General features: G+C 63.8%; 50 protein-coding genes and 1 riboswitch (1 of these 51 running past the window's edge). Of the genes, 20 read left to right on the forward strand and 30 right to left on the reverse strand.

Annotation, left to right across the window (positions count from 1 at the left end; translation table 11 throughout):
• Positions 1–94: 94 nt before the first annotated feature.
• Positions 95–1,141: a lytic transglycosylase domain-containing protein gene (locus VGO12_RS09070; RefSeq protein WP_327512409.1), complete on the forward strand. Its 1,047-nt coding sequence runs from the start codon at positions 95–97 to the stop codon at positions 1,139–1,141.
• Positions 1,142–1,181: 40 nt separating this feature from the next.
• On the opposite strand, the gene VGO12_RS09075 is transcribed toward VGO12_RS09070, so the two are convergent.
• Both VGO12_RS09075 and VGO12_RS09080 read right to left on the reverse strand, forming a co-directional pair.
• Complete coding sequence (locus VGO12_RS09075) at positions 1,182–2,531, reverse strand: serine hydrolase (RefSeq protein WP_327512410.1); 1,350 nt, start codon at positions 2,529–2,531, stop codon at positions 1,182–1,184.
• Between the two features lie 178 nt (positions 2,532–2,709).
• Entirely contained in the window at positions 2,710–4,263 is a 1,554-nt protein-coding gene (locus VGO12_RS09080; RefSeq protein ID WP_327512411.1) for a putative bifunctional diguanylate cyclase/phosphodiesterase, read from the reverse strand.
• A gap of 178 nt (positions 4,264–4,441) precedes the next feature.
• Here VGO12_RS09080 and VGO12_RS09085 point away from each other — a divergent pair, with 178 nt between their 5' ends.
• The 5 genes from VGO12_RS09085 (at position 4,442) to VGO12_RS09105 (ending at position 10,046) form a co-directional block, all read left to right on the forward strand.
• Positions 4,442–5,692 carry a DUF3419 family protein gene (locus VGO12_RS09085; RefSeq protein WP_327512412.1) on the forward strand — a complete coding sequence of 417 codons (1,251 nt, stop codon included), beginning with the start codon at positions 4,442–4,444 and terminating at the stop codon, positions 5,690–5,692.
• Between the two features lie 4 nt (positions 5,693–5,696).
• Positions 5,697–6,365 carry a class I SAM-dependent methyltransferase gene (locus VGO12_RS09090; RefSeq protein ID WP_327512413.1) on the forward strand — a complete coding sequence of 223 codons (669 nt, stop codon included), beginning with the start codon at positions 5,697–5,699 and terminating at the stop codon, positions 6,363–6,365.
• A gap of 241 nt (positions 6,366–6,606) precedes the next feature.
• Positions 6,607–7,398 carry a GH25 family lysozyme gene (locus VGO12_RS09095; protein WP_327512414.1) on the forward strand — a complete coding sequence of 264 codons (792 nt, stop codon included), beginning with the start codon at positions 6,607–6,609 and terminating at the stop codon, positions 7,396–7,398.
• Between the two features lie 253 nt (positions 7,399–7,651).
• Positions 7,652–8,875 (forward strand): lytic murein transglycosylase, encoded by a 1,224-nt coding sequence (locus VGO12_RS09100; RefSeq protein ID WP_327512415.1) that lies wholly within the window; start codon positions 7,652–7,654, stop codon positions 8,873–8,875.
• Between the two features lie 232 nt (positions 8,876–9,107).
• The gene (locus VGO12_RS09105) at positions 9,108–10,046 is read left to right on the forward strand and encodes a DMT family transporter (protein ID WP_327512416.1); all 939 of its coding nucleotides are present in this window, start codon (positions 9,108–9,110) and stop codon (positions 10,044–10,046) included.
• A gap of 1,001 nt (positions 10,047–11,047) precedes the next feature.
• Here VGO12_RS09105 and metF read toward each other — a convergent pair.
• From metF to VGO12_RS09125, 4 genes are all read right to left on the reverse strand, one after another.
• A complete protein-coding gene (gene metF / locus VGO12_RS09110) occupies positions 11,048–11,998 on the reverse strand; it encodes a methylenetetrahydrofolate reductase [NAD(P)H] (protein ID WP_327512417.1) in 951 nt (316 codons plus the stop codon).
• A gap of 2 nt (positions 11,999–12,000) precedes the next feature.
• The gene (locus VGO12_RS09115; RefSeq protein ID WP_327512418.1) at positions 12,001–13,020 is read right to left on the reverse strand and encodes a metalloregulator ArsR/SmtB family transcription factor; all 1,020 of its coding nucleotides are present in this window, start codon (positions 13,018–13,020) and stop codon (positions 12,001–12,003) included.
• Between the two features lie 215 nt (positions 13,021–13,235).
• Positions 13,236–14,885, reverse strand: a complete 1,650-nt coding sequence (gene ettA, locus VGO12_RS09120; protein ID WP_327512419.1) for an energy-dependent translational throttle protein EttA — start codon at positions 14,883–14,885, stop codon at positions 13,236–13,238.
• Positions 14,886–15,102: 217 nt separating this feature from the next.
• The gene (locus tag VGO12_RS09125) at positions 15,103–15,885 is read right to left on the reverse strand and encodes a ribonuclease T2 (RefSeq protein ID WP_327512420.1); all 783 of its coding nucleotides are present in this window, start codon (positions 15,883–15,885) and stop codon (positions 15,103–15,105) included.
• Between the two features lie 187 nt (positions 15,886–16,072).
• Between VGO12_RS09125 and VGO12_RS09130 the strand changes: the two genes are divergently transcribed.
• Genes VGO12_RS09130 through VGO12_RS09140 form a run of 3 tightly spaced genes read left to right on the forward strand, consistent with a single transcriptional unit; the run spans position 16,073 to position 19,666 of the window.
• Entirely contained in the window at positions 16,073–17,008 is a 936-nt protein-coding gene (locus tag VGO12_RS09130) for an alpha/beta hydrolase (RefSeq protein ID WP_327512421.1), read from the forward strand.
• 21 nt (positions 17,009–17,029) lie between these two features.
• Positions 17,030–17,974, forward strand: coding sequence for a DMT family transporter (locus VGO12_RS09135; RefSeq protein WP_414650697.1), 945 nt, complete (start codon positions 17,030–17,032; stop codon positions 17,972–17,974).
• Between the two features lie 45 nt (positions 17,975–18,019).
• On the forward strand, positions 18,020–19,666 hold the full coding sequence (locus VGO12_RS09140; protein ID WP_327512423.1) for a thiamine pyrophosphate-binding protein: 1,647 nt from the start codon (positions 18,020–18,022) through the stop codon (positions 19,664–19,666).
• Between the two features lie 335 nt (positions 19,667–20,001).
• Here VGO12_RS09140 and VGO12_RS09145 read toward each other — a convergent pair whose 3' ends face one another.
• The 3 genes from VGO12_RS09145 to VGO12_RS09155 form a co-directional block, all read right to left on the reverse strand.
• Positions 20,002–20,352 (reverse strand): cupin domain-containing protein, encoded by a 351-nt coding sequence (locus tag VGO12_RS09145; RefSeq protein ID WP_327512424.1) that lies wholly within the window; start codon positions 20,350–20,352, stop codon positions 20,002–20,004.
• 65 nt (positions 20,353–20,417) lie between these two features.
• Positions 20,418–20,756: a TIGR01244 family sulfur transferase gene (locus tag VGO12_RS09150; RefSeq protein ID WP_327512425.1), complete on the reverse strand. Its 339-nt coding sequence runs from the start codon at positions 20,754–20,756 to the stop codon at positions 20,418–20,420.
• A gap of 77 nt (positions 20,757–20,833) precedes the next feature.
• Positions 20,834–21,676, reverse strand: coding sequence for a DUF4432 family protein (locus tag VGO12_RS09155; RefSeq protein WP_414650698.1), 843 nt, complete (start codon positions 21,674–21,676; stop codon positions 20,834–20,836).
• Positions 21,677–21,843: 167 nt separating this feature from the next.
• Here VGO12_RS09155 and VGO12_RS09160 point away from each other — a divergent pair, with 167 nt between their 5' ends.
• From VGO12_RS09160 to VGO12_RS09175, 4 genes are all read left to right on the forward strand, one after another.
• Positions 21,844–23,349, forward strand: a complete 1,506-nt coding sequence (locus VGO12_RS09160; RefSeq protein ID WP_327512428.1) for a L,D-transpeptidase — start codon at positions 21,844–21,846, stop codon at positions 23,347–23,349.
• Positions 23,350–23,765: 416 nt separating this feature from the next.
• On the forward strand, positions 23,766–25,055 hold the full coding sequence (locus tag VGO12_RS09165; RefSeq protein ID WP_327512429.1) for an FAD-binding oxidoreductase: 1,290 nt from the start codon (positions 23,766–23,768) through the stop codon (positions 25,053–25,055).
• A 202-nt stretch (positions 25,056–25,257) separates the two neighbouring features.
• The gene (locus VGO12_RS09170) at positions 25,258–25,623 is read left to right on the forward strand and encodes a hypothetical protein (RefSeq protein ID WP_327512430.1); all 366 of its coding nucleotides are present in this window, start codon (positions 25,258–25,260) and stop codon (positions 25,621–25,623) included.
• Positions 25,624–25,881: 258 nt separating this feature from the next.
• Entirely contained in the window at positions 25,882–26,346 is a 465-nt protein-coding gene (locus tag VGO12_RS09175) for a hypothetical protein (protein ID WP_327512431.1), read from the forward strand.
• 180 nt (positions 26,347–26,526) lie between these two features.
• On the opposite strand, the gene VGO12_RS09180 is transcribed toward VGO12_RS09175, so the two are convergent.
• The 8 genes from VGO12_RS09180 to VGO12_RS09215 form a co-directional block, all read right to left on the reverse strand.
• Complete coding sequence (locus tag VGO12_RS09180) at positions 26,527–28,047, reverse strand: methyl-accepting chemotaxis protein (RefSeq protein ID WP_327512432.1); 1,521 nt, start codon at positions 28,045–28,047, stop codon at positions 26,527–26,529.
• A 450-nt stretch (positions 28,048–28,497) separates the two neighbouring features.
• Entirely contained in the window at positions 28,498–29,217 is a 720-nt protein-coding gene (locus VGO12_RS09185) for a ParA family protein (RefSeq protein ID WP_327512433.1), read from the reverse strand.
• A gap of 188 nt (positions 29,218–29,405) precedes the next feature.
• Positions 29,406–30,152 (reverse strand): ParA family protein, encoded by a 747-nt coding sequence (locus VGO12_RS09190; protein WP_327512434.1) that lies wholly within the window; start codon positions 30,150–30,152, stop codon positions 29,406–29,408.
• Between the two features lie 239 nt (positions 30,153–30,391).
• Positions 30,392–31,537, reverse strand: coding sequence for an iron-containing alcohol dehydrogenase (locus VGO12_RS09195; protein ID WP_327512435.1), 1,146 nt, complete (start codon positions 31,535–31,537; stop codon positions 30,392–30,394).
• On the reverse strand, positions 31,534–32,919 hold the full coding sequence (locus VGO12_RS09200; RefSeq protein ID WP_327512436.1) for an aldehyde dehydrogenase family protein: 1,386 nt from the start codon (positions 32,917–32,919) through the stop codon (positions 31,534–31,536). The genes VGO12_RS09195 and VGO12_RS09200 overlap by 4 nt, the downstream gene beginning before the upstream one ends.
• An 84-nt stretch (positions 32,920–33,003) precedes the next feature.
• A complete protein-coding gene (locus tag VGO12_RS09205) occupies positions 33,004–34,368 on the reverse strand; it encodes a glutamine synthetase family protein (protein ID WP_327512437.1) in 1,365 nt (454 codons plus the stop codon).
• 151 nt (positions 34,369–34,519) lie between these two features.
• On the reverse strand, positions 34,520–36,067 hold the full coding sequence (locus tag VGO12_RS09210) for an amino acid permease (protein WP_327512438.1): 1,548 nt from the start codon (positions 36,065–36,067) through the stop codon (positions 34,520–34,522).
• A 114-nt stretch (positions 36,068–36,181) separates the two neighbouring features.
• Positions 36,182–36,955 carry an N-formylglutamate amidohydrolase gene (locus VGO12_RS09215; protein WP_327512460.1) on the reverse strand — a complete coding sequence of 258 codons (774 nt, stop codon included), beginning with the start codon at positions 36,953–36,955 and terminating at the stop codon, positions 36,182–36,184.
• 175 nt (positions 36,956–37,130) lie between these two features.
• On the opposite strand from VGO12_RS09215, the gene VGO12_RS09220 reads away from it, so the two are divergent.
• The 7 genes from VGO12_RS09220 to VGO12_RS09250 all read left to right on the forward strand — a co-directional run bounded on the left by VGO12_RS09220 (position 37,131) and on the right by VGO12_RS09250 (position 43,535).
• Entirely contained in the window at positions 37,131–38,009 is an 879-nt protein-coding gene (locus VGO12_RS09220; protein ID WP_327512439.1) for a MurR/RpiR family transcriptional regulator, read from the forward strand.
• 203 nt (positions 38,010–38,212) lie between these two features.
• Positions 38,213–39,319 (forward strand): ABC transporter substrate-binding protein, encoded by a 1,107-nt coding sequence (locus VGO12_RS09225; RefSeq protein ID WP_327512440.1) that lies wholly within the window; start codon positions 38,213–38,215, stop codon positions 39,317–39,319.
• A 184-nt stretch (positions 39,320–39,503) separates the two neighbouring features.
• Entirely contained in the window at positions 39,504–40,385 is an 882-nt protein-coding gene (locus VGO12_RS09230; RefSeq protein WP_327512441.1) for an ABC transporter permease subunit, read from the forward strand.
• Positions 40,382–41,164 (forward strand): ABC transporter permease, encoded by a 783-nt coding sequence (locus tag VGO12_RS09235; RefSeq protein WP_327512442.1) that lies wholly within the window; start codon positions 40,382–40,384, stop codon positions 41,162–41,164. Before VGO12_RS09230 ends, VGO12_RS09235 begins: the two co-directional genes overlap by 4 nt.
• 11 nt (positions 41,165–41,175) lie before the next feature.
• On the forward strand, positions 41,176–42,237 hold the full coding sequence (locus tag VGO12_RS09240; protein ID WP_327512443.1) for an ABC transporter ATP-binding protein: 1,062 nt from the start codon (positions 41,176–41,178) through the stop codon (positions 42,235–42,237).
• Between the two features lie 100 nt (positions 42,238–42,337).
• Positions 42,338–42,682: a TfoX/Sxy family protein gene (locus VGO12_RS09245; RefSeq protein ID WP_327512444.1), complete on the forward strand. Its 345-nt coding sequence runs from the start codon at positions 42,338–42,340 to the stop codon at positions 42,680–42,682.
• Between the two features lie 136 nt (positions 42,683–42,818).
• A riboswitch (FMN riboswitch) is annotated at positions 42,819–42,969 on the forward strand.
• Positions 42,970–43,061: 92 nt separating this feature from the next.
• On the forward strand, positions 43,062–43,535 hold the full coding sequence (locus VGO12_RS09250; protein WP_327512445.1) for a 6,7-dimethyl-8-ribityllumazine synthase: 474 nt from the start codon (positions 43,062–43,064) through the stop codon (positions 43,533–43,535).
• A 344-nt stretch (positions 43,536–43,879) separates the two neighbouring features.
• Here VGO12_RS09250 and VGO12_RS09255 read toward each other — a convergent pair whose 3' ends face one another.
• The 13 genes from VGO12_RS09255 to VGO12_RS09315 all read right to left on the reverse strand — a co-directional run.
• Positions 43,880–45,163, reverse strand: a complete 1,284-nt coding sequence (locus VGO12_RS09255; RefSeq protein WP_327512446.1) for a low temperature requirement protein A — start codon at positions 45,161–45,163, stop codon at positions 43,880–43,882.
• Positions 45,164–45,323: 160 nt separating this feature from the next.
• Positions 45,324–45,764, reverse strand: coding sequence for an RpiB/LacA/LacB family sugar-phosphate isomerase (locus VGO12_RS09260; RefSeq protein WP_327512447.1), 441 nt, complete (start codon positions 45,762–45,764; stop codon positions 45,324–45,326).
• Positions 45,765–45,801: 37 nt separating this feature from the next.
• Positions 45,802–46,569, reverse strand: a complete 768-nt coding sequence (locus VGO12_RS09265) for a triose-phosphate isomerase (RefSeq protein ID WP_327512448.1) — start codon at positions 46,567–46,569, stop codon at positions 45,802–45,804.
• Positions 46,566–47,345 (reverse strand): DeoR/GlpR family DNA-binding transcription regulator, encoded by a 780-nt coding sequence (locus VGO12_RS09270; protein WP_327512461.1) that lies wholly within the window; start codon positions 47,343–47,345, stop codon positions 46,566–46,568. Before VGO12_RS09270 ends, VGO12_RS09265 begins: the two co-directional genes overlap by 4 nt.
• A 100-nt stretch (positions 47,346–47,445) precedes the next feature.
• The gene (locus tag VGO12_RS09275) at positions 47,446–48,384 is read right to left on the reverse strand and encodes a sugar phosphate isomerase/epimerase family protein (RefSeq protein WP_327512449.1); all 939 of its coding nucleotides are present in this window, start codon (positions 48,382–48,384) and stop codon (positions 47,446–47,448) included.
• A gap of 14 nt (positions 48,385–48,398) precedes the next feature.
• A complete protein-coding gene (locus VGO12_RS09280) occupies positions 48,399–49,244 on the reverse strand; it encodes a TIGR01459 family HAD-type hydrolase (protein WP_327512450.1) in 846 nt (281 codons plus the stop codon).
• Positions 49,241–50,521, reverse strand: a complete 1,281-nt coding sequence (locus VGO12_RS09285; protein WP_327512451.1) for an FGGY-family carbohydrate kinase — start codon at positions 50,519–50,521, stop codon at positions 49,241–49,243. Before VGO12_RS09285 ends, VGO12_RS09280 begins: the two co-directional genes overlap by 4 nt.
• Positions 50,518–51,570 (reverse strand): class II aldolase/adducin family protein, encoded by a 1,053-nt coding sequence (locus tag VGO12_RS09290; protein ID WP_327512452.1) that lies wholly within the window; start codon positions 51,568–51,570, stop codon positions 50,518–50,520. Before VGO12_RS09290 ends, VGO12_RS09285 begins: the two co-directional genes overlap by 4 nt.
• Positions 51,571–51,580: 10 nt before the next feature.
• Positions 51,581–53,095 (reverse strand): glycerol-3-phosphate dehydrogenase, encoded by a 1,515-nt coding sequence (locus VGO12_RS09295; protein WP_327512453.1) that lies wholly within the window; start codon positions 53,093–53,095, stop codon positions 51,581–51,583.
• A 17-nt stretch (positions 53,096–53,112) separates the two neighbouring features.
• Positions 53,113–54,150 (reverse strand): 2-hydroxyacid dehydrogenase, encoded by a 1,038-nt coding sequence (locus VGO12_RS09300; protein WP_327512454.1) that lies wholly within the window; start codon positions 54,148–54,150, stop codon positions 53,113–53,115.
• On the reverse strand, positions 54,147–55,724 hold the full coding sequence (locus VGO12_RS09305; RefSeq protein ID WP_327512455.1) for an FGGY-family carbohydrate kinase: 1,578 nt from the start codon (positions 55,722–55,724) through the stop codon (positions 54,147–54,149). The genes VGO12_RS09300 and VGO12_RS09305 overlap by 4 nt, the downstream gene beginning before the upstream one ends.
• Positions 55,724–56,848: an ABC transporter ATP-binding protein gene (locus VGO12_RS09310; RefSeq protein WP_327512456.1), complete on the reverse strand. Its 1,125-nt coding sequence runs from the start codon at positions 56,846–56,848 to the stop codon at positions 55,724–55,726. The genes VGO12_RS09305 and VGO12_RS09310 overlap by 1 nt, the downstream gene beginning before the upstream one ends.
• Positions 56,845–57,671: the 3' portion of an ABC transporter ATP-binding protein gene (locus VGO12_RS09315; protein WP_327512457.1), read on the reverse strand. Its footprint extends 292 nt past the window's final position; 827 of the gene's 1,119 nt are visible here — the last part of the coding sequence; the start codon falls outside the window, past its right edge — the gene reads right to left on this strand; its stop codon occupies positions 56,845–56,847. The genes VGO12_RS09310 and VGO12_RS09315 overlap by 4 nt, the downstream gene beginning before the upstream one ends.

A 57,671-nucleotide genomic window follows, 5' to 3' on the forward strand; every position in this document is an offset into this window, starting at 1 on the left:
CGCCTGCCGCATAGGTTAATGGAGATTCACGCTTGGCGGCTGGCAACCGCTGATTTGCAGGGGCTACGGGGCCCAGAAGCACGAAAGTGACAGAATGGCGAAGTACCGTATTTCCCTTTCCAAACAGACGTTTGGCGTGGCGGCAGTGCTGTCGGCGGCAATCGTCTCGGGATGCTCGACGGTAGAGCACACGTCCCTGGAAGAACTTACGGCTGTACAGACGGTCACGCCCCTTGCGAAGCCCGGCACCGAGATGACCGCCTATGCGCTGCCGACGCCGGATGGCGTTGCGACCGCCACAAGCGCGGCGCTGACGGCGCAGACAGCCGCCCAGACAAACGGTATCGCGGCCACCTATCCGGTCGCGACCGACCTGGCTGAGGGAGCCGAAGCCGCGCCGGCACTGGTGGCGGTCCCCGCTGCCAAGCCGGGTGACACCATGGCGCTTGCCATGGTCGCGCCGACAAGCCAGACCAACGCCACCGCAGCCATTGCCGCGGCCGAAGCTCCGGTCCCGGGTGACGCAACCCAGATGGCAGCCGCCGCCCCCTCGCCCGCGGCGGGCAAGACCGGCCGGGTGCAGGATCTCCCGCTTTCGACGCTTGCGGTTGCCGCTGCGATGGAATCGGACTTCGACACCGGCGAGCCCGTCGGCCTCGAGACGCTGGTCGCAAACCGCATGATCGTGCCGACCGAGCGCCCGAAGACCGGCGTCATCGGCTCGACCGTCGCTGCCGTTGCCAGCGTCATTCCGGATTCGATGAAGTTCTCCAAGACGCCGACCAGCTCGCGTCCCGAACTCGACAAGATGATCAAGTACTATGCCGATCTCAACGGCATTCCGGTCGAGCTCGTGCACCGCGTCGTCAAGCGCGAAAGCAACTACAACCCGCGCGCCTACAGCAAGGGCAATTATGGCCTGATGCAGATCCGCTACAACACCGCCAAGGGCCTCGGCTATGACGGTCCGGCGGAAGGCCTGTTCGACGCGGAAACCAATCTCAAATACGCGACGAAGTATCTGCACGGCGCCTGGATGGTGGCCGACAACCAGCACGACAGCGCGGTCAAGCTCTATGCAAGCGGCTATTACTACCACGCCAAGCGCAAGGGTCTGCTCGAAGAACTCGGGATGAAGTGAGCCGAGGCTCAGATCCGAAGGTCATTTTCTTGCGAGGCGCTCAATCGAGCGCCTCAATTATTTTGGCATTGAGCTTCTGCACGTCGTAGCCAAGCCGCGAGGGCGTGAGGCCGAGCCGAACCACCGCAAGCTTGAGCGAAGGCACCAGCATGATCGCCTGACCGTCATGGCCAAGCATCCAGAAGCTGTCGGCCGGGAAACTGCCGGTCCCCGCCCGCACGCCGTTTTCCTCCAGCCACACCTGACCCTGGCCGTATTTGCCGCCGGAGGCCTTGGTCGGCGTGCGCATGAAGGTGACGTAGTCCTTCGGCAGCATCGCCCGTCCCTTCCAGACGCCGTCCTGCAGCAGGAACTGGGCAAATCGCGCCCAGTCCCGCGCCGTCGCATACATGTAGGACGAGCCGATAATGGTGCCGGCCTCGTCGGTCTCCATCACCGCGCTCTTCATGCCGAGCGGCGCAAACAGCGCGTCGTGCGGAAAGGAAAACGCGGCGACGGGATCGTCGAACGTCCGCATCCACAGCCGCGACAACAGGGTGCTGGTGCCGCTGGAGTAGCGGAAGTCCGTGCCGGGCTTGGCCACAAGCGGCTTTGCCGCCGCATAGCTCGCCATATCCGTCTCGAGATAGAGCATCCGGGTCACGTCGGTGACATCGCCATAACTTTCGTTGAACTCGAGGCCGCTCTGCATGCCCAGGAGGTCGGCAAGCGTGATGTTCGCGCGGTCGTCGCCAGCCCACTCCGGCAGCAGGCCTGCGCGCGACACGTCCATGCGCCCCTCGGCCACCCGGAGGCCGATCAGCGCTGCGGTGACGGATTTGGTCATCGACCAGCCGAGCAGCGGCGTCGACCGGTCGAAATCGCGGCCATAGGTCTCGGCAACCAGTCGCCCATCCCTTACCACGGCGATCGCCCGCATGCCCGGCCCGGCAAGGTCAGGATTCTCGATCAGCGTCTGCAGCGCGGTATCGATCTCTGCCCCCTCCCCCTCTGGCCAGGCGGCAGCCGGGGGCGGCGGGCTCGGCGCGACGCTGTCGAGTTGCGCAAGCCCGGTTCGATCGCCGTCGGGAAGATTGGCGCAGCCCGCCCCCGGCCGATAGGCCGAATAGCCCGGGGCTGCGAAACCGAGGATCCGCGCCGTCACCATCTGCTTCTTGTCATCGACGGCGACCTGGACAAGCTTCAGCAGCGGATGGCCCGGCGCCTGCACGTCGTCGGAGAGCACCGTCTGGGCATCGCGCCCGGCAATGAACACGTTGGAACAGACGATCTTCGCCGCATAGCCATCGCCAACCCTGAGCAGGTCCGGCGGCGCCAGCTTCAGCCACCCGACGAGCGCGACCACGACCAGTGCGAGTACCGCGCCTGATATCTTCAAAAAGCGTCCCATCTGGCCCTCCGGAAGGAGCATGCGCCGTACGTTCAATACCACGCGCGAAGCAGCATGCCCCAAGAGAACCAGTATTTCACCGGCAGGAAAAGCCCTGCCGATTTCAACTCTTCATTTCGCAAGGCTTTGCACACCTTCGAAAAGCGCGAAAAGGATCTTCGGCAACGGCAGCTTTTGCCTAGGCGGAGTACCTGCGGTCGCTGCTGCCCGCAACGGCAAGCAATCCAGTGACATCGGTCAAGGACGGGGATAGCCAGGGGCCCCGAATTTCGGCCGCACCGCAGGCGCGGGCGCAATCCGCCTCGCTCTCCTTCTCGATGCCGCTGACGGCGATGCTCAGGTGCAGCACCTGCCCGGTCTTGATCAGGCAGGCCAGCAGCGCCGTGCTGCGTTCGACACCGTGCGCGTTGCGAACGGCGCTAAGGTCGATCGTCACCTGGTCGGGCTTCAGGTTGGGAAATGGGTTCAACGGCAGGGATGAGGCCGCCCCGCCGCCAAGGGCGACGCGCACGCCGAGCGCGCGCAAGCCGCGCAGGTTGTCAGCGACGAGGGCGAGATCCTCGCTTGCGAAATCTTCCGCTACCTCGACCGTCAGGCGCCCTGCCGGCAGACCCGCCTGGCCGAGGCATCGCTCCACCTGCCCGACAAAATCACGATCCTTCAGTTGCGGCGCGAAAGGCACGAGCGTCAGCCCCATCGGCGAGGGCCACGTCACGGCATGCCTCAACGCCGTCGCCAGCGCCCAGGCGCCGAGCGCAAGGGTGGCGGCACCCTGCTCAGGCAACTCGAAGTCCTCCGCGGCAATGACGCCGCGCAGCGGATGCTGCCAGCGCAGCAACGCTTCGAAGCCGCGAATGGCGCCCGTTTCCGCACCCGCGATCGGCAGGAATTCGAGGAAGAACTCCTCCTCCTTCAGGCCTCGCGCCAGAGCGCGCTCCGCCTCCGCCCGCTGCCGCACGGCATGCGACATCGTCTCGGAATGGAAGGCATGGCTGTTGCCGCTGATCGCCTTGGCTTCGTAGAGCGCGAGGTCGGCCCGCTTCAGCACATCGCCCGTCGCGGTGTCCGACCGTTCGACAAAGGCGACACCGATGCTGCAGCCCGAGGCGACCTGCGCCTCCCCGAGATCGAAAGGCTGCTCGAAGAGCCGCTCGATACGCGTCGCCACCGCTTCGGCCTCGGCCTGCGAAGACGCGCCCGCCGCCGAAACCACGAACTCGTCGCCGCCCAGCCGGTAGACGCTCGCATCCCCGGCAAAGGCGCGCCTGAGCCTGGCGCTGAACTGCTTCAGCAAGCGATCGCCAGCGTCGTGTCCCATCGTGTCGTTGACCGCCTTGAAGCGGTCGAGATCGAGCAGAAGCAGCGCGCTGCGCTCGAAGGCAGCACCGTCGGCAACGAGCGCCTGCCGGATGTCGACTTCCAGCGCCGCACGATTGGCAAGTCCCGTCAGCTTGTCGCGGTGAACCTCGTGGCGCAGGCGACGCTCGGCGCGGCGGGCGGCGTGAAGCTCGAGCTCAAGCCGGCGCGAATAGCGCCAGCGATAGAAAGAGCCGCCAAGGATGAAAGGCATCGCGCCTGCTGCTAGCACGGCGGGAACGTCCCAGTGCGCCGTGGATTGTTGAGGCAGCGTGGTCTCGGTTGCGAACCACGCCGCAGACACCAAAGCTCCCAATGCCGTGCCGACAGCTGCAAATCGCTGCTCGGGCTTCGGCAGAAACGTTCTTAACATCATGTCGACGCCCCCCGAATATGAGAAGGTGCTAGCACGCCAGGGTTTAATGAATTCTTATGGGTAAAAAATAGCAGTCACCCCATCTCCGCCGCCCCCCGAGAGCTGTGGAAAGCCCGTCATCAAAGTGTAGCCGAGTCAATTTAGAAGCGGCTAAGTTTCAACTGGATGACCGTCAGAGATGAATGAACTCGCTCCCGACGTCGGCTTTGGCAGAAAAAACCCGAAGCTGAAAAACGCCCTGCTGCAGCACAAGACGCTCTCGCTCGCAGGCCTTTCGGAACGCCTCTTCGGCCTGCTCTTCTCAGGCCTCGTCTACCCGCAGATCTGGGAGGATCCGATCGTCGACATGGAAGCGATGCAGCTCGGCGCCGACAGCCGGATCGTCACCATCGGCTCGGGCGGCTGCAACATGTTGACCTATCTGTCGGCCGGGCCGCGCAGGATAGATGTCGTCGATCTCAATCCGCACCATATCGCGCTCAACCGCCTGAAGCTAGCTGCGTTCCGCCACCTGCCGAGCCACAAGGACGTCACGCGGTTCCTGGCAACGCAAGGGACCGGCACCAACGCCCAGGCCTTCGATCTCTTCCTTGCTCAAAAGCTCGACCCGGCGACACGCAGCTACTGGAACGGCCGAGACCTCACAGGCCGCCGCCGCATCGGCGTCTTTAACCGCAACATCTATCGCACCGGCCTGCTCGGCCGTTTCATTGCGGCAGCCCATCTGCTCGCCCGTCTCCACGGCGTCAACCCGGAAGAATTCGTCAAGGCGCGGTCGATGCGCGAGCAGCGCCAGTTCTTCGACGAGCGCCTGGCGCCGCTGTTCGACCGCCCGGTCATCCGCTGGATTACCGGCCGCAAGAGCTCGCTCTTCGGCCTCGGCATCCCGCCGCAGCAATTCGACGAGCTTGCGAGCCTCAGCGCCGAAAAGTCGCTCGCAGCGGTCCTGCGCCATCGCCTCGAAAAGCTAACCTGTCACTTCCCCCTGCGGGAGAACTATTTCGCCTGGCAGGCCTTCGGTCGCCGCTATCCGCTGCCGCATGAAGGCGATCTGCCGCCCTATCTCGATGCCAGCGCCTACGAGACGATCCGCAACAACGCCGATCGCGTCGAGGTCCATCATGCCAGCTTCACCGAGCTGCTTGCCCGCAAGGCCGCGGGCTCCGTCGACCGCTACATCCTGCTCGACGCGCAGGACTGGATGAACGACCAGCAGCTGAACGATCTGTGGACTGAGATCACCCGCACGGCCGACACCGACGCCGTCGTCATCTTCCGCACCGCCGCCGAAGACAGCATCCTGCCCGGTCGCGTTTCGGCCGCCCTGCTCGACCAGTGGCATTATGATGCCGAGACCGCGCTGAGGCTCGGGGCCGAGGATCGCTCCGCCATCTACGGCGGCTTCCACATCTACCGGAAGAAGGCTTGAGCCCATGGGTAACGCCGGGATTTCCCACGCGCGGCGCATGGACCACATGTACCGCTACCAGCGGCATTTCTACGACCTGACGCGCAAGTACTATCTTTTCGGTCGCGACACGCTGATCCGCGACATGCAGCCGTCCCCGGGCGCGTCCGTGCTCGAGGTCGGCTGCGGCACCGGACGGAACCTGGCGCTGATCAAACGATGCTTCCCTTCCGCCCGACTGTTCGGCCTCGACATCTCCCAGGAAATGCTGGCATCGGCCGACGCGAAGCTGAATGGCGGCGGCAAGCGCGGCGCGGCCCTCAAGGTCGCGGACGCGACGGACTTCGACCCGGCGATCTTCGGCGAACGCGGCTTCGACCACATCGTGCTGTCCTACTCGCTGTCGATGATCCCGGATTGGCAGGAGGCGATCGATGCAGCGATCGCAGCACTCAATCCGGGAGGCTCGCTCCATATCGCCGATTTCGGTCAGCAGGAGCGCCTGCCTGAGAGCTTTCGCCGCGCCCTGCACGGCTGGCTCAACCGCTTTCACGTCACACCGCGCGAGCGCCTGTTCGACGTCTTGCGGGACAGGGCCAGGCAGAACGGCGCCGACCTCGAGCGGCGCGCGATCGGCCGCGGCTACGCCTGGCTTGCGGTCTATCACCGCCCGGCCGTCGCAATCGCAGCCTGAGACAAGCGCCCGCTCGCCCTGCCCGGAGATCCGCGGTCCCTGGCAATTGAGCGGGCCGCACCGGCAACCGACCGGTTTGTGGTGCTTTCACGCCTCGCCGCTTCGCGCAATTCCCGCTTGAGCTAACCCAATTTTTACGATGATATGGTGAAGATGGGGTTCACGCCTCGCTGGGGGAAATCACCGATATGGAAGCCATCGTGTGAGGCAGGATCGTCGCTCGTCTCTAGACAGGTACCCCATGCGCCGGCTTCTCCTGGCTCTGTTGCCCATTGCCACCCTCCTTTCCGCCTGTTCGTCGACCGATTACGACCTGATGCAGACGGCATCGATCCCGCCGCGTTTTCAGGATACGGATCCGCAGAACTTCGGTGAGCGCACGCCGCAGCACCACAACATCCACGGCATCGACGTTTCGAAATGGAATGGCGATATCAACTGGACGAAGGTAAAGCAGTCCGGCGTTTCCTTCGCCTTCATCAAGGCGACGGAAGGCAAGGATCGGGTCGATACCCGCTTTGACGAATACTGGCAGAAGGCGCGTGCCGCCGGCATCCCCTATGCGCCCTATCACTTCTATTACTTCTGCTCGACCGCCGACGACCAGGCGGACTGGTTCATCGCCAACGTTCCGAAGAGCGCAGTCTACCTGCCGCCGGTTCTCGACGTCGAATGGAACGGCGAATCGAAGACCTGCCGCCATCGCCCGTCGCCGGATGAAGTGCGCGTCGAGATGAAGCGCTTCATGGATCGCCTCGAGGCCCACTACGGCAAACGGCCGATCATCTACACCTCGGTCGATTTCCACCGCGACAATCTCGTCGACCAGTTCAAGGAGCATCACTTCTGGGTGCGCTCGGTCGCCAAGCATCCGGGTGAAACCTATGTGGAGCGCCGCTGGGCGTTCTGGCAGTACACCAGCACCGGCGTCATTCCCGGCATCGACGGCGCCACCGATATCAATGTCTTCGCCGGCTCGGCGAAAAACTGGAAGAACTGGGTCGCCGCAGTCTCGCAACCGAAACAAAATTGACAAACCTGCCGATAGGTGCGGCCGACAAACCCATTTTCTTCTTTCGGTCATAATGCTCTGAGAGAGCATCGACAGATTTACAGCGACCATTGCGCATCTCGAAGGACGCGCAATGGTCGCTGTAGCACTTTAAACCTGCTGCATGGTTTCACGCCTCGATCGGTCACGATCTCAAGGAAATCGGCAGCGCATTGACCGTTTTGACTGCCCGTGGCGATGGTCCCGCATGCCATGGCAAAGAAAGGAATTTATGATGATCCGCACCACCAGGCACGCGCTTGCCTCCGTTGCACTCCTGGCGCTGACAGCCACAGGTGCTGCCGCCCAGACGGCTGCACAGCCCAAGGCAGCAACGCCGGCCGTCGCCTGCGGCGGCGACCTCGGCGCGTTCCTGCAGGGCGTCAAGGCCGAGGCGGTCGCCAAGGGCGTTCCGGCCGATGTCGCCGACCGGGCGCTTGCGGGCGCGGCCATCAATGAAAAGGTCCTGAGCCGAGACCGCACGCAGGGCGTCTTCAAGCAAACCTTCACCGAGTTTTCCAAGCGCACCGTCAGCAAGTCGCGGCTCGATATCGGCCAGCAGAAGATGAAGGAATATGCCGACGTCTTTGCCCGCGCAGAGAAGGAATTCGGCGTTCCGGCCCCCGTCATTACCGCCTTCTGGGCGATGGAGACCGACTTCGGCGCCGTTCAGGGTGACTTCAACACCCGCGACGCGCTGGTGACGCTCTCGCACGACTGCCGCCGTCCGGAAATGTTCCGTCCGCAGCTGATCGCGGCGATCGAGATGGTGCAGCACGGCGACCTCGACCCGGCAACGACGACCGGCGCCTGGGCCGGCGAAATCGGCCAGGTGCAGATGCTGCCGGAAGACATCATCGCCTACGGCGTCGACGGCGATGGCGATGGCCACGTCAACCTGAAGAAGAGCTCGCCCGACGCGATCCTGACCGCGGCCAAGTTCATCAAGAGCCTCGGCTTCACGGCCGGCCAGCCAGCGATCCAGGAAGTCAACGTTCCCGCCGAGCTCCCCTGGGAAAAGACCGGCCTGCAGCCGGGCATGAAGGCTAGCGACTGGTTTGCGCTCGGCGTCAAGCCGCGCGACGGCGACACCGCGTTCGGCAACCTCGAAGCCTCGCTGGTGCTGCCGCAGGGCCGCAAGGGCGTGGCCTTCCTGACCTATCCGAACTTCAACGTCTATCTCGAGTGGAACCAGTCGTTCATCTACACGACCTCGGCCGCCTACTTCGCGACCCGCCTCGGTGGCGCCCCCACCTATGAGGGCGGCAATCCGGAGCCGGGCCTCGACGACACCGGCATGAAGGCGCTGCAGACCAAGCTGCAGACGCTCGGGCACGACGTCGGCAAGATCGACGGCATCCTCGGCTCCGGTACCCGCGCAGCGCTGCAGAAGGAGCAGCTTCGCCTCGGGCGCCCGGCCGACGGCTGGGCAACGCTGGATCTTTTGAACGCGCTCTAAGCCTGACCGGCAACCGCCGGCCCGACCTTGGGCTGAAACCAACACCCCCGCAGATCGAAAGGTCTGCGGGGGGTTTTCGTGTCCTGCCCCTTCGGACCCACGCCTCCGTCCGGCACGCCCCGCGATCGAAGTTACCACCCGCCCCGGCTGTCGCGCGTGCAAGAACCGGGTGGTGGCTTTTTTAGCGCCGGGTTATGAGAGACGCGGGAAACCCGAACGGACAGGCACAACCATGAACGCACGCACCGCGGTCGCCGGCCAGCAGATGAACATCACGACCTGGGCGCTGCTGGCGCTTCTCGGCCTCATCTGGGGCGGGTCATTCTTCTTCGCCCGCGTTGCGGTCACGCATGTGCCGCCGTTCACGCTCGTTTTCCTGCGACTCGGCCTCGCGGCAATTGCGCTGCATCTCTACATTCGCGGCCGCTTCGGCATGTACGAGGCCCTTGCCGGCCGCTGGCGCGAGTTCGCGCTGATGGGGTTGATCAACAACGCCATCCCGCATGCCTTCATCTTCCTCGGCCAGACGCAGATCGGCGCCGGGCTGGCGGCAATTCTCAACGCCACCACACCGGTCTGGACGGTCATCATCGCCAACAGGGCAACCGATGACGAGAAGCTCAGCTCCGCCAAGATCGGCGGCTGCCTGCTCGGGCTTGCCGGCACTATTGTGCTGATCGGGCCGAGCGCCGTCGCCGGCCTCTTCGGCACATCGACGAACGTGCCGCTCTGGGCACTCCTGCTGCCGGTGCTTGCGGCGGTCAGCTATGGCTTTGCCGCAACCTACGGCAAGCGGTTCCGGGATCTGGCGCCGCCGGTGACGGCTGCGGGTCAGCTGACGGCTTCGACGCTGATCGTGCTGCCCGTGGCCGCCTTCAGCGATACGCCCTGGCTTCTGCCGATGCCGCCGCTTGAGGTGATCCTGTCGATCCTTGGCCTGGCGCTGGTCTCGACGGCCTATGCCTACATTCTCTTTTTCCGGATCATGCGGGAAGCCGGTGCCACCAATGCCTCCCTGGTCACGCTTCTGGTGCCGCCAAGCGCGATCCTGCTCGGCTACCTGTTTCTCGGCGAAACGCTCCAGCCGGCGGATTTTGCCGGCATGGCGCTGATCGCGCTTGGCCTGGCGGTGCTCGATGGCCGGATCCTGCGTCGCAACCGCACGATCTGACGCCTGCACCTCGCCCCTGACCGCAGCCGGCCGGCGAACGCAACCTTCTAGCCATGAGGAAGCCGGCATGCTTTTTCCCGCCGTCAACTACGGGTGGCGGCGGGGGAATCAAGCGCCCCGATACGTTCCTCGCTGACGCACTCACGCTCGGTTACAAACGTTTACATTAACCGTGTTGAAGCGATTGTGAAAAAAATGTGGCAGCCACGAAATGGAAGTCATTTCATAAGGATAGCCCTGTGAATAAGGGTTTCGAGGCTCACGGATTTCGCACTGCAGCACAAGTTTCCCTTTAACCCTCCCTGATTTCGCCCTATGTTTTAACGCGTCAACGCAGGGAGGGTCTTCCATGGGCCTTACACATTCGCTGAACGTCCTCATGATCAGTGCAGCGTTCGTTTTCGTAGCCACGATGCTCTTCATCTAGGGAGCGGCCGCGGAGAGTCCAAACCGAATAGGGACTTAAATTCCGGGAAACCATTTTTGCAGCATCAAACACGTTAGACCTCAGGGACAACACAAGGTCTGGACGCTGCGACAAACGAGAGAGCGCCTGAAGATCCGATCTTCGGGCGCTTTCCTTTTGCGGCGAACTCCGATGCCGCGATGCAGCCGTTGATGCGCGTCAGCGCATGCTTGCCTCGATCGGCGCGCCCGATGGAAAGTACGGCAGGAATTGAGAGCGCCTCGCGACCCCGCCGGGCCTCGCCAAGTCGAAAAGAAACCACCCAAAGTTCCGGCGGCGGCAATGCCACACGCCCGGTTCGGCGCGCACGAAGCACCGCCGCACGCTGGATTGCCGCGTGTCTTCCCCTTGAAAGGGCTGCGGCCAGAGTACCCTGCCTCAGAGCGAAAACACTTCAGGCCGGAAACGATGTTCCGTCATCAACGCGCCAAGGCGTCCTTTGTGCGTTCATGCGAACGCACGGCGCCCTGAAGGGAAGATGCGGCGGGACCCAAGGAGCTGTTCCGAGGACACGCCCGCACGGCGCCGGGCTTGCTCAGGCGGCAGCGCCCGCCACCCGCTTGTGCTGAGTCTCGTCGACCGCCTCGCCTGCCTGCGGCGCGACCTGCTCGAAGCCGACGAGATCGAGCACGGCTGTCACCAGCGGCGTGCGGTTCATGGTGTAGAGGTGGAAATCACGCACCCCGCGGCGGGCGAGATCGACGATCTGCTCGGCGGCGATGTGGGTCGCCTCCTTGAAGCGCTCGGCCGGCTGGTCTTCGAGGTGGATCAGCCGCGTGACGATCGCCTCGGGCACGCTGGCGCCACAGAGGCCTGCGAACTTCTGGACCTGCGTGAGATTGTTGATCGGCAGGATGCCCGGAACGATTGGGATGGTGATGCCGGCGCGGCGCACGCGCTCCAGGTAGCGCTCAAAATCATTGTTGTCGAAGAAGAACTGCGTCAGTGCCCGGTTCGCACCCGCATCGACCTTGCGCTTCAGCATGTCGATGTCGGCGTCAACGTCAGGGCTCTCCGGATGCTTCTCCGGATAGGAGGAGACGGAGATCTCGATGTCATCGCCGCGCGCGCGGATCGCCCTCACCAGATCGGTGCTGCTCTCGTAGCCGCCCGGATGCGGCTGGTAGACGCTGCCGATGCCGCCCTGCGGATCGCCGCGCAGCGCGACGAAGTGCCGGACCCCGCATTGGATGTACTCGTCGATGACGGCATCGACTTCCGCTTTCGGCGCGCCGACGCAGGTCAGGTGTGCCGCGGTATTGGCAAAGCCCTTTTCCTCGATCATCCGCCGCACGGTGGTCAGCGACCGCGCCTTGGTCGAACCGCCGGCGCCGTAGGTGACGGTGACGAAGGCCGGGGCGAAGACGGAGAGGTCTTCCGCCGTCTGGAAGAGCTGTGCTTCCATTTCGTCGGTCTTCGGCGGGAAATACTCGAAGGAGAGCCTCAGATTGCCGCGCTCGGCCGGGTAAAGCGTCTGTGCCGTCATTATCAAACTCCCCCCGCCTGGGCGCGCGGCCGCGGCGTTTCATTCTCATTCACGGCGCGCCGGTCGCGCGCCAGCCAGATCGTCACGGTCAGCTTGCCCTCGTCCGCCCCCTCCGGCGACAGGTCGGTCGCCTTCTCCAGCGAAAGCCCTGATTTCGACAGCCAGTCGGCGATCGCCTGATGCGAGAAGCCGAGGCGCGCATGGGCATGTTCGTCGCGCAGGTGCTCCAGCCCGTGCGGCGCGAAATCGATGATGACCAGCCGCCCGCCCGGCGTCAGCATGCGTGCGGCTTCCGCGATCGCCGCTTCCGGTTCGTCGAGGAAATGCAAGACCTGATGAATGGTGACGAGATCGAAGGTCTGGCCGTCGAGCGGCAGGTTGAAGATGTCGCCATGACGGATCGACGCCTTGGTGATGCCGGCGCGGTCGAGATTGGAGCGCGCCACCGCGAGCATGTCGCGGCTGGCGTCGACGCCGACGCCGCGGCGATAGAGGCCCTCGAAGAGTTGCAGGATGCGGCCGGTGCCGGTGCCGAGATCGAGCAGGCTTTCGACCTGCTCGTCACCCACCATTTCGCGCAGCTTCGTCTCGACGTCGCGCTCGCTCACATGCAGGCGGCGAAGCTCGTCCCAGCCGGCGGCGTTGCGGCTGAAATAGGCCTGCGCTTTCTCCGACCGCGCCTTCTTCAGTGTGGTGAGCCGCGATGCGTCGCGCGCAAGCACGGCATCGTCGAGCGAGGCCGAGGCAAGCATCGCCCGCGCCAGGCCGACACGGGCGCCGTCCTGCCTCAGCCGGAAGTAGGCCCAGGCGCCTTCCTGGTAGCGATCGATGAGCTCGACCTCGGCAAGCAGCTTCAGGTGCCGCGAAATGCGCGGCTGCGATTGCCCGAGAATTTCGGTAAGATCGGTGACGGTGAGATCGCCCGCGGCAAGTAACGCGACAAGACGCATCCGGGTCGGCTCACCCGCCGCCTTCAGAACGTCCACCAGCGCATCCAGTCCCAGTTCGCCCTGCGCAGCCATCGCGATCCCCATCAACACATAAAGATATGTTTATGTGATTTGCGATGCTGGTGCAAGCGGATTTGCGCGCAAGGGCCAAACAACGGCGCTGCGAGAACAGGCCATACATAGGAAAACGGGCGGAGCCTGCGCTTCGCCCGTTTCAGGATGAGCTTCGATGCACGCGCGACACTCTTGCCGCAAGTGGCGCCGCAGATCGCGGCGCCGTGCCTCGACTAGCGTGTCAGACGCTTGTAGGTGACGCGCTTCGGGTTGACCGAATCCGGGCCCAGGCGGCGGATCTTGTCCTTCTCGTAGTCTTCGAAGTTGCCTTCGAACCACTCGACCTGGCTGTCGCCCTCAAAGGCGAGGATGTGCGTTGCCAGGCGGTCGAGGAACATGCGGTCGTGGCTGATGATGACGGCGCAACCGGCGAAGTTTTCGAGCGCGATTTCGAGCGCTGCCAGCGTCTCGGTGTCGAGGTCGTTGGTCGGTTCGTCGAGCAGAAGCACGTTGCCGCCGGCCTTCAGCATCTTGGCGAGGTGAACGCGGTTGCGCTGACCGCCCGAAAGGTTGCCGACCTTCTGCTGCTGGTCGCCGCCCTTGAAGTTGAAGGTCGAGCAATAGGCGCGCGAGTTCATCTCGTGCTTGCCGAGCTTGATGACTTCGGCACCACCGGAGATTTCTTCCCAGACGGTCTTGTTGCCGTCGAGAGCATCGCGGCTCTGGTCGACATAGCCCAGATGCACGGTTTCACCGATGCGGATCGAACCGCCGTCGGGCTGTTCCTGGCCGGTGATCATGCGGAAGAGCGTCGTCTTGCCGGCGCCGTTCGGGCCGATGATGCCGACGATGCCGCCCGGCGGCAGCTTCAAGGACAGACCGTCGATCAGCAGGCGATCGCCATAGCCCTTGGTGACGCCTTCCATCTCGATGACCACCTGGCCGAGACGCTCGCCGACCGGGATGATGATCTGGGCGTCGCCCGGACGCTGGTTTTCAGCCGCGTTGACCAGTTCGTCGTAGGAGCGGATACGCGCCTTGGACTTGGCCTGGCGGGCCTTGGGGCTCGATGCGATCCATTCCTGCTCGCGGGCGATCGCCTTCTGGCGGGAGGCCTCTTCGCGACCTTCCTGCTGCATGCGCTTGGCCTTGGCGACGAGGTAGGCCGAGTAGTTGCCTTCGTAGGGAATGCTGCGGCCGCGATCGAGCTCGAGGATCCAGCCGGTGACGTTGTCGAGGAAGTAGCGGTCGTGGGTGATCATCAGCACGGCGCCCGGATATTCGCGCAGGTGCTTTTCGAGCCAGGCGATCGTCTCGGCGTCGAGGTGGTTGGTCGGTTCGTCGAGGAGCAGCAGGTCCGGCTGCGACAGAAGCAGCTTGCAGAGCGCGACGCGGCGCTTTTCACCACCCGACAGATTGGTCACTTCCGCATCGCCCGGCGGGCAGCGCAGCGCTTCCATCGCCATTTCCACCTGGCTCTCGAGATCCCACAGGTTCTGGCTGTCGATGATGTCCTGAAGCTTGGCGCCCTCTTCCGCCGTCTCGTCGGAATAGTTCATCATCAGCTCGTTGTAGCGGTCGACGATCGCCTTCTTCTTGGCGACGCCTTCCATGGCGTTTTCAAGCACGGTCTTGGTCGGGTCGAGCTGCGGCTCCTGCGGCAGGTAGCCGACGGTCGCACCCTCGGCAACCCAGGCTTCGCCGGTGAATTCCTTGTCGAGGCCGGCCATGATGCGCAGCACGGTCGACTTACCGGCGCCGTTCGGGCCGAGAATACCGATCTTGGCATCCGGGTAGAACGACAGATGAACGTTCTCCAGGACCTTCTTTGCGCCATAGGACTTATTAAGTCCGGCCATATGATAGATGAACTGACGTGCCATGAGGGAATGCTCCGCAGGGATAAGGAAATTTGCCCGCTATGTAGGCGAATTAGTGGAAGGGGGCAATGATCAAAGGCATTCGCCCCCGCCTATCCCAAAACCAACCCCCCTGACGGAACCCCCGGCACGCCTTGACAAGCAGGCAGCCGGAACCCTGCGGGGCCCACTTGCGCTCAGACACGTGGCGCCCTCTCCAGCCCCACGCCGGCGAAACGCGCTATCCGCGGCCGGCGCCGTCGGCGATGCCCCTGGCGCATTTGAACGCGGTCGTTCCCGCCGCCTGGATCAACGGCCCAAGGCTCGATGCCTTCAGGACGTCGCCCGTCAAGCCGATCGTCAGCCCGGTGATGACGCTGCGTCCCTGGACCGTCTGGCAGCGCATGCGCACCCGATCCCCGGCGCCCGCGCCGAAACTCTGGTCGAAGGCTTGCTTGATCGCCGTCTCGTCGAGCTCCGTTCCGATGCCCTGGCGAAACAGCGCCCCGACAGCCGAGCGATTGAGCTCTTCCAGCAAACGCAGTTGCACGGCGAAATAGTCGTCGACCGAACTTGCCTGGCAGGTGCCGCTCATCAGCCACTGGTGCCGATCAAGGCCGGATTGCACGCCGGGCATGGCGACGAGCAACCGTGACGCGGTCTCGTCGGCCATCGCAAGCTTCGGCAGCTCCAGCCAGTTGCCCGAGCGGTCCTTCGCCCGCACCTCGGCCGCCACGCCGCAATAGCTCTTGCGCAGCGGCCAAAGGCCGTGCAGCGCAAAATTGGTCGCATCGAAGCGCTCCGCCGTCTGGGTCGTGCACTCCTTGCGCTCCGGCCGCGTTTCGCAGAAGCCGGGCTGCCAGCTCACCGCCAGCACATATTCGGTTCGGCTTGCGCCGCTCCCCGGCCCGGCCTGCCCCGCGTCGGCTTCGCCCGCAGCAAAGGCTGACGGCGCAAGCAAGAGCGCCAGCGCCGCAATTGCGCCGGACACCGGACGTGAGATCGCTTTACAGAAATGCATCATGCCATCCTCCGCGAAAACAGAACAGGAACAAATATCGCTCAAAACGGGAAAATTGCAACCCTTAATATGGGCGTCTTCAAATCGCTTGTGACCTCATGCGCAACGATCAACAAGCGGCGATTGCCTTTGCCGCACAAATCGATTTGAAATCGCGGTTGGTCTGTCGAGATTGTTGCCGGGAGAAAAGATGTTCGGGCAGGTGAAGACACTTCTAAGCCCGTCCGGTGCAGCGCTCGCCTGGCGTCATGCTCCGGCTGAAGTCGATGCCCGCGGCATCCTGCTCATCAGCCACGGCCTTGCCGAACATTCCGGCCGCTACGCCCGTTTTGCCGAGGCGATGGCGGGTGACGGATTTCACGTCTACGCCCACGACCATCGCGGACATGGTGAGACGCGCGCGCCGGACGCCCAGCTCGGCATGTTTGCGCGCCGTGACGGTCTCGACAAGGTCTTCGCCGATATCCGCGCGGTGCGAGAGATCGCGACCGCCGCGCACCCCGGCCTTCGGGTCGTGCTCTTCGGCCATTCGATGGGCGGTCTGATCGCGCTCAACGCTGCCGAAACCGATCCCTCCCTTTATGACGCGCTTGCCGTCTGGAATTCCAATTTCCGACCGGGGCTTGCCGGCCGTGGCGGCCAGCTGATCCTGAAGATCGAGCGGGCGCTCAAAGGCTCGGACGTGCCAAGCCCGCTTCTGACGAAACTCACCTTCGGCATGTGGGGCGGCGCCATCAAGGACCGCAAGACCGAGCTCGACTGGCTGTCGCGCGACAATGCCGAGGTCGCCAAATATGCCGCCGACCCGCTCTGCGGCTTCGATGCGACCGTCTCGCTCTGGCTCGACCTTTTCCGGCTGTCCTACGCTGGCGCCCGGCCAGACCGGCTGGCGCGGCTCAAGAAGGGGCTGCCCGTTCACCTCGTCGGCGGCAGCGCCGACCCGTCGACCGAAATGGGCAATGCCATCCGCTGGCTCGACACCCGGATGAAGGCGGCCGGCCTGACCAACGTTTCCGCCACCGTCCATGATGGCATGCGTCACGAGACCCTGAACGAGCTCGGCCGGGAGCAGGCGACCGCCGACTTCGCCGCCTGGTGCCTTCGGGCCGTGGCAGACAAGCGCTGACCGGAAATCCTGATGGCCGACATGCCCCTTCCCAGGATCAGCACCGATCACAATCGCATCTCCTTCGGCCTGACGCTGATGGTGATCTCGGTGTTGCTCTCGCCGCTGATCGACATTTTCGCCAAGCTCGCGATCGCCACCGTCCCCTCGGCGGAAATTACCGCCGTGCGCTTTCTGCTTCAGGTGGTCTTCATCCTGCCGGTCGTGCTGATGCGCGGAACCCTCTTCGACCTCACCTGGAGGAAGACCGGACTTCACGCGCTGCGAGGCGGGCTGCTGGTCGTCACCATGCTCTCCTTCATCACCACGCTAAAGGTGATGGAGGTCGCCGATGCGATCGCGATCTTCTTTGTCGAGCCGATCATCCTGACGATCCTCGGCAGCATCTTCCTGAAAGAGACCATCGGCTGGCGGCGTTACACCGCCTGCGGCGTCGGCTTCTTCGGTGCCCTGCTCGTCATCCAGCCGAGCATGCAGGAGGTCGGCTGGATCGCCCTTCTGCCTGTCGTCGCCGCCTTCGGCCTCGCCGTGTTCCTGCTCGTCACCCGCATGGTCGCCCAGAACGAGGATCCCTGGTCGATGCAGTTTCACGCGGGCATCTGGGGCGCTCTCTTCTGTCTCGTGCTGCTGTATCTGGGCGAAGGCACCGGCTCGAGCGTCTTCGATCCGGTCTGGCCTGAGGGCGTGACCTGGTATTACCTGCTCGGCGTCGGCGTCACCGCCACCATATCCGGCGTGCTCGGCGTCTACGCTTATCGCGCAGCACCTGCCTCTGTGCTGGCGCCGTTGCAATATCTCGAAATCGTCTCGGCGACGATCTTCGGCTGGCTGGTGTTCGGCGACCTGCCGGATGCGCTGAAATGGCTCGGCATCGCCATCATCATCGGGTCCGGTCTCTACATCATCTGGCGCGAGCGCCGCGTTAACAAGGACACGAGCGTAGCACCGGTGTCGCCCGCGATCTGACGGGGGCGGTCAAGCAACAAAAGAAAGACCAACGGGAGGAAAGACATGAAAACTGGAGGTCAGCTCATCGTCGATGCGCTCGTCGCAAACGGCGTCAAGCGCATCGCCTGCGTGCCGGGCGAAAGCTATCTGGCCGTGCTCGACGCGCTCTATGACACCGGCATCGACGTGCTCGTCTGCCGCCAGGAGGGTGGTGCGGCCATGATGGCGGACGCCTGGGGCAGGCTGACGGGCGAGCCCGGCATCTGCATGGTCACCCGCGGTCCGGGCGCAACCAACGCTTCGGCCGGCCTGCATGTCGCGCGGCAGGATTCGATCCCGATGATCCTCTTCATCGGCCAGGTGCAGAGCGAGGCGCGTGAGCGCGAGGCCTTCCAGGAGATAGAGTACCGCCGCGCTTTTACCGAGGTCGCCAAATGGGTCGGCGAGATCGACGACCCCGCCCGCATTCCCGAATTCGTCACCCGCGCCTTTGCCGTCGCCACCTCCGGCCGCCCCGGCCCGGTGGTGCTGACCCTGCCCGAGGACATGCTGACGCGCAGCGCAGAAGCGCCGGCCGCCCAACCCTACCAGCCGGTCGAGGGCCATCCAGGTCCTGCCCAGCTGAAACGGCTCGGCGAGATGCTCGAACATGCCAAACGGCCGATCGCCATCCTCGGCGGCACCCGCTGGACGGGGACAAGCGTCGCTCAGTTCCAGCGCTTTGCCGAGCGCTGGAAGCTGCCGGTCGGCTGCTCCTTCCGTCGCCAGATGCTGTTTGACCACCTGCACCCAAGCTACGCCGGCGATGTCGGCATCGGCATCAATCCTGCTTTGGCAAAGGAGATCAAGGAAGCCGATCTCGTGCTGCTTGTCGGCGGCCGTTTCTCGGAAATGCCCTCCTCCGGCTACACGCTGATGGACAGCCCCTATCCGCGCCAGACGCTGGTGCATGTGCACCCCGACACATCCGAACTCGGCCGCGTCTACCGCCCGGAACTGGCGATCGCCGCAAGCCCGAGCGATTTCGTCGCCGCACTCGAGCAGCTTGCGCCCTCCGGCGAACCGGCCTGGTCGGCCCGCACCGAGGCCATGCATGCGGCCTACCTCAAATGGTCGACACCGCCCGAGACCGGACCGGGTTCCGTGCAGATGGGCCCGATCATGAACTGGATCGAGGCGAACGTGCCTGAGGACACGATCTTCACCAACGGCGCCGGCAACTACGCCACCTGGGTGCACCGCTTCCACCGCTTCCGCCGGTTTGCCACGCAAGCCGCCCCCGCTTCGGGCTCCATGGGCTACGGCCTGCCGGCGGCGGTCGCGGCCAAGCAGCTTCATCCGGATCGCGAGGTCATCTGCTTTGCCGGCGACGGCTGTTTCCTGATGCATGGACAGGAGTTCGCAACCGCGGTGCGCTACCGCCTGCCCATCATCACCGTCGTCGTCAACAACGGCATCTACGGCACGATCCGCATGCATCAGGAGCGTGAGTATCCCGGCCGCGTCAGCGCCACCGACCTCACCAACCCCGATTTCGCAGCGCTCGCCCGCGCCTATGGCGGCCACGGCGAGACGGTCGAGCGAACGGAAGAGTTTGCCGACGCATTCCTGCGCGCCCGCGCCAGCGGCAAGCCGTCGATCATCGAGATCAAGCTCGACCCCGAGGCGATCACCCCGACGCGCACGCTGAGCGAGATCAGGGCCGGCTGAGGAGGCCTGTTAAGACGGGTTCAATCACGGCGCAGACGCGCCGTGGCTGGATTCCTGTGACAAGCACAGGAATGAGGGCGGTCTGAAAGCCAACGCTGTGGGTTGCTTTGATCGAGGATGCCCCTGCGGATCGCTCCACCATCCGCACGCCCGCATCAACATACCTGCCATCGCGCAAAACGGGTTTCAGCCCGTCACCAACGTTTTTGCGTCCCGAAGCGCTTCCTCCCCTCCCTCATTCCTGTGCTCGTCACAGGAATCCAGCAGCGCCGCGTCGGCGGCGCGGGAAACACGCCTGCGCCCTATCCACTTGCGCCGATAAACTGAACCTCCCCCTACTCCAGCCACTCCGTCGAAAACGCGCCGGCCTCGTGCAGGTCGATGGTCTCCAGCCGCCCCGGCCCGAGGTTTTCGAACTTGTGCGGCACATTGGCCGGCGCTACGACGATCTGGCCGGCCTCGGCGTCGATGGTGCGATCGCCGACGGTGAAGCGGGCGCGGCCGACGCGCACGATGAAGGTTTCGGGATAGGGATGGCGGTGCAGCTTCGGCCCGTAGCCGATCTCGTCGGTGGAAACGAAGATCACCGAGACGCCAGCGCCATAGGCGCCGCCCTCGAACTCCCCTTTCCAGACGCCGGGCTCGTCGGCCCATTGCTCACGCGATATGAGATGCGCGTCGGCCATGCCGATCCTCCGTTGTCAGATGGAACGAACGGGCCGAGCGCGATCTTCAGAAACGGGAAGCTGGCTCAGCCGCGGATATGCTGGGTCTGCTGGTAGACGGCAGTCGAGCGCGCGCCGGAGCGGCAGTAGCCGAGCATCGGGCGCTGAAACTCGTCGAGCGCGTCGACCATGTTCTTCACTGCGTCAGCCGTCACGCCCATCGGGCCGACCGGGATGTGCTTGATTTCAATCCCGAGCTCTTCGGCACGCGCCGCGATGGAATCGAAGGTCGGCTGATCCGGCGCTTCGAAGTCCGGGCGGTGGCAGACGATGGACTTGAAGCCGAGCGCCTTGATCTGGTCGAGATCCTCGACGCTGATCTGGCCGGTGACCGAGTATTCGTCGTTGATCGGGCGGATGTCCATGGTCGTCTTCCCTTGAGGAAATGAGGTGGCCCCTGATGTAGGCGCAGCCATATCTCCCGTCAATCGAAAGCCGCAGCTCAGACGACGGCAAAAGCAATCGCGTAGCTGCGCCCCTCGCCCGGTTGAAGCGGTGTCAACTCGCCTGCCGCGGCCAGGTCCGGTCGCTTTGCAATGCGATGCGACACCGGCTCGATGCTGATCACGTCGGCGTCGCCGCGCTGGCAGCGCCACATCTGCAGGAACGGCAGCGTGTCGGCGCGGAAGCGCACATGCAGGCTTCGTCCGCCGAGGCCTGCAAGTCCGGCGAGCGTCACCTGCGACCAGCCGTCGGCGCCGACCGCCGCCGGAAGGCAGAAATGCGCGCTCTCGCCCTCGCCGAAGCGCCAGCCGCGCTCACCGTTTTCGAGCGACGCGCTTACGATCCGGCTATCTGCACCGAGCAGGCGGCCGGCGACGTTGAGGTGATACATCATCATCGGGGCAAAGGCCGAGGTGCCGGCGTTAATGACCCGATCCTCCAGCTTCACCTCGTTTCGCTCCGCATCGTTGCGCCAGCGCCGCTCGACCCGCGCATGCCCGCCATCTGCAAGTGTCACCTCGATCGTCGCCGTGCATGCGTTGCCGCCCTCGCCCATCTCCGTGCGCGTGACCGCCGTTCCGGCAAGCGAACCGTGCAAGGGATAGCGCGCACAGTCCCGGCGACCCTCGATCGTCTCAGGATGGCGGATGTGCTCTGGCCCGCAGGTGAAGAGAAATCCGGCAAGCGCCCGGTCGATCCTGGGATCCCCGTCGGAAGGGATGGCGTCGCCCGGCGAAAGATCGACGCCGTCGACGACGAAAGCGGCGATGTCGAGCGCCGACAGACGGTCGAACAGCACGTGATTCTCTTGCCTGTCGGTGGGTTCTTCGAGCGTTTTCAGCATGTCCCCTTCCTCAGATCGGCCGCAGAATCAGTGCAATCACAAAGAGATGATACCCGAGGAAAGACACAATTCATCGGTTGAAGCCTCGCGCTGCGCCACATAGATAGAATTTAACGGCTTGTTCATGATGAATTCATTTTTTTCACATTAACGTCGAAATCCAAATGTACCGCGCCACATCCATGTCTATGAAAACAGGTTCTCTCGTGACGTCAGCGACCCGCACAGGCCTTTCGTTTCTCGCCGCAGCCGGCTTTCTCGCCGTGGATTTGACGGCCGCCTTCGCGCAGGATTATCGCGGGTCCAACCGTTATGGCGACGATGTCATGCTGGTGACGCCGAATGGCGAGATCCTCGACTACGTGCCGGGCGCCGACGAAGTGCAGACCATGCGCGACAGCCGCGGCCGCACGCTGCTCATCGACAGCTGGGGCAACGTGGTCGCGACCGTTGTGCCGAACAATCGCGCCCGTCAACGCGACTACGGCGGCCAACGCCAGGGCGACTATGGCCGCGAGCGCCAGCCCGACTATGGCGGTGGCTACCGTCGCCAGGGCGACGTCGACATCTATTCGAACCAGCGCCCGCGCAACCGCGACCGCGGCTATGGCTATTCCGAGCCCGAATACGGCTACTCCGAACCCGGCGAGGTCACCACCGGCTCGATCCCCGATTATCGCGACGTCGTGCCTCCCTCGACTGACGGCAACGAGCTGCCGAACAGCCTGCCGGGCCTGATCGACGGCACCGAGGAAGCCTCGATCGATCCAAACGTCAGCAGCCCGGCCGGCCCGTCGATGCCGCCGGCGATCTCGGTCAAGTCGAAGTCGCGCGCCGAAATCACCGCGTTGCAGGTCTTCCTCGACCGCGAGGGTTTTTCGCCCGGTGTCATCGACGGCAAGATGGGCTCGAACGTCACCAAGGCGATCGAGGCCTGGCAGCAATCAACAGGCGAAACGCTCGACCCCAACAACACCGACGACATCTTGGAGCGGCTGCGCATGAGCGGCGGCATGCCGATCACCAGCTACACGATCACGGCAGCTGACGCCGCCGGCCCCTATGTCGCCTCGATCCCCGAGGATTACGCCCACAAGGCGCAGCTTCCGCACATGTCCTTCACCTCGACGACGGAAATGCTCGGCGAGAAGTTCCACATGGACGAAGCCTATCTGCGCGAACTGAACCCCGGCGTCGATTTCACCATCCCCGGCACGATCATCAAGGTGATCAATCCGGGCGCCAACAAAACCGGCAAGGTTGCCCGCATCCTCGCCGACAAGGGCCGCAAGCAGGTGCTTGCCTATGACGAGGCCGGCAAGCTGATCGCCGCCTATCCGGCAACCATCGGTTCGTCCGACACGCCGTCGCCATCGGGCACCGTCAATGTCGAGCGCATCGCCCTCAATCCGGGCTACACCTACAATCCGAAGATCAACTTCAAGCAGGGCAACAACGACAAGGTGCTGACCCTGCAACCAGGCCCGAACGGGCCCGTCGGTACCGTCTGGATCGCGCTTTCGAAGCCGACCTACGGCATTCACGGTACGCCGGAACCGTCAAAGATCGGCAAAACCCAGAGTCACGGCTGCGTGCGGCTCACCAACTGGGACGCGACGGAACTTGCCAAGATGGTGAGCACCGGGGTCACGGTCGAGTTCGTCGACTGAGCGAACCCGGCCGGCTGTTAACCGAAGCGTTGTTTTTTTGGCATTTTTCTTGGGGCTTCCCCCAATTGGGTGAGTGACTTCGCGCCTGCAGCATAGATGATGGGGATGCTTGCTCGACCATCCACGACAGGCAACCCGTGTTAAATGTCTTTTCGCCGGCGCTTGGGCGTCCGGCAAAATTTTTTCAGATCTATCCATTTGAAAAGACCGCAGCTGCCGACGACCCAGCTGCGGTTCTTTTTCACGATCCGGCTTCAAGGCCCGGCAGGGCGCCCGCCCGCTCCTCCCCGCAGACCGTCCTGTGCATCATGACTTCATGAAACATTGTCATGAGAATTTTCCCGGCGATCCGCTATCACCTGATATATCGAAGACCATGGCCGGCATTGCGGCCGCACGTGAAGGATTTTGCCCGGATGGCGACGGAGCGCACCCTGCCCAACCTCTGGCATGCGACGGCACCGGCCGCGCCCGAGACACGGCCGCTTGACCGCGACCTTTCGACTGATGTCGCCATCATCGGTGGCGGCTTCACCGGCCTCTCGGCAGCCCTCCACCTCGCCGAAAAGGGCGTTAAGGCAACGGTCACCGAAGCGAAGATGATTGGCTTTGGCGGGTCCGGCCGCAATGTCGGCCTCGTCAATGCAGGCATGTGGGTAAAGCCAGACGACCTGATCTCGACGCTCGGCCCTGATGCCGGAAACCGGCTGCTCACCGAACTCGGCGACGGCCCGTCGATGGTCTATGCACTCGTGGAAAAGCACGGGGTTGCCTGCGAGGCCGTGAGGAACGGCACCCTGCACATGGCCGTCGGCAGCGAAGGCGTCACCGAGATCAAGGATCGCGAAGCGCAATGGCAAAAGCGCGGCGCCCCGGTCGAGGCGCTGTCGGCCGAGCGCGCACACGCGCTCACCGGCGCCGAAGGCTTTTCCGGCGCCCTGCTCGACCGCCGCGCCGGCACGATCCAGCCGCTTGCCTATGCCCGGGGCCTTGCCCGCGCCGCGCTTGCCGCCGGCGCTGAAATCTACACCGACACGCCACTGACCGGTGCCGAACGCCAGGGCGACAGCTGGGTGCTGAAAGCCGGCAACAGCGTCGTGCGGGCCAGGAAGGTCATCCTTGCCACCAATGCCTATGGCGGCCTTTTCGCCGAAAGCCCCTGGCAGGCGCATACGCAGGAACTGACGATCCTGCCCTATTTCCAGTTCGCGACCAATCCGCTGCCGGAACAGGTCGCAAGCCGCATCCTGCCGGAGCGCCAGGGCACCTGGGACACGGGCCTCGTCATGACCTCGTTCCGCATGGACCAGCAGAACCGGCTGATCTTCGGCTCGATCGGCAGGCTCGACGCGCTCGCTGAAGGCACGCACCGCGCCTTTGCCGCCCGCTCGCTGCGCAAGCTCTTCCCGTTCCTCAGTGATTTCCGCTTCGAATACTGGTGGGACGGCCGCATCGGCATGACCACCAACAACCTGCCGGCCATGCACACGCTCGCCCCCGACGTCGTCTCCGTCAGCGGCTACAACGGCCGCGGCATCGCGCCGGGCACCGTCTTCGGCCGGGCGCTTGCCAACCATGTCACCGGCGAAGCATCAGCCATCCCGCTTGCTGAAACGCCGGTTACCCCCGACAGCTGGCGCGGCGTGAAGTCGGCGTTTTATCATGCGGGCGCGCAAGCGAAGCATTTCATCGACCGGCGGTTTTGAGCGGGCGGTGCACTCGGCGCGTGCGTCGAGCTTGCGACAAACCTCGGCTTGAATGTTGGAATCTCGGCGTGTAGCTTCCACTACGGGTGCCTATCCAAACCTGCTGCCGGGTTGAAGGGCCGTTAGAATTCCACTCGACGACCGTGTTCATCAACGTCGAAGTGTAATCGGCAGACTTCGGCCAAGAGCATCGGATCGTCATATGTGGAATCCGCAGGTTAGGTTCTCGTCTGCTAACATCGCCGCCCTGAAGAAATCGCTTCGGGACAATTATCCCCACATCAAATCATCGCATTTCGACGAGGCAATCGCCGCCTCGATTGGCTTCAATTCTTACGCGGCGATGCGCCCGGTCTTGGTTCAGGTCGGCAACTACGCCCGGCTAATCGTCATTGCCGATCATATGCTGCTTCTGCTTCGGCTGGAGGAACTGGGCTATAGGGACATCGACGCGGGCGACCTGCGCCATCTGATGTGGGACATCAAATTCCCGGACCGTTGGTACGACAACCAGCTCGACGAGGCTGTCTCGAAACGCAGACGGCCGGTCGCGGCCAATTCGCATTAGCGGTGCCGATCGTCGACTTTGCGTGCATCCGGTGGCGTTTTTCTGCGGCCGCGTCGCAAGATCGGCGATCCGGTCGCGTTAGAGCATGCGTCACGCGCAAGACGCCTCAGTCAAGTCTCCGATTGGTCCGTCGCAGCCTGCCGCATTCGTCTGTGGTCGGACCGAAGCGGGGAACCGCGCCGTTTGCCGTCTTGCGGACATATTGGCGCCGCCTAGACTACTTCCTACAACAATTATTCAAACTTCGGATTGCACAACATGCCGCATTTATACCGGAACACCGATGAAGGTCTCTTTGCTTCTCTTTCGGGCGGCCAAACTGTTATCGATTGGTTGGGATACTGCCCGACGTTTCACGACGCGGAGCTGGAACGATTGGAGATTGCCGGAGGAAACGCTGCGCTGACCCTTCGAACATTCAGGATGACGAACCAACTTGGACCGCAAGGTTATTTTGCCCTCGATCGTCATTCGCTGGTCACGATGCGAATGAGTGGTGTCTCGGGCATCAAGCTGACGGGAAACGCATCGTCAATCATCTCGGCGCTTAGGATTCGCCGACTTGACGCCGACGAGGCAGCTTCGAACTGGGAAACGTGTGAGAGTCCGGTCAGCGGCGACATTGAGGTGACATTTGACACATCGATTGGGCTTTATGGTTCGATCTATGCAAGGGAAGTGGCGTTCGAACTTCAGCCGTTGGCCGTAGACCAAGCTACGTGAGACGAAAAACTGTTCCCGGCGCACCTCACGGCGCGCATCTCGACATCTGTTGTCGGCGCAAGGAAGTCGCCGCCCTGCCCGGACCTACCCACATGCTACCGCCCCACCTGCACGCAAAACCAAAAACGCCCCGAATCATTCCCTGACCCGGGGCGTCATCTCTCGAATCTCTATGCTCGCTTATGCCGCCGCGCGATAACCCGAGCCGGCGCTCACCTGCACATGCCCGGACGTGCGAAACGCCCGGAGCCGTGTCGCGATCGTCTCGGCTTCGCCCGTCAGCGCCTGGCTGGCGGCATTGGCCTGCTCGACCATCGCGGCATTCTGCTGGGTGATCTGGTCCATCTGGGTGATGGCGGTGTTGACCTCCTGCAGGCCGGTTGCCTGTTCGGCAGTGCTGGCGCGGATGGCGCCGAAGACGGAGCTGACTTCGACCACCTGGGCGACGATCTGCTGCAGCGACTGGGCCACCTGGTTGACCGAGTTCACTCCGTCGTCCACCTGGCCGCGCGATTTGGCGATCAGACCCTGGATGTCCTTGGCGGCATCGGCGCAGCGCTGGGCGAGAGCCCGCACTTCGGAGGCGACGACCGCAAAGCCCCTTCCCGCCTCGCCGGCGCGCGCCGCCTCGATGCCGGCGTTGAGCGCAAGCAGGTTGGTCTGGAAGGCGATCTCGTCGATGACGTCGACGATGCGGGCGATGCTCGCCGACGACGTCTGGATCTCCTGCATCACCTCGATCGCGTGGCTGACGATCTCGCCGCTTTGTTCGGCATTGGCGCGCGCGGCGATCACGGTCGAATTTGCCTGGTTGGCGCCCTCGGCCGTCTGCTTGACGGTGCGTGTCACCTGCTCGACGGCGGCCGCCGTCTCTTCAAGGTTGGCCGCCTGCCGCTCGGTGCGCCGCGCCAGATCGTCGGCCGCCGCGGCAATCTCCTTGGCGCTGGTGTGGATCTGGCTGGCGCCGGCCTCGATGCCACCGATGGCGCGCGAAAGCTCGCCCATCGCGTGGTTGAAGTTCTCGCCAAGCTCCTGGTAGGCAACCGGCAGATCGGCGCCGATGCGCGCCGTCAGGTCACCGTCGGCGATCTTCTTCAGCGCCGCTCCGAAGGTCTTGCTGATCAGCGCCCGCTCTGCGGCCAGCACCTCTTCCTGCACGGCGCGCTGCTTGGTGACGTCGGACGCGTCCATGTAGACGGAGATCGACAGGTCCATGTCGAGGAAGACGCCCTTGATCAGGCTCGACAGCATCGCGCCCATGTCCTCGGCGGACGTTCCCTTGCGCGAAAACAGCCCGGCCTTTTGCCAATGCGCCCTGACGATTTCGGTGATCAGGTGCTCGGCAATCAGCGCGTAGCCGCCGATGTACCAGCGTGGCTCAAGCCCGATGCGGGCGTGCACCTGGCCGATGGTGCGGACCTTGGCGCTGTACTCTTCATTGAAATTGGCGTCGGCGATATTGGCCCAGTGGCCGACCTGCGCGCCCTTGGCGCGGTCGATATGGGCGTCGGACGAGAAGAAGCGCTTCGTCTCCGGCGTCGTCTTGACGCGCTCGTAGAACTTGTCGAGCGCCGGCTTCAGTTCCTTCTCGAGGATCGGCTTCAGCGCCTTGAGGCTCGTCTTGGCGGCATCATCGAGCGCCATGAAATTCAGACGACCGGCGACGTCCTGCGTTCCGGTTGCGGCGTGTTCCGTTTTCATGCGCGACTTCCCTGCATGCTCTGCTGCATGTCGATCGAAAACGAGACCATGCGGCAGTTCAAAGTGATACGGCGACCTTTGCGCGACGTGAATGACGCGCGGCGCTGTCGTGAACCATGGAGACAGGATCGGCAGCGCCTGGCGCCGATCATGGCCGCAATCATGGCGGCCGGTATGCCCTTCCGCGCATTCGCGGGGCAAGCTGTGTCCAAGGGCACAGTTAGAAGCACAGGGTAAAGGAAGCCTTACGGGCGACAGCCAATTCGCGAAGGCTGACACGGGATTCAACCGTAACTGACGAACGTCAATTCCGGTTGAATAACGGCTACGGGTAGACTTTCCCGCAAGAAACCGAATGATGTCAGAAGGTTGAGCCAAGCCCGGTCAACGCGCGGGATCGCTTGTTTCCTGAGGCGGCGTTGCTGGATCGAACGCCCCTGCGTCGAAACATCACGCCGCGCGGCGCGAGGCCCAGGACGGCATACGGGCGGCCCAGGAGCGGCGCGCCTTCAGAGGCATCAGCGCCTGCACTTCCCGTGCAAGGGCAGCCGCGTTCTCGCAGGCCTTGTCGAGATTGCTGACACGAGCCGGATCCATCGCCTGCAGCGTGCCGCCGCATTCGAAGATCTCGCGGTAGGCGGCGCGTTCGACGATCGGGGTATCGAGCACCGAAACGCCGCGCTCGGCAAGCATGGCCTTGATCGTCTGCAGGGCGCGGGTGGTGACCAGCGAATTGACGCGGGTGAGCACGACCGAATGGTTGATCCTGAGACCCGAGCGGTCCTGGATCTGGCGGATCAGTTCAAGAATTTGCGCGGCACCCTTGGCATCCATGGCGCAGCCCTGCACCGGGATCAGCACCTGGTCGGAGACCGCGAGAGCAAGCGCGACGATCTGGTCCTTGGCGCCCGCGAGATCGATGACGATGTAATCGGCATCGTCCTTCGCCTCGCGGATATGACATTCGAGCGAGCCGGGCGTGATGTGCGAGATGACGGTGAGATTGGCGATGTGGCCGGAGGCTTCGGCCCAGCTGGTGATCCAGCGCTGCGGATCGGCGTCGAGAACCACCACCTTGTGTCCCTGTCGCGCCAGTTCGGTCGACAGGATCAGCGCCGCCGTCGTCTTGCCCGCGCCGCCCTTTGCATTGGCGAAAGTGATGACCGCCATGATATTCCCCATTCTCTGCATGTTTCGCGCGAACCGTTCGGCCATGGCCGGTGCTTCGCTTCTTAACGAAACCTTACAGAAGATGGTTAACGAAGTGGTAACGCGGGGACGTCAAACCTGACAGTGGGGTCGCTCGAGACCACCAGCAGCGACGCCGTGAGAGACGGAAAAGCTTCAGGAAACCGGCTTCAGTGCGGCAGGACGACAAGGTCGGCCGCGCGCTGCGAGCGATAGCACATCGACGAGAACGGACCGTGCCGCGCCGCTTCCCCGGGTGGCTCGAGCAGCCTCAGAACGTCGTCGGCATAGTCGCTGGCATTGACCTGCGCCTTGCCAAGGTTGCTGACCTTGGCCGGATCCAGCGAATAGAGCGTGTGGCCCTCTTCGAACAGTTCGCGAAAGGCGGTGCGCTCGACCAGCGGCGTATCGACCAGCCGGATGCGGCTTTCGGCAAGCAACAGCTTGACCCGGCGCATCGCCCTGGTCGTCACGATCGGGTTGACCCGTGTGAGGAGCACCGCATGGTTGATGTTGGCGCGGGCGTTGTTTTCGATGTAGCGGATCAGTTCGAGCACCTGGATCGCGCCGCGTGCGTCCATCACGCAGCCCTGCACCGGGATCAGTGTCAGGTCGGAAAGCCCGATCGCAAGCGCCACCAGCACATCGGCAGCACCCGACAGGTCGATCACCACATGCTCGACCTGACCGTGCAGTCGTCTCAGATGATCGCTGAGCGTGCCCGTTGAAACCCCGGCTATGACGGAAAGATTGCTGTCGCTGCGGCCGTGTCGGAACCAGTCGGTCATGCAGGCAAGCTGGTCGCAATCGAGCACCGCAACCCGTTCGCCCCTGCGGGCGAATTCGCAGGCCAGCAGCAAGGCTGCCGTCGTTTTGCCTGCTCCCCCCTTCGCATTCGCGAGGGAAATGATTGCCATCGGTCGACCCTACTCGTCACGGCCACGGAACCCGGCGGCCGAATACTTACGCACGTCCTAATGGAAGCGTTTCAGATCGCGGTAAACGAAGCATGAAGATCGCGTTCCGCGGACGCAATTCACGACAGTTTCGTGACGATTAGGTGACAATTCGCCTGCAATGGCAAGTGGTACTTTCGACCCCTCTAAACTAAGGAGGCCGACGCCTGTGACCCCGCACAGGCGCCGGGCATTGCGTGTCAGATGCACTCGCGGAAGAGCGTCCTGGCCGCGTCGAGCGTCAGTTCGACCGGGTTGCCACCGGCCGTCGGATCGACGATTGCCATTTCAGACATCTCGTCGATGCGGTCGGTGCCGACGCCAAGCGCCGAAAGCTTGTCAGGAACGCCGAGTTCCTCGCGCAGCTTCAGCACGTAATCGTAGAAGCCGTCGAAGCCGCCGGAAATGCCGAGATAGGCGGCAGCGCGCACTATTCTGTCCTCGATCGCCGGGCGGTTGAAACGCAGCACCGGCGGCATCACGACCGCATTGGTCATACCGTGGTGGGTGTTGTAGATCGCGCCGACCGGATGCGACAGCGAGTGAATGGCGCCAAGCCCCTTCTGGAACGCGACGGCCCCCATGGCGGCCGCACTCATCATGTTGGCGCGGGCCTCGATGTCGGTGCCGTCCTTGTAGGCGCGCGGCAGATATTCCTTCACCAGCCGCATGCCTTCAAGCGCGATACCGGCCGACATCGGATGGTAGAATGGCGAGGAATAGGCTTCCAGGCAGTGCGCGAAGGCGTCCATGCCGGTGCCGGCGGTGATCACCTTCGGCATGCCGACCGTCAGTTCCGGGTCGCAGATCGTGACTGCCGGCAGGAACTTCGGATGGAAGATCACCTTCTTCACATGGCTTGCGGAATTGGTGATGACGCTGGCGCGACCGACTTCCGAGCCGGTGCCGGCCGTGGTCGGCACGGCGACGATCGGCGCAATGCCTTCGACGCTCGCGCGGGTCCACCAGTCGCCGATGTCCTCGAAGTCCCAGACCGGGCGGCTCTGCCCGGCCATGAAGGCGACGCACTTGCCAAGATCCAGGCCCGAGCCGCCGCCGAAGGCGACGACGCCGTCATGGCCGCCATCCTTGAAGGCCTTGACGCCGGCAGCCAGATTGACGTCGTTTGGGTTCGGATCGACGTCCGCAAAGATCGCCCGGCCGAGGCCGGCAGCTTCGAGAATGTCGAGCGCGTTCTGGGTGATCGCCATCGGCGCGAGGCCCCGGTCGGTGATCAGCAGCGGCTTTTTCATGCCGACCGCCTTGCAATGGTCGGCAAGCTCCTTGATCCGGCCGGCACCGAACTTCAGCGACGTCGGATAGCTCCAGTTGGCGGTAATCGTCATGCGGTGACTTTCTTCAGATGGTAGGATTTCGGACGGGTAAGGTTCTGGAAGCCGATGACCGAGAGCGAGCCGCCGCGGCCGGTTTCCTTGACGCCGGTCCAGCAAAGCGCCGGGTCGAGATAGTCGGCGCGGTTCATGAAGACCGTACCGGTCTCGATGTCGGCGCCGATGCGCGCGGCGCGTTCGGCATCCCGGGTCCAGAGCGATGCGGTGAGCCCGTACTGGCTGTCGTTCATCAACTCGATCGCCTGGCTGTCGCTCTTCACCTTCATGATGCCAACGGCCGGACCAAAGGTCTCTTCGCGCATGAAGGCCATGGAGTGGTCGACATTCACGAGGATCTGCGGCGCGAGATAGGCGCCGCCGTCATCGGCAGGGAAGAGCTTCGGATCGATCAACGCCTTGGCGCCCTTGGCAACGGCGTCGGCGATCTGCTCGCGCACAGTGGCGGCAAAGCGCTTGTTGGCCATCGGCCCGAGCGTCGTTTCCGGGTCGAGCGGATTGCCTAGCTTGTAGTTGGAAACCCAGGCCACCGACTTTTCGACGAAGGCATCGTAGAGTGACTCGTGCACGTAGATGCGCTCTATGCCGCAGCAGCACTGGCCGGAATTGTAGGTGGCGCCGTCCATCAGCGTGTCGACGGCGGCGTCGAGATCCGCATCTTCCATGACGTAGCCCGGATCCTTGCCGCCGAGCTCGAGGCCAAGGCCGGTGAAGGTGCCGGCAGCGGCACGCTCGATCGAACGCCCGCCTTCGACCGAACCGGTGAAGTTGACGAAGTCGAAGCTTTTTGCCGCGATCAGCGCCGCGGTCGTCTCATGGTCAAGGAAGATGTTCTGGAAGACATCAGCCGGAACGCCGGCTTCGACGAAGGCGCGCACCATGCGTTCGCCGACGAGGATCGTCTGGCTTGCATGTTTGATGATCACGGTGTTGCCGGCCATCAGCGCCGGCGCGACCGTGTTGATCGCGGTCATGTAAGGATAGTTCCAAGGCGCGACAACGAAGACGACGCCGTGGGCCTCGCGGGCGATGCGACGCTCGAAACGGTCGCTTTCTTCAATCACCAGCGGCTTCAGCGCATCGGCAGCGATCGACGCGACATAGTTCGAGCGCTCGTTGAAGCCCTTGAACTCGCCGCCGTAGCGCACCGGCCGGCCCATCTGCCAGGCGATCTCGGGCACCACCTCGTCCACCATCTCGTTGAGGCGGGCGACACCGGCCAGCACCAGATTGACACGCTCGTCGAGCGGACGGCGCGCCCAGGCTTTCTGCGCCTGGCGGGCGCGGGAAATCACCTGCTTTGCCATGTCGAGCGGCATAGCCGGGCGTTCTGCGTAGACTTCGCCGTTCACCGGCGAAATGCACTTGATCATGCTCATGATCGTCTTCCTGCTTTCATTGCGAATGATGCGATGGCCGCTCCGGTCAGGAACGGCCATCCTTGTGAGTGATTGTGTCCCGGGTCAGGCCCGTTCGAAACCGCGTGCGACCTCCCAGTCGGTGACGCGGCGATCATATTCTTCCTGCTCCCAGCGCCCTGCCCGCGCATAGTGCTCGATGACCTCGTCACCGAAGGCGGCGCGCAGCATCTTCGATTCTGTCAACGCGGCCGTCGCGTCGCGCAGCGTGCGCGGGATCTCGCGGACGTCCTTGCCGCCATAGGCATCGCCGACGAAGGGCGCTTCCAGTTCCATCTTGTTTTCGATACCGGAAATGCCGGCTGCGATCAAAGCGGCAAAGGCGAGATAGGGATTGAGATCGGAGCCGCCGACACGGCATTCGATGCGGATCGCCTTGGTTTCCTCGCCGCACAGGCGATAGCCGGCGGTGCGGTTGTCCTTGCTCCAGACCGCCTTGGTCGGCGCGAAGGTTCCGGCCATGAAGCGCTTGTAGGAGTTGATGTAGGGCGCGAGGAAGTAGGTGATCTCGCTTGCATGGGTGAGCAGACCGGCCACATAGTGGCGCATCATCTCAGACATGCCGTAATTGCCGCTCTCGTCGTAGAACTTCGACGACTTGCCGTCGGCACTCCAGAGCGACTGGTGAATATGCGAGGAAGAACCGGCCGCGGCATAGTTCCACTTGGCAAGGAAGGTGATGGCCTTGCCGCGCGACCAGGCGATTTCCTTGCAGCCGTTCTTGATGATCGCATGGCGGTCGGCCATCGTCAGCGCGTCGGCGTAGCGCACGTTGATTTCTTCCTGGCCGGCGGACGCCTCGCCCTTGGAATTCTCGACCGGGATATCGGCCCCCTGCAGGCCGTTGCGGATCGCCCGCATCACGTCCTCTTCCTTGGTCGTCTGGAAGATGTGGTAGTCCTCGTTGTAGCCGCTGACGAGCTGCAGGTCGCGATAGCCGGACTGGCGGGCATCGTCGTAGGACTGGTCGAACAGGAAGAATTCGAGCTCGCTCGCCATATAGGCCTTGAGGCCCATCTTCTCGAGCCGCGCCACCTGCTTCTTCAGGATCGCGCGCGGCGAATGCGGCACTTCCTCATGGGTGTGATGGTCGAGCATGTCGCAGAGCACCAGCGCCGTGCCTTCGAGCCAGGGGATGCGGCGAAGCGTCGAAAGGTCCGGCTTCATCGTATAGTCGCCGTAGCCCTTCTCCCAGCTCGTCGCCTTGTAGCCGGGAACGGTCTCCATCTCCATGTCGGTCGCCAGCAGGTAGTTGCAGCTATGCGTTTCCTTCCAGGCGCCGTCGACGAAGAACTGCGCGTGGAAGCGCTTGCCCATCAGTCGGCCCTGCATGTCGACCTGGCAGGCCAGCACCGTATCGATGCGCCCGGCGGCGACGTCTTCCTTCAACTCGTCAAACGTATAGCTCATCAACTTCCATCCCATGTTTGGTCACGCGGCCGTTCCCTTGGGTCACGATATTTTTGGGCCGCGTGAACGTGTTCCGTTCAGCTCGCCGGACGGGTTCCGGCAAAAGAAAAGGCGGAAGTCGCGGTCGCGCTCCCGCCCTTTTTGTCGTTGGTCAGACCTGGCCGACGGCCTTTTCGGCGGCGGCGATTTCCGCCTGGCGGCGCGCCACTTCGTCGCCGATCGGCGGTCCGCGGAAGCGGCGGCTTTCAAGGCCGAACCAGATGAGCGCCGTCAGCACCAGGAAGCCGACGGTGATGTAGAGCGCCCAGTCGTTCGGCGGCTGAACGCCGAGGATGAAGATCAGCACCATCGCGAGGATCGAAAGCACGGCGAAGAGCTTGAACATGCTTTCGCCGAGGTTCCACGGGCCCATCTTGTCCCACTTCGAGGTTCCCCAGGCGAACAGACCGAGCGTGATCGGGATCGCGAAGGAGAAGAACAGGAAGATGACCGTGCACGAAACGACGATGGTGTAGACCGGCGTCTCGCCGATCGAGACCAGCGACGAGCCCCAGACGAAGAGCACCGACAGGATCGAGCCGACCCAGATCGCCGCAACCGGGGTGCGGTAGGTCGGGCTCACCTTGGCCAGCGCCTTGGAGGCCGGCAGGCCGCCGTCACGCGAGAAGGCGAAGATCATGCGCGACACCGAGGTCACGGTCGCCAGGCCGCACAGCCACTGGCTGACGAGGATGGCGAGATAGAGGATGTCCTTGATGATGGGGTGCACCTGCGCATCCATCGCCCAGAAGAACACGTTCCAGCCCTGCTTGGCGGCGTCGTCCATGTTCGGGATCATCAACACGAACGAGCACAGCATGATGTAGCCGAAGAGAGCCGACCAGAGCACCGACGAGACCATGCCGCGCGGCACGGAATGGGCGGCCTTGACCGTTTCTTCCGAGGTGTGCGCCGAAGCGTCGTAGCCGGTGATCGTGTAGATCGGCAGGAGCAGGCCGAGCAGGAACACCCAGGTGCCCGAGGTCTCCGGCCAGACATTGCCGCCGGCTTCGCCGGAATAGTTGGAGAAGGTGAAGAGACGGGCGATGTCGTAGCTGTCGGCAGCCGTCAGGCACACCAGCGCCAGAAGGATCGCCGTCGCGAAGATCAGGTAGCCGGAGAAGTCGGTGAGCTTGGCGGTGAGCCCGATGCCCATGTGGTTCACCATCGCCTGGCCGCCGGTGATGATGGCGAGGAAGACGATGCGCGTCAGCGTCGTGTCGGCAAGACCGAAGTATGGCGTGCCGAAGGAACCCATGAAGAAGTAGTAGGTGCCGACGTTGATCGCGCCGAGAACGGTGACGAGGCCGAGCAGGTTGAACCAGGCCGTCAGCCAGCCGGTGAAGCGGTTGCCGAGGATCGATCCCCAGTGATAGAGGCCGCCAGCCGTCGGATAGGCCGAGCTGATCTGCGCCATGGCAACGGCGAAGACGAAGGAAATGAAGCAGCCGAGCGGCCAGCCGATGCCGATCGCGGCGCCCCCCGCGCCTGCGGTCGCCTGGGCGAGCGAATTGATGCCGCCTGAAAGAATGCAGATGATCGAGAACGACACCGCGAAGTTCGAGAACTGGCTCATGCGCCGCTCGAGCTCCTGGGCGTAGCCCATCGAGTGCAGGACACTCATGTCCTGCTTTTGGTCTGAATCACTGTAGTCTTGCATTTTTCTTCCCCTGATTTCTTCAGACCACGCCGCCCCATTGCGGCAGGGTCCCATCAACCACCCCGCCCCGGCTGCCCGGAACAGGACCGCGGCCAGGCCGCTCCCCAGGGTCTTTTATTGTACTGAAAGTGCCGCCACGCCTTTGCCAAGCAGCCCTTCCAGGTAATCGGCCATGACCCTTTGGCCGATGTCATTGCGAATGAGATCGTTGCGAATCTCGATCATCACATTCGGCAGTCCGTTGTGGACGCCGTATTCGATCAGGCTATGGGTAACGCCGTCGGCCGGCCCATAGGGCTCGTTGCGGCGGATATCGTAGGCGACCTGCCCCTTGGTGGCGGCAGAGAGCATGTGATCGGCAAGCCGGCTGTCGGCGTCGTGCAGCACGCCGACCTCGACTGCGCGCGGATTGCCGAAATAGACGGGCGTGAAACTGTGCATCGTCACCAGCACCGGCGGCCGGCCGGCAGCCTTGCGTTCCGACACGAAGCGGGCGACCGTATCGTGGAACGGCCGGTAGATCTCGTCGACACGCGCCTGGCGCTCGTCGGCCGTCATCGTCCGGTTGCCGGGGATCTCATAGACCTCGCTGACGACAGGCATCGCCGCATCCGCTTCCGGCGGGCGGTTGCAATCATAGGCAAGGCGCGAGAAGCGCTGGTAGATCAGCGCCCCGTCGAGTTTGGCGGCGAGCAACCTCGCAACGGCAAGAGCGCCCGGATCCCAGGCGATGTGACTTTCGAGCGCCTGCGCGCTGAGGCCAAGCGTGCCCAGCTTCTCCGGCACCCGGCGCGAGGCGTGTTCGCAGACGAACACGACGTCGCCCTTGCCCGAGGCGTTTTCGATCGCAACGGGATCGCCATCTGTTTCTGTCAGAAGTCGCGTCAACACCGGCATCCCCTCTTGCCCCGTTAGACGTTCGTTAATGAAAAGAATTCTTCAGAGAATGGCGGGTGTCAATCAAAATCTGAAACGATCTCTTCAAAATTGCGATTGACTCCAATTGTGACAGCGATGTTTAATCTGTCACAAACCGGCTTTAGATCGGTTCAGGGGAGATAATTTGAGCAGCAAGGCGACATCGACGACGGTGTCGGATGTGATCACTGCCCACTTCACCGCGCTGACCCGTGCGGAGAAGCAACTGGCGGAGACACTTCTCGACAACTATCCCGTTTCGGGACTCGGCTCGATCACGACGGTCGCCGAGAACGCCGGCGTTTCGACCCCGACGGTCGCCCGCATGGTGCAGAAGCTCGGCTTCCGCGGCTTTCCCGACTTCCAGGCACGGCTGCACCAGGAGCTGGAAGCGACGATCTCCAACCCGATTTCCAAACACGACCGCTGGGCTGCAAACGCACCCGGCACCCACACGCTCAACCGCTTTGCCGACGCGATCACCAGCAATCTGCGCGAGACGCTGACCCAGATCGAGCCGCAGGAATTCGACGCGGCAGCGGCCCTCATCGCCGACCGCAAGCGCAACATCTATCTGCTCGGCGGCCGCATCACGCGCTCGCTCGCCGACTATCTTTTCACCCACCTCCAGGTCATTCGCCCGGGTGTCACCGAAATCGCCACCAATGCCAGCGCCTGGCCGCATTACGTGCTCGACATGCGCCAGGGCGACGTACTGATTCTCTTCGACATCCGCCGCTACGAGCAGGAGATGGTGACGCTCGCCAGGTCTGCCCGCGAGCGCGGTGTCGAGATCATCCTTTTCACCGATCGCTGGAGTTCCCCGGTCGCCAAGTCTGCCTCGCGCGTGTTCCGTTCCGAGATCGAGGTGCCGTCGGCCTGGGACAGTTCTGTGGTGATCCTGTTTTTGATCGAGGCGCTGATCGAGGCCGTGCAGAGTTCGAACTGGGACGAAACCCGCGACCGGATGAAGACGCTCGAAGGTCTTTTCGATTCCACCCGCATCTTTCGCAAACCCGTCTAGGAGAGACCACCGACCCGTTCACGGAATCTTATGCAGAAATGCGACAGCTAAGGCGCGCGTGCCGAAAAGAAATGTTCTTCCAACGACATACGCGACGTGAACAGAAAAACCGCTGTCACATTACTTTCATCGCATCTCTTTAACAGCCTAGCCGAAATCGACTGAACCCCACGAATTTGACTAAACCCATAAGGAGAACACCCGTGATTTCAAAAACACAACGCCTGCTTTCGCTCTCCACCGCTATCTTCCTGGCAACGACGGCAATTGCGGCCGCCGAGCCGAGCGCGGAGCTCATCGAAGCCGCCAAGAAGGAAGGCATGCTGACCACCATCGCCCTGCCCCACGACTGGTGCGGCTACGGCGACGTCATCGCCTCTTTCAAGGCCAAGTACCCGGAAATCCAGGTCAACGAACTGAACCCTGATGCAGGCTCGGCCGACGAAGTCGAAGCGGTCAAGGCCAACAAGGACAACAAGGGCCCGCAGGCGCCGGACGTTGTCGACGTCGGTCTCGCCTTCGGCCCGCAGATGAAGGCCGAGGGCCTGCTGCAGCCGTACAAGGTTTCGACCTGGGACGAAATCCCGGATAGCGTCAAGGACGCCGAAGGCTACTGGTACGGCGACTACTACGGCGTCATGTCGTTCCTCGTGAACAAGGACCTCGTGCAGAACGCCCCGAAGGACTGGGCTGATCTCCTGAAGCCGGAATATGCCGGTCAGGTCGCTCTTGCCGGCGACCCGCGCGCGTCCAACCAGGCGATCCTCGGCGTTCTCGCCGCCGGTCTCGCCAAGGGCGCAAAGGCCGGCAAGGAAGCCGGTGAAGCTGGTCTCGGCTATTTCGCCGAACTGAACAAGGCCGGCAACTTCGTTCCGGTTATCGGCAAGTCCGGCACGCTCGCCCAGGGTTCGACCCCGATCGTCGTTGCCTGGGACTACAACGCTCTCGGCTGGGCAAAGACGCTCAACGGCAACCCGCCGACCGAAGTCGTCGTTCCGGCCAGCGGCGTTCTCGCCGGCGTCTACGTTCAGGGCATCTCGGCCTACGCGCCGCACCCGAACGCTGCCAAGCTCTGGATGGAACACCTCTATTCGGACGAAGGTCAGCTCGGCTGGCTCAAGGGCTTCTGCCACCCGGCCCGCTTCAACGCCATGGTCAAGGCTGGCAAGGTTCCGCAGGAACTGATCGACGCCCTGCCGCCGGCAGCTGCCTATGAAAAGGCCTACTTCCCGACCCTCGAAGAAGTCGACGCCAACAAGGCTGCCGTCACTGGCGCGTGGGATTCCGTCGTCGGCGCGAACGTTCAGTAAGCCTTTCCACAGAGATGTCGCCCCGGCCGGTTTTCCGGTCGGGGCGCATACGTTATTTGTAAGAAATTCAAGTTCTTGGAGCGGGAAGAGGATACGTTTTGGCGGTTTTGCGCCAGCCTCCCGCCTCACTTGCAAGCATCTATAACGCCCGCGTCGATAACGCGGCTTCAGGGGCGCGAACGGAATGTCATCAGCTAAACCCGACGCCAGCCCGCCGGCGCGTCGCCTACCGCTTCACTGGCTCGGCATCCTGCCCTTCGCCGCCTTCGTGACGCTGTTTCTGATCCTGCCGACGGCAAAGATCGTGATCGGCGCTTTTCAAACGCCGGAAGGCAGCTTCACGCTTGAGAACATTCGCGGCCTGTTCACGCCGTCGATCCTCGGCGCGTACTGGATCTCGATCAAGATCAGCATCGCGTCTGCCCTTCTCGGCTGCCTGATCGGCTTTGCCATGGCCTCGGCCATCGTCTTCGGCGGCCTGCCGAAGGGGATCCGCGGGCCGCTTTTGACCTTCTCCGGCGTTGCCTCCAACTTCGCCGGCGTGCCGCTCGCCTTTGCCTTTCTGGCGACGCTTGGCCCGGTCGGCATCGTCACCGTGTTCCTGCGCTCGAACTTCGGTCTCGACTTGAGGATGCTCGGCTTCAACCTGCTCTCCTTCTGGGGGCTGACGGTTACCTATCTGTTCTTCCAGATCCCGCTGATGATCCTGATCATCACGCCGGCGCTCGACGGGCTGAAGCGCGAATGGCGCGAGGCCGCCGAAATCCTCGGTGCCACGGGCCTGCAATACTGGCGCATGGTCGCCTTCCCGATCCTGCTTCCGTCGCTGCTCGGCACGCTGGCGCTGCTCTTTGCCAACGCCTTCGGTGCGGTTGCCACCGCGATCGCGCTTACCGGCTCGTCGCTGTCGATCGTGCCGATCCTGCTGTTTGCCCAGATCCGCGGCGACGTGCTTGGCAATCCGCATCTCGGCTATGCGCTCGCCTTCGGCATGATCGTCGTCACCGGCATCGCCAACGCGATCTATATCTGGCTGCGCAGCCGCAGCGAAAGGTGGCTGAAATGAAGAAGATCTGGGCTTGGGGGGCCCTCGTTTTCGGCCTCCTCTATTTCACCCTGCCGCTAATCGGCATGACCAACTTCTCCTTGAAGATGCGCCGCGGCGAATATTCCTTCGACGCCTATGCCAAGGTCTTTGCTGACCCGCGCTTCCAGGAAACCTTCACCTATTCGGTGATGCAGGCGCTGTTCACCATCGTCTTCGGCGTGCTGCTCGTGGTGCCGACCGCCTATTGGGTCCGCCTCAAGCTGCCGCGCCTTCGCCCGGTGATCGAGTTCATCACGCTTTTGCCGCTGGTCATTCCGGCGATTGTCATCGTCTTCGGCTATATCCGGCTTTACAACACCTCGAGCTGGCTGCCGCTGACGGGATCGCTCACCGGCACCAACATCCTCCTGATGTTCGGCTACGCCACCCTGGCGCTGCCCTATATGTACCGCGCCGTCGACACTGGCCTCAGAACCATCGACGTCGGCACGCTGACCGAAGCGGCCCAGAGTCTCGGTGCCGGCTGGACGACGATCCTGGCCAAGATCATCCTGCCGAACGTGCTTGTCGCGGTGCTCTCGGGCGCCTTCCTGACCTTTGCCATCGTCATCGGCGAGTTCACCATGGCGGCACTGCTCAACCGCCCGGCCTTCGGCCCGTACATGCAGCTGCTCGGCGCCAACCGCGCCTATGAACCGGCAGCACTCGCCGTCATCGCATTCGGCATCACCTGGGGCTGCCTCGGCCTCATCCAGCTCGTCTCGCGCTTTCAAAAAAGCGCGCCTCCTAAGGCCTGAGGACCGCACCCATGAGTTTCCTGTCACTCACCAGCATCAAGAAGTCCTTCGGCCCGGTTCAGGTCGTGCACGATTTCAACATGAACATTGAAAAGGGCGAGTTCGTCTCGTTCCTTGGGCCGTCGGGCTGCGGCAAGACGACCGTGCTTCGCATGATCGCCGGCTTCGAGACACCGACCAGCGGCCAGATCGTCATCAACGGCAAGGACCAGAACGCGCTGAAGCCCAACCAGCGCAACATCGGCATGGTGTTCCAGGCCTATGCGCTGTTTCCCAACATGAACGTGCATGACAACGTCGCTTTCGGCCTCAAGGTCGCAGGCGTCGACAAGTCGGAGATCGACGCACGGGTGAAGCAGATGCTCGGGCTGATCAAGCTTGAGCACCTGGCGGACCGCTTCCCCTACCAGCTTTCCGGCGGCCAGCAGCAACGCGTGGCGCTAGCCCGCGCCATCGCGGTCAAGCCGCAGGTGCTTCTGCTCGACGAGCCGCTGTCGGCGCTCGACGCCAAGATCCGCGTGTCGCTGCGCGAGGAAATCCGGCAGATCCAGCAGCAGCTCGGCATCACCACCGTCTTCGTCACCCACGACCAGGAAGAGGCGCTGTCGATCTCCGACCGCATCGTCGTCATGAATGCCGGCCGCGCCGATCAGATCGGCACGCCCTTCGAGATCTACAACACACCGTCGACACGTTTCGTCGCCTCCTTCGTCGGGACGCTCAGCATCATCGAAGGCAAGGTTGCAGATCCGGCATCCGGCGCCGTCACCATCGGCAACCAGCAGATCGCGCTGAAGGACCCGATTGCCGGCATGAAGGGCGGCGACAGCATCTCGCTGGCGCTGCGGCCTGAAGCAGGCTCGATTGCCGAAGGCGCCAAGGGCGATACGGCCCTTGCCGGCGAGGTCGTCTCGACCAGCTTCCTGGGCTCGGTCATCCGCACGCGCCTTCGCGTCGGCGGCGACGTCATCTCCTTCGACATGTTCAACAATCCGGGCGTGGCCCCGCCGGTCTCCGGCGACAACGTCACGCTGCGCTTTGCCGCCAAGGACCTGCTGGTCATTCGCGAGTAACACCCCTCCAGTTGACGCTGGCGCGCTTCGCGCCAGCGTGCAGGGAGCAAGTGCGGGGACCGCGGGCTCTCCGTGCTGAAAACATCGTGAGGTCGCGATCATGGCCAAGGCTGATCCGAGCGCCTTCGTCCGGCATATCCAGGACGAACTCTCCGATCTCGGACCTGTCCAGATAGACCGCTTCTTCGGCGGCTGGGCTTATGCGGTCGGTGACAAGCGCTTTGCAGTCAGCATCAAGGACCGCCTCTATTTCCGGGTCGACCAGGCGCTGAAAGACGCGCTTGTGGCTGAGGGCTGCCAGCCCTTCACCTACCAGAAGGCCGGCAAGACGGTCGTCGTCCACCGCTTCTACGAGGCGCCGCTCGATTGCCTCGACGATCGCGATGCCCTTCTCCATTGGGCCGGACGGGCCGTTGCCGCCGACGACGGTGAGCTGCGCGCATAGCGCTTCGCCGCATGCGCCGCCGCAATGGCGGGAACGAATTTGTCGCGCTTCCACCGGACAAGCAAAAATCTGTCGTGATTTCCGCGCTTTTCGTCGCAGCGTGCGTTTGACCGGGCAGCCCCGGCCTATATAGTCACCACGTTCTCAGGGCGGGGCGAAATTCCCCACCGGCGGTAGCGAGGGAAACCTCGAAGCCCGCGAGCGCCTTGAAGCTCATGCTTCAGGGGTCAGCAGATCCGGTCGAATTCCGGAGCCGACGGTCACAGTCCGGATGGAAGAGAGCAAGCAGGAACGTGGGCCCCGCGACGGGTCCCCGCGCGCATGCATGTTCGCCCGACGGGATCATTGGAAAACGCCAAACCCTGAAAGGCTTGAGACCATGACCATTCTTTCCCACCCCACCGCCAAGATCGCGATCGTCCGTGCCCGCTGGCATGCCGATATCGTCGACCGTGCGGTCGATGCGTTCGTTAAGCAGTGGACGAAGCTCGGCGGCTCGGCTGCCGACGTCGAAATCTTCGACGTGCCCGGTGCGCTCGAAATCCCCCTGCATGCGCAGACGCTGGCCAGGACCGGCCGCTATGCCGCGATCCTCGGCACCGCGTTTGTCGTCGACGGCGGCATCTACCGCCACGACTTCGTCGCCGGCACCGTGCTCGACGCCATGATGCGCGTGCAGCTCGACACCGATGTTCCGGTGCTTTCGGCCGTGCTGACGCCGCACAATTTCCAGGAAAGCGAGCCGTTGATCGCCTTCTTCCGCGAGCACTTCGTCGCCAAGGGCACGGAGGCCGCCAACGCCTGCGCCCAGATCCTCGACGCCCGCGCCAAGCTGGCGCTGGTCAACGCCTGATCGGCTCTGGCGGCTTAGGTTCTGGCGATCGGCTCGCCCCTCATCCGCCCGGTGAGGGCTTGTCCCTCATCCGGCTGCCGCCACCTTCTCCCCGCTTGCGGGGAGAAGGACGCAAACGGCGCCCGTGCAGCCGCAATCTTTTCCTCGCTATCGAGAGCGATCGTCTCAAAGCGCCAATCAGAGACTCTACATTGGCAAGAGACCTCGTCCCCTCCCCCCGCCTGCGGGGACAGGGTTAGAGTGAGGGGCAGCCACGACCTGCCGCGCTTTCCTGAATCTATCTCTCAGCCACCTGAATCGCTTCGCCAGCAGCACCGGACAAGCTGCTGTATCGACTCGCAAAATCAATGGACCACCCCACCCTCCTGCAGGCTGCGCTCCAGCGCTGCCATGCGCTGGCGGTGGCCGCCGGCCTCATAGCCGACGATTGTCACCACAGGCGCAAACATCAGGATCACCAGGCACATCGCCATGTCGAGGCCTGCCATGGCCGCAACCACAGATGCCGCGAGCACCAGCACTGTGCCGAGGAGCAGCCAGAGCTGCAGCCGGCTGATTTGACGCAAGAGATAGGCGTACATCGCATACAGCAGCCCGATGTAGAACGCGACGGGCACCGCCACTGTCAGAACGGTTGCGACCGAGCCGATATGCGCCTTGTGTTCGATGTAGTAGGCCGCCACGTGCAACCCGGCGCCGGTGGCGACGATCGCGGCGAAGATCGGCATGTGGCCGTAGCCCCAGACGAAGGAACGCTTGAGGCGGTGGTGATGCAGGACCTCGGCGCTCGGCAAGAGGAAATAGATCCACCACATGCCGAAGGTAAGCCCCGTCCCCGCGAGACACACGAGCGCGACATCGAGGTTCCAGCCTTCGCCATCGACCACCGCCGAGATCGAGGCCACCGTGCCGACTACCCCCTCACCGAGCGCGATGATCGCCAAGAGCCCGTAGCGTTCTGCGATGTGGTGCGCATGCCAGGGCGTGCCGCCGTGGCGCGTCTCGGCAAGATAGGGCCCGAGCATCTCGATCGCCGTCAAGGCGACGACCATGGCGAAGGTGATGGTGAGCGAGAAGTCGAAAAAGATCAGCACGATCCAGCCGATCTGAGCGACGCTGATCGCCTTCACATAGACCATGCAGGCGTCGTGCCTCGCCGGGTCCTGGCGGCTGGCGCGCAGCCATTGGAAGACCATGGCCACGCGCATGACGACGTAACCGAGCACCATCACGCCGTTGTTCAAATGTTCGCCCTTGTCGATCGACTCGAACATCGGCGGCAGGCCGATGGCGAGGATCAGCACGCCCACCATCTGCACCATGGTGACGCTGCGAAAGATCCAGTCATCCGTGTCGTAGGCGGACGCAAACCAGCTGAAATTGATCCAGGCCCAGCAGATGGCGAAGGTGGCAAAACCGAAGCCGATCAGGCCGGCGCCGAAATGGCCCTCGGCGAAAAGATGCGCGAGCTGCGCTGCGGCAAGGCTGAAGGCGATGACGAAGGTGAGATCGAACAAAAGCTCGAGCGTGGTTGCCGTCCGGTGATGTTCGTCGGTGTCGCGGCCGCTCATGCGCGCCACGTGATGATGGGTGCTTAGATGCGGTTCGTTTGCGGCTGTTTCGGTCATGCGGCGGCACCCTTCTGTGACAATCCGCAAGCATATTCAAATGTTTGCAAAAGCGCCGTCAAGACTGACCGCATCCCGCTACGAAAAACGCCCGGCATTTCTGCCGGGCGTGTCGTCACGATGCCTGAGGGAGGATCAACGGGCGTCGCGAATTCTGACGTCAGGCTTTAGCTGCGTCCAGTCGATCGATCGCGTCGACGTTGCCGGCCGAAGAGCCGTTCGGGTCGAATTCGGACGCAATCCAGGTATCGACGATCGCCTTGGCCAGCTCCGGTCCGATGACGCGGGCGCCCATGGTGATGATCTGGGCGTTGTTGGATTTGGCCGCACGCTCGGCCGAATAGGTATCGTGCGTCAGCGCGGCGCGGATGCCCGGAACCTTGTTGGCCGAGATGCACACGCCGATGCCGGTGCCACAAAACAGGATGCCGCGCTCGTTTTCGCCGTCGACGATGGTCTGCGCCAGCTTCTGGGAGAGATCGGCGTAGAAGCCGGACTGGCTGAGATCAACGACCTCGACGTCCGACCGACCCGCCAGATGGGCGGCGATGACATCCAGCAGGGGCTTGCCGGCGCTGTCTGCCCCGATTGCAATCTTCATGATTGTTCCTTTCCAAATGAACTGCCGCGCGACTGGCTCAGATCGCCTTTGAAACGCGCTTCAGAATGTCGAGATAACCCGTGACGTCCCAGGCGGAGCGGCCGATGAAGAGGCCGTCGATATGCGGCTGGGAGATCAATTCTTCGCAATTGCCGGGGTTGACGCTGCCGCCATAAAGCACGGCCAAGCGCCTGCCGAGGACAGATTCCGCCACCTCGGCGATGCGCCTGTGGCGCTCGTCGGCATAGTCCGATGTGGCCGGAATGCCGTTGACGCCGATCGCCCAGACCGGCTCGTAGGCAAGCAGGATCGTCGCCGCCTTCGCCTCGCCATCGAGAAGCGCCAGCGCACCCTCGACCTGGCGCTTCAGCACCTGGTCCGCCTCGCCCGCCTCGCGTTCGGCAAGCGTCTCGCCGATGCAGATCAAGGGCACCAGGCCATGGCGAACGGCCGCTGCCGTCTTCAGGCCGACGGTGCGATCCGTCTCGCCGAAATGCTCGCGCCGCTCGCTGTGGCCAAGCTCGACCACGTCGAGATTGCAATCTTTCAGCATCAGCGGCGAGACCTCGCCGGTCCACGCACCGGCATCGTCCCAATGCATGTTCTGTGCGCCGACCTTGACGCTTGTGCCGGATAGACGCGCCTTGACCTCGCGCACTGCCGTGAAAGGCGGAATGACGAAACGCTGGATGCGGTCGTCGCGCGACGCGTCGGCCGCCGCAAGACCGTCGGCGAAGGCCATCGCCTCGGCGAGCGTCTTGTTCATTTTCCAGCTGGTACCGACCCAGAGGCCTGACGTCTTCATGCTTGCTCCTTGGAATTATCGATCCTGACCAGCCTGATGCCCGCCTCTTCAAGCGGTGCCGCGTGCTCGGCCGCAACTTCGGCGCCGGTTAAAACCGCATCGAAGGCGTCGAGCCCGGTCAGGAAATGCAGCGCCGAGCGCCCGAACTTGTCGTGGTCGACCAGCAGGTATTTGCGCTTGGCCGCCTTCACCATCAGGCGTTTGGCCTGCACCACCTCCTGATCCTGGTGGAAGGCGGTGGTGCCCTCGATCGCCGAACTCGAAAGAAAGGCGATGTCGACGCGCAGCGCCCTCAGCGCCTCGTCGGTGACGATGCCGAAGAAGCCGTTGAACTTCTTGCTGTACTGGCCGCCGAGCGCGATCACGTTGATACCCGGCGCACCCGAAAGGCTGGTGATCACGCCGAGATTGTTGGTGATGACGGTCAAGGGGCGGATGTCGCGGATGCAGTCGGCGATAGCACCTGTCGTCGAGCTGTCGTCGATCAGGATGCTCTGCCCCGGCTCGATCAGCGACGCCGCATGTTCGGCGATCCGGCGCTTTTCGGCCGTGGCGATCTTCTCACGATAGCGGAAGTCGCTTTCAAATTGCGGGCTCGACTGGATCGAGGCGCCGCCATGCACCTTGCGCAGGAGCCCCGCCTGCTCGAGGTCGTCGAGATCGCGATGCACGGTCATCTTGCTGACGCCAAAGCGCAAGGAAAGGTCCTCGACGGACGCCGTTCCGGCCTCCATCAGCACATCCATGATCGCCTGTCGCCTGTCTTCCGGCTTCATCGTCTCGGTCCCGATCACGCGCAGCCTCGGCTGCGCTCACCGTGAGAAGATAACACCTATTTGTGATATTTCAATTTCCATTGTGTGATTTTGTGACATTTTACTGTGATTTTTGTGGGCGATTGAAACCCGTATCAATGTGCGGCTCCCAGAATTCGACCGACTCCCGGATCATCTCGACGACGTTGTGGTCCGTCGGCTCGCGCTCGCGGAAGGAAAGTTCCAGGCAGATCTCGTTGTCGGTGCCGCCGCCCGCCCTGACCGCGCCGATCAGCTTTTCCGGCGTGATGCGGCCGTCGCGGTTGTAGGCGGCGGTAAAAGGCCAGTGGCCGCCCTTGTTCATCGACGACTGCTTGATGTGGATGATCGGCGAGCGCTGCGGAAACGCGCCTGCCCAGGCATAGGGATCGATATCGTCAGGATTGGCGGAGGTGACGTCGCCATGGTCGATATCGACCATCATCTTCATCGGGATCGGGAGTTGGGCCTCGGCCAGCCGCCGGTCGAGCGCCCGGCATTCTTCGATCGTGTGGCCGAATTCGCGTCCGACCGACATCGGCTCCCAGAAGACATAGGAGAGCCCTGCCGCCTTCCCGTGGTCAGCCACTTCACGCCAGCAGTCGATGGCGATCCGCATCATCTCTTCGCGCCGCGCCGGATCGTCGTAATCCTTGAGCGTGAAGATCGCGAACTGCGTGCCCATGCCGGCAGCACCCAGCTCGGCGGAGATATCGGCGAATGTCTTGAACCAGTCGACATAGTAGCGCCGGACATCCGGGTCAGGATGGCCGAAATGGTTGAGCCGGCCATAGGGGCCGGTCATGCCCGAAGTGACCTTCACGCCGGTACGATCCAAAGCCCTGCGAAAGTGCCTGAGGGTCTTGGCGATCGTCGCTGCGGGCCAGCCGGGATTGACGAACTCATGGGTCAGTTGCACGTAACCGATGCGGATCTTCTCGGCGATCGTGTCGATCAGGTCATCCGGCTCGGCGAAGCGGTTGACCAGCGGATTGGTGTTGAGCGACAGCGTGAAGGCCACGAGCTTACTCCCGGCTACCAGAGAAATTTCGGAAGGATGAAATCGGGGCTGGCGCCGTGCTCGGCAAAGAGCGCGCCGCGTTCCTCGTCGGAGGCACGCTCCAGGATGCCCGTCGTCACAAGCACGGAAGCAAGCCCCGCGCTCGCCGCACCGGCGATGTCGTGCTCGATGCTGTCACCGATCGCGCAGAAACGGGCCGGGTCGGGATTTCCGAGGAATTCGAGCGCAAAAGCATAGATGTCGGCGAAGGGCTTGCCGATCCAGCGAACGCTGCCCCCGAGCTCCTCGTAGAGCTCGGCGATGCGCCCGGCGCCGAACGCCGTCCCGGTCGTCGTCAGCATCACCTTGTCGGGATTGGTGCAAATGCAGGCAACGCCGCGCCTTGCCGCCGGCGCCAGCAACGTCTCGTAGTGGGAGAGCGGATGGACATCGCCTTCGCTTGCTGCCAGCAGAACCACATCAGCATCCGCGCCGCTGTCGGTCCGCTCAAGGTCGAGCCCCTTGATCGGCGAGAGGTCCTGATCGCGACTGACCAGCAGGCATTTGCGCGAACCGCCCGCCGGACGCTCGCCCTCCCGCTTGAGGATCTGCCAGGCGACCTCGCCCGACGTCAGAAACCAGTCCCAGCTTCCCGGGACGAAGCCGAGTTCGGCAAGGCGGCGGTCGTTTTCAGCCGAGCGCTTGCCCGAATTGGAGAGGATGATGATGCGTTTGCCCGCATCCTTCAGCCGGACCAGCGTCTCGGCTGCCCCCGGATAGGGCCCGTGGCCGTCCCTGAGCACGCCGAACTGGTCGATCAGGAAGGCGTCGTAGCGATCGGCAATCTCGCTGAGGCCCGCGATGGTCGTAACAGCGGTCACAGCGCACCTGCCTTTCTGGCGCCGGAAAGCGCCAGCCGAGCGGTGCCGGCGGCCGCCTCCTCCGAAAGGACCGGCAGGAACGGTACATCGAGCTTGCGCCTGCGGATCTCCGTCCAGGCCGCATTCTTCGCGCCGCCGCCAACGCTGCGCAGCGAGGAAAGCACCGGCCCGCCAAGTGCGGCAAGCCGCTGGTAGGCCAGGTGCTCAACCCCGGCAATGCCTTCGAAAATGGCCTTCAGGAAGGTGGCGTCGTCTGCCGGTCGCGGGCTCATGCGCGGCGCGAAATCCGGGTCGGCGATCGGAAAACGCTCGCCGGGCTTGGGGAGCGGATAGTAGTCGAGCCCGGTGTCGACCGCCGGGTCGATCGCCTCGGACAGCGCGGCGATCCGTTCCGGCGAAAAATGCGCGGCAAGCACCACGCCGCCGCTGTTGGACGCCCCGCCGGCGAGCCACATGTCGCCAATGCGGTGGCTGTAAAGCCCGTATTCCGGCGCAAACAGCGGTCGGTCGGAGATAAGCTTCACCGTCAGCGTGGTGCCAAGCGCGCTGACGCCGTCGCCCGGCTGATCGGCGCCGGTGGCGAGAAACGAAGCGCATCCGTCCGTCGTGCCGGCGACGATCACCACTTCGTGCGAAAGCCCGAAGGCCTCGGCCGCAGCGGAACCGATTGTCGCGACAGGCGCGCCGGCCGGCAGAACGGCGGGCAACAGATCGATACGCGCACCGGTCTTTTCCATCCAGTCCGGCCAGGACCGCGACACCGGATCGTAGCCGGTCTTCAGCGCATTGTTTTCGTCCGAGACGTCGTAGAGACCGGTGAAGTGCCCGGCGAGCCAATCGGCCTGATGGATCACCCGGAAGACACCCGGCAGCGACTGGAAGGCGAGCAGCTTGGCAAGACCGGATGTCGCGCCATGGGCGGCACTTTCGCGCGGCGCGTGAGCCGCGACCGCATCGAGAGCCGCACGATCGGCCACCGGATCGTTGTACATCATCGGCACGGCGCGCGGCGCGCCGGTCCTATCGACCGGGAGCATCGTGCCGGACGTGCCGTCGATCGCAAGTGCCACGACCGCCTGCCGGTCTATGGCTGCGAGCGTTTCGGCGAGCGCCGCCTGCATCGCCTTCCACCAGCCGACCGGGTCGCGGTGATCGTCGCTATGGGTCGAAAGTTTCGCCGCACCCGTTGCCGCTACAGTACCGTCTTCGGCCATGGCGACAGCACGCGCCCCGGAAGTGCCGATATCGATGCCGATCACGAGCCTTTCACCGTTCATTGCAGCACCTGTCCGGCCCGGTTGAGCTGCTGGCGGTACTTTTCCGCGTCCCACCCGAGCAGCTCGGCGTTTTCCGCTTCGGTGAGGTAGCGAAGGCGTGCATCGGCGGGGATACGCGACGTCACATCGGCAAGGCAACGGGCCATGGCCAGCGCCCCGGCGGAAATCTCCTTTTGCACCAGCACACCCTTGCCGGGGAAAAGCAGAAGCGGCGGCAGGCTCTCGCCCGCAGCACGCCGCTTCGCCTCGATCGCAAGCGCCGTCTCGCCGGGGGCAGCGACCACCACGCCCTTGCCGAGGAAGATCACATGGTCAGGGTAGAGGCTGCCGCCGGCAGCAATCCGGCAACTGTCGAGATCGGCGGCCACCGCATGCAGGCTCTGATCTTCCGGCAACCGGTAATCGCTATCGACGGCAAGGCGGCCGAGTGAGCTCAGATCAGCTGCCGGTGCCTGACGTCGGGTGCCGGTCAGGCGGCGGGTGACGTCGGTCAAAAGGATTGCCGCGTCGATCACGCTGTTGGCAGCGACGACCAGACCGTGGTTGCCGAGAACCAGCACGGACGTCCGGTCCTCGATGCGCTCGGCGATCGCTCTGGCGAGTGGCAATCCCGGCCGGGCATAGGGCACGAAGACGTGGCGGAAACCGGCGAGCCGCTCGGCGACGATCGCCGCACCATTGGTCTGCACCGCGGTTGCGATCGTCTCGACGCAGTGCACATGCACGACAACCTTCTGCGGCATCAGCGCATGCACCGTCGTTTCGATCGAGGGGCGCAGGCCCGAAGGGTTGCGCTCGGCGATCACGAAATCCTGCGCCTTTTCCGCCGTCGGATCGCCCCGTTCCAGTGCGTCGAGCAGCGGATCGAGCGCCACCGGCACCATCACGTCGCGCTGGCGGGCCTGCGCCAGCCACAGGCCCGACGCCTTGATCCAGAGCGTGCCGCCCTCCTTGATCGAGGTGTTGCCTCCTGCCCCCTGGACCAGCAGTGCGTCCGCCCCGACGCGGGCCGACAGGTCGAGAAGCGCTTCGAATTCCAGACTTCGCATCCGTTCTCCTTCAGGCCGCTTGCTGCTGGCGCTCCAGCCAATGGGTGAAAGCCTGCCGTTCGGCTGGGGTCATGTGCAGGCCATGCTTGGTCCGCCGGTCGAGAATGTCGTCGGCCGTCAGCGCCCATTCGGTGTCGATCAGAAAACGCGCCTCGCGCTCGCGCAAAAGCGATCCGAAAGCCGGGCCGAGATCGTCAATCGATGTGGCCCCGGCAAGCAATGCATGCGTCCGGGTGCCGTAGAGCCGGGCATAGTGCTTGGCGAGATCCGATGGTAACCAGCGATAACGGGACTTGATCTCACCCAGGAACAGATCGAAATCGGCATCCGCCATGTCGCCGCCCGGCAGGTGCGCACGCGCCGTCCAGGCCGAACCCATCTTGGGGAAAAACGGTTTCAGTCGTTCAAGCGCATGTTCGGAAAGCTTGCGGAAGGTGGTGATCTTGCCGCCGAAGACCGAGAGCAGTGGTGCCTGGTTGTCCGCCGCATCGACTTCGAAAATATAGTCACGGGTGACGGCCGAGGGGTTTTCGGCATTGTCGTCGTAGAGCGGGCGCACGCCCGAGAAGCTGTAGACAATATCGTCAGACGTCAGCTGCTGCTTGAAGTAACGGTTCACCGACTTCAAGAGATAGGCGATCTCGTCGCCGTCGGCGGCCACGTCCTCCGGACGGCCTTCGTAAGGAATATCCGTCGTGCCGATCAGCGCCAGGTCGTTCTGGTAGGGGTTGATGAAGATCACCCGCTTGTCGGGGTTCTGCACCAGATAGGCCTGCCGCCCCTCCCAGAATTTCGGCACGACGATGTGGCTGCCCTTGACCAGGCGGACGCTGCGGGTGGAGTTCAAGCCCCCGATCCGGCCGACGACATCGTTGACCCAGGGACCGGCGGTGTTGACGACACAGCGCGCCCTCGCCTCGGTCTTGGCGCCTGTGCGCGTGTCGGTCATCTCGATTATCCACAGACCGTCGCGGCGGCGGATCGCGCTGCAGGCGGTGCGCGTCAGCACCCGAGCGCCACGGGCCTTGGCGTCGAGCGCGTTCAAGACCACCAGCCGAGCATCGTCCACCCAACAGTCGGAATATTCGAACGCCTTGCGATACGCGCGCTTGATCGGCGCGCCCTCGGGCGCGGTCGAAAGGTCGAGGCTGCGGGTGCCCGGCAGCCGCTTGCGACCGCCGAGATGGTCGTAGAGGAAAAGCCCCAGCCGCACGAGCCAGGCGGGACGGTCCTCGGGGTTGTGCGGCAGCACGAAACGCATCGGCCAGATGATGTGCGGCGCGGATTGCAGCAGCACCTCGCGCTCGATCAGCGCCTCGCGCACCAGCCGAAACTCGTAATATTCGAGATAGCGCAGGCCGCCATGCACAAGCTTGCCGGAACGCGAGCTCGTCCCTTGCGCCAGATCGTCCTTTTCGCACAGAAGCACCGAAAGCCCGCGCCCGGCGGCGTCGCGCGCAATGCCCGCGCCATTGACGCCGCCACCGACGACGAACAGGTCGTATATCCCGGTCTCGGAATTCACCGTCGCCTCCTCCGCCGTTAGCACGGATTGACCGGCGGCAGACCGGCGATGTAGCGGCGCACCTCCTCGGCCGCCATCTCGGCGGCGAAGGTGACTGTGCGCACCGAGGCGCCGGCGATATGCGGCGTCAGCGTCACGTTGGGCAGTTGCAAGAGCGGCCAGTCCTCCGGCACCGGTTCGACGGCGAAGGTTTCGAGCATCGCCGCCGAGAGATGGCCGCTGACAAGGTTCTCGTAGAGCGCATCATAGTCGCAGAGCGGTCCGCGCGCCGTGTTCACGAAGATCGCGCCCGGCCTCATCTTCGCAAAGGTGTCGGCATTCATCATGTTCACCGTCTCCTCGGTGACGCGCGGATGCAGCGTCACGAGGTCGGACCGGGAAAGCAGGGCATCGAGCGAGACCTGCTCGACGCCGGCGTTGAGATCGTCGGCAGAGAGCTGCACGTAAGGGTCGTGCACCAGCACCTTGGTGCCGAAGGCGCGCAGGAACCGCACCACCTTGGTGCCGATATTGCCGTAGCCGATGACGCCCACGGTCATTTCGCAGAGTTCGCGGCCGGTGCGGTCGGCGCGGTAGAGATCGCCCCGCCATTCACCCTTGCGCAAGGCCTCGTGGCCGGTGCGGATCAGCCGTGTTTCGGCAAGGATCGCGCCGAGCGTGAATTCGGCAACTGCGTTTGCGTTGCGCCCGGGCGTGTTGACGACGCGCACGCCCGCGTCGCGCGCAGCCCCCATGTCGATGTTGACAGGGCCGCCGCGCGAAACTGCCACGAGTTTCAAACCGGGCAGCGCTTGCAGCATGCCCCGCGACAGCGGCGCCAGCTGCGTCACCAGGATCTCGGCGTCACCGACGAATTCGACGATCTCCTCGGGTTTGCCGAGATATTCCTTCAGCCCGTCCATGCCCTCGACGGCATAGCCATGCTCCATCGGCACATCGGGCCAGGGCAGTTCGAGCGTGCGGATGTCATGGCCGTTGCCGGTCGCTTCCACGATCTTGTCGCGAAACACGTCCGGCAGCATGAACCGGTCGCCGATAATGGCTATCTTCTTCATTTCGGTCTTTCCTGTTTTATTCCCGCTGCCGCACCTTGGGAGAGTGCGTGCCAGACGGGCCTGAGCGCTGTGCGCGACTGCTGGTAGGCGGGGAAAAGTTCATTGAAGCGGCGGGCAAGCGCCGGATCGGGCGCCTCCGCCGGACGCTGGTAGGGGGTCACCCATTCGCCAAGGCAATCGGCCATCGAGGGGTAGATGCCGAGCGAAACGGCGGCGATCATCGCCGCACCTGCAGCCCCCGCCTCCTCCCGTTCGCTCGTCTGCACGCTGGCACCCAGTACGGCGCCAAGAATACGGCGAAGGGAGGCGCTGCGGGCGGCACCGCCCGTCAGCCGAATGCGGGCCGGCAGCGGCCCCATCTCGGCGTAGCAATCGCGCGCGGCCATGGCGAGGCCGTCAAGGACCGCCTTCACCATGTCGGGAAAACCGTGGTTGACCGAGAGCCCGACGAAGGAGGCGCGCGCCGTGGCATCGACGAAGGGCCCGCGCTCGCCGGCCTCCGAGATATAGGGCTGGAAGATCAGCGATGTGTCCTTGGCCTCAGTCAGCCATTGATCGAGATGGGTGAGCAGATCATTCTTCGACTTCTCCACGCCCATGCCCTTCAGCAGGCTTGAAGCCACCGACAGGATCCAGTCTATGTTGAGGGTCGCCGCCATGTTCGACTGCATCTGTGCATAGGTGCCCGGGATCGGCATGCACATGGTGTAGCCGGTGAGGTCGCGGTTGAGCCGCACGTCGTCTGCGCCGTTGGCAAGCCGCATGTGCATGCCGGTCGAACCGATGATCGAGCAGCCGGTATCGGTGCCCGGATCATAGAGCCCGGCGCCGAGCGCCGTGCAGACGACATCGACATAGCCAAGCACGATGGGCGTGCCCTCGGTGAGCCCGGTCGCTCTGGCGGCCTCGCCGGAAAGCTGGTGATGCGTGGTGGCGCCATCGACGATCTCGGGCAGCACGTGCTTCAGTTTTTCGAGGCCGAGAAAGGCGATGACGTCGTCGCTGTAGCTGCGGGTGCGAAAATTGCCGAAGCTGAAATTCGCCTCGGAGGGATCGGTGGCTCGCTTTCCGGTCAGCCTGAAATAGAGCCAGTCCTTGCAGTGGAAGGTGGTGGCGACGCCTGCGAGCATCTCGGGCGCATGGTCGCTCATCCAGCGCAGCTGTGGCCCCTGCTGGCAGGCGGCAAGACCGGAGCCGGTGCTTTCGAAGCGGGCAACGTCGCCACTCTCGCCGCGCAGCCGCTCCACCGTTTCGCCAGCGCGCGCATCGAGCCAGAGCCAGCCCTTGCCGACGGGTTGGCCGTCCCTGTCGATCATCCAGCTACCATCGCCCTGCCCGGTCACCGCGACCGCGGCGACACGTCCGGCGAGGTTGTCGATCTTCTCGGAGAGCTGCGCAAGCGTCGTTGCCGCATCCGCCCAGGTGCGATCGAGATCCTGCACGCTGCCGGTCCGGCCGACCGCCTCATAGGCGTTCGGCAGGGCCGCCATCGCCAGCTGCCGGCCGGAAAGATCGAAGGCCACCGACTTGATGACCGACGTACCCGCATCGATGCCGATGAGGATGTCCCGCATCAGGCGAGCTCCTGTCCATGGCTGATCGCCCGGCCGCTCTCGCCGTCGAAGACATGCAGGCTCGACGGATCGAGGTGGATGCCGATCGGCTGGCCGACATCAAGCTCGGTGCGGTCGTGCTCGACCAGCACCATGGTGCCACCGGCAAAATCCGCAGCGATATGGGTCTGGTCGCCGAGCCACTGATTGACGGCGACACGGCCGGTCACGCCATCGGCGCTGCGACGCACCGAATAGGGCCGGATGCCGAGCACCACCTTCTGCCGCTTGATGAGTTCGTCGCGCACCGCATGCGAAAAGTCCGAGGCCGCATATTCGAGCCGCACGCCGTCCTTGAGGCCAAAGGCCATCCTGCTTTCGGAGCCGCTGACACTGGCTTCAAAGACGTTCATTGGCGGCTCGCCGACGAAGGTGCCGGTGAAGAGATTGGCCGGCCGCTCCTTGATCTTCTGCGGCGTATCGAACTGCTGCAGCACGCCGCCTTCCATGACGGCGATGCGGTCGGCAAGCGCGTTGGCTTCCGTCTGGTCGTGGGTGACGAGGATGGCGGTCAGCCCGCGCTCCTTGATGAAGTGTTTGATGCGGCCGCGCAGAAGCGCGCGAAGCTGCGGCTCCAATTGCCCCATCGGCTCGTCGAGAAGATGCAGATTGGCGTCGCGGATCAGCGCTCGCCCGAGCGAGGCGCGCTGCTGCTGGCCACCCGAGATCGAGCTCGGGTAGCGCCCGAGGATGTCCTCGATCTCGAGCAGCTTGGCGATGCCCGCCACCTTTTCGTCGACGACGCCCTGGGAGAGCTTGGAGGCTTTCAGCGCAAAGGCGATGTTTTCGCGCACCGTCAGCGGCGGATAGAGCGAATAGCCCTCGAACGCCATGGCGACGTTGCGGCGCACCGGCGGCAGGGTCTGTACCGGCCGGCCGGCGAGCGAGATCGTGCCGCGCGAGACCGCCTCGAAACCGGCGATCATGCGCAGCGTCGAGGTCTTGCCGCAACCGGACGAGCCGAGCAGCGCGATGATCTCGCCCTTCTGCACATCCATGTTCAGCTTCTTGACGGCATGTACGCCGAAATCGACGGGGCCGTAGAACTTGTCGACGTCCTTGATCAGAAGGGCCGTTTCGCTCATGCCGCTTCTCCATTGCGCTTGGCTGTGATGTCGGCGCGCGGCAGCAGAGTGCCGCTTGCCCGGTCGAAGAGGAAGGCCTGAGCGCCATTGACGGCAATATGCGCAGGTCCGGCCGTCGGCCCCGGCGTTCCGGCCGGTCGCGACACCAGGATTTCGCGCCCGCGGGCGGTCAACGCCAAAGTCACCGTCTTCTCGTTGAGCGGCGTTTCCGCCTCGACCGTCACCGGGATCGCGCCTGGTGCTGCGGCATCGACGAAGCTGATCGCCTCCGGCCTGAGCCCGAGCACGCAGGGACTGCCGACGACGTCGGCGCCGTAATCGGCAAGCCGCACCCGAACATTGGAAAGTTCCACGAACACACCCTCGCCGCCGCGCTGCGGTGTGACATCGAGCAGGTTGATCGTCGGGTCGCCGAAGAGCCTGGCGATCTCGATATCGGCGGGGGCGTTGTAGATCTGCTGCGGCGTGCCGATCTGGCGGATGCGGCCTGAGGCCATGACCGCGATCCGGTCGCCGAGCGCCATCGCTTCCTTGTAGTCCTGGGTGACATAGACGACTGTTGCGCCCTGCGCTGCCAGCAGCCGCGGCAATTCCAGCCGCATCTCGAAGCGGAGCTTGGCATCGACATTGCGCAAGGGGTCGTCGAGCAGGAGCAGCGGCGGCGAGCCGACGAGCGCGCGGGCAAGGGCCGTCCTCTGCTTCTGGCCGTTCGAAAGCGCCTTCGGGTGGTGGGTCAGCACGTGGTCGATCTTCAGGAGCTTCGCGACCTTCTGCACGCCGGCTGTGATCATCTCCTTCGACGACCGCGTCGCCGTGAGCGGGC

It is taken from the genome of Ensifer sp., assembly GCF_035999135.1.
Classification (GTDB): domain Bacteria; phylum Pseudomonadota; class Alphaproteobacteria; order Rhizobiales; family Rhizobiaceae; genus Ensifer.

Excerpts from the sequence above, each read along its gene's own strand:
- VGO12_RS09070 (WP_327512409.1), top strand. The coding sequence starts at position 95 with ATGGCGAAGTACCGTATTTCCCTTTCCAAACAGACGTTTGGCGTGGCG.
- VGO12_RS09075 (WP_327512410.1), bottom strand. The coding sequence starts at position 2,531 with ATGGGACGCTTTTTGAAGATATCAGGCGCGGTACTCGCACTGGTCGTG.
- VGO12_RS09080 (WP_327512411.1), bottom strand. The coding sequence starts at position 4,263 with ATGATGTTAAGAACGTTTCTGCCGAAGCCCGAGCAGCGATTTGCAGCT.
- VGO12_RS09085 (WP_327512412.1), top strand. The coding sequence starts at position 4,442 with ATGAATGAACTCGCTCCCGACGTCGGCTTTGGCAGAAAAAACCCGAAG.
- VGO12_RS09090 (WP_327512413.1), top strand. The coding sequence starts at position 5,697 with ATGGGTAACGCCGGGATTTCCCACGCGCGGCGCATGGACCACATGTAC.
- VGO12_RS09095 (WP_327512414.1), top strand. The coding sequence starts at position 6,607 with ATGCGCCGGCTTCTCCTGGCTCTGTTGCCCATTGCCACCCTCCTTTCC.
- VGO12_RS09100 (WP_327512415.1), top strand. The coding sequence starts at position 7,652 with ATGATCCGCACCACCAGGCACGCGCTTGCCTCCGTTGCACTCCTGGCG.
- VGO12_RS09105 (WP_327512416.1), top strand. The coding sequence starts at position 9,108 with ATGAACGCACGCACCGCGGTCGCCGGCCAGCAGATGAACATCACGACC.
- metF (WP_327512417.1), bottom strand. The coding sequence starts at position 11,998 with ATGACGGCACAGACGCTTTACCCGGCCGAGCGCGGCAATCTGAGGCTC.
- VGO12_RS09115 (WP_327512418.1), bottom strand. The coding sequence starts at position 13,020 with ATGGCTGCGCAGGGCGAACTGGGACTGGATGCGCTGGTGGACGTTCTG.
- ettA (WP_327512419.1), bottom strand. The coding sequence starts at position 14,885 with ATGGCACGTCAGTTCATCTATCATATGGCCGGACTTAATAAGTCCTAT.
- VGO12_RS09125 (WP_327512420.1), bottom strand. The coding sequence starts at position 15,885 with ATGATGCATTTCTGTAAAGCGATCTCACGTCCGGTGTCCGGCGCAATT.
- VGO12_RS09130 (WP_327512421.1), top strand. The coding sequence starts at position 16,073 with ATGTTCGGGCAGGTGAAGACACTTCTAAGCCCGTCCGGTGCAGCGCTC.
- VGO12_RS09135 (WP_414650697.1), top strand. The coding sequence starts at position 17,030 with ATGCCCCTTCCCAGGATCAGCACCGATCACAATCGCATCTCCTTCGGC.
- VGO12_RS09140 (WP_327512423.1), top strand. The coding sequence starts at position 18,020 with ATGAAAACTGGAGGTCAGCTCATCGTCGATGCGCTCGTCGCAAACGGC.
- VGO12_RS09145 (WP_327512424.1), bottom strand. The coding sequence starts at position 20,352 with ATGGCCGACGCGCATCTCATATCGCGTGAGCAATGGGCCGACGAGCCC.
- VGO12_RS09150 (WP_327512425.1), bottom strand. The coding sequence starts at position 20,756 with ATGGACATCCGCCCGATCAACGACGAATACTCGGTCACCGGCCAGATC.
- VGO12_RS09160 (WP_327512428.1), top strand. The coding sequence starts at position 21,844 with ATGTACCGCGCCACATCCATGTCTATGAAAACAGGTTCTCTCGTGACG.
- VGO12_RS09165 (WP_327512429.1), top strand. The coding sequence starts at position 23,766 with ATGGCGACGGAGCGCACCCTGCCCAACCTCTGGCATGCGACGGCACCG.
- VGO12_RS09170 (WP_327512430.1), top strand. The coding sequence starts at position 25,258 with ATGTGGAATCCGCAGGTTAGGTTCTCGTCTGCTAACATCGCCGCCCTG.
- VGO12_RS09175 (WP_327512431.1), top strand. The coding sequence starts at position 25,882 with ATGCCGCATTTATACCGGAACACCGATGAAGGTCTCTTTGCTTCTCTT.
- VGO12_RS09180 (WP_327512432.1), bottom strand. The coding sequence starts at position 28,047 with ATGAAAACGGAACACGCCGCAACCGGAACGCAGGACGTCGCCGGTCGT.
- VGO12_RS09185 (WP_327512433.1), bottom strand. The coding sequence starts at position 29,217 with ATGGCGGTCATCACTTTCGCCAATGCAAAGGGCGGCGCGGGCAAGACG.
- VGO12_RS09190 (WP_327512434.1), bottom strand. The coding sequence starts at position 30,152 with ATGGCAATCATTTCCCTCGCGAATGCGAAGGGGGGAGCAGGCAAAACG.
- VGO12_RS09195 (WP_327512435.1), bottom strand. The coding sequence starts at position 31,537 with ATGACGATTACCGCCAACTGGAGCTATCCGACGTCGCTGAAGTTCGGT.
- VGO12_RS09200 (WP_327512436.1), bottom strand. The coding sequence starts at position 32,919 with ATGAGCATGATCAAGTGCATTTCGCCGGTGAACGGCGAAGTCTACGCA.
- VGO12_RS09205 (WP_327512437.1), bottom strand. The coding sequence starts at position 34,368 with ATGAGCTATACGTTTGACGAGTTGAAGGAAGACGTCGCCGCCGGGCGC.
- VGO12_RS09210 (WP_327512438.1), bottom strand. The coding sequence starts at position 36,067 with ATGCAAGACTACAGTGATTCAGACCAAAAGCAGGACATGAGTGTCCTG.
- VGO12_RS09230 (WP_327512441.1), top strand. The coding sequence starts at position 39,504 with ATGTCATCAGCTAAACCCGACGCCAGCCCGCCGGCGCGTCGCCTACCG.
- VGO12_RS09235 (WP_327512442.1), top strand. The coding sequence starts at position 40,382 with ATGAAGAAGATCTGGGCTTGGGGGGCCCTCGTTTTCGGCCTCCTCTAT.
- VGO12_RS09240 (WP_327512443.1), top strand. The coding sequence starts at position 41,176 with ATGAGTTTCCTGTCACTCACCAGCATCAAGAAGTCCTTCGGCCCGGTT.
- VGO12_RS09245 (WP_327512444.1), top strand. The coding sequence starts at position 42,338 with ATGGCCAAGGCTGATCCGAGCGCCTTCGTCCGGCATATCCAGGACGAA.
- VGO12_RS09250 (WP_327512445.1), top strand. The coding sequence starts at position 43,062 with ATGACCATTCTTTCCCACCCCACCGCCAAGATCGCGATCGTCCGTGCC.
- VGO12_RS09255 (WP_327512446.1), bottom strand. The coding sequence starts at position 45,163 with ATGACCGAAACAGCCGCAAACGAACCGCATCTAAGCACCCATCATCAC.
- VGO12_RS09260 (WP_327512447.1), bottom strand. The coding sequence starts at position 45,764 with ATGAAGATTGCAATCGGGGCAGACAGCGCCGGCAAGCCCCTGCTGGAT.
- VGO12_RS09265 (WP_327512448.1), bottom strand. The coding sequence starts at position 46,569 with ATGAAGACGTCAGGCCTCTGGGTCGGTACCAGCTGGAAAATGAACAAG.
- VGO12_RS09270 (WP_327512461.1), bottom strand. The coding sequence starts at position 47,345 with ATGAAGCCGGAAGACAGGCGACAGGCGATCATGGATGTGCTGATGGAG.
- VGO12_RS09285 (WP_327512451.1), bottom strand. The coding sequence starts at position 50,521 with ATGAACGGTGAAAGGCTCGTGATCGGCATCGATATCGGCACTTCCGGG.
- VGO12_RS09290 (WP_327512452.1), bottom strand. The coding sequence starts at position 51,570 with ATGCGAAGTCTGGAATTCGAAGCGCTTCTCGACCTGTCGGCCCGCGTC.
- VGO12_RS09300 (WP_327512454.1), bottom strand. The coding sequence starts at position 54,150 with ATGAAGAAGATAGCCATTATCGGCGACCGGTTCATGCTGCCGGACGTG.
- VGO12_RS09305 (WP_327512455.1), bottom strand. The coding sequence starts at position 55,724 with ATGCGGGACATCCTCATCGGCATCGATGCGGGTACGTCGGTCATCAAG.
- VGO12_RS09310 (WP_327512456.1), bottom strand. The coding sequence starts at position 56,848 with ATGAGCGAAACGGCCCTTCTGATCAAGGACGTCGACAAGTTCTACGGC.